The sequence below is a fragment of the Streptomyces sp. NPDC102441 genome, assembly GCF_044765585.1.
Taxonomy (GTDB): Bacteria; Actinomycetota; Actinomycetes; order Streptomycetales; family Streptomycetaceae; genus Streptomyces.
Map to the genome: position 1 here is coordinate 1 of NZ_JBIWKH010000022.1, position 54,772 is coordinate 54,772.

Below are 54,772 nucleotides of genomic sequence, written 5' to 3' on the forward strand. Positions count from 1 at the left end.
GTTTCACCGGGGCCCTCCGGGCGCTTCCCTTCGTTCTTGCGTTTCCGACTCTATCAGACTCTTTCGCGTCCGATTCCCGGCCGAAGCGGGATCCTGCTAGGCAGTTGAATCACTACCGCGCTTTCCAGTTCTTCGCTTTCGCGTTTCCCTTTCGGCGTGGTCACTACATTAGCCGATTTCCTCGGCGACTCATAATCGAGTCGATGGGCGAATTCCGGCATGCCGAAATTGCACCCGCCAGGGGTGAATCGTAGGTAGTGGTTGGCCCTCTCACGATGCTTCGGCCCGGTCCGATGGACCGTGCCAAGAACAACTGCATCCGTTCAAGCGGCTCGGACTACATTAGGGAAACGGCAGGGGCGAGTCAAGTTGACCGGCGGCGCGGCGCATGGGCGCGGTACGGGCTGACTGTGGGGTCGCCGTCGATCCAGAAGCGCCAGGGCTGGTGGGAGCCGTCGCCGCCCACCCCCGTGCGGGGACCGCTACGCACCTGGTCGGGAGGCGGGGGTGAGCCTCGCAGTACGGACAGAGGACGCCCCGGGCCGGCCACCACATCGGCACCGTTCAGCGCCCGGTCGACGTCGAGGGCTGTGGCCAGACGTGCCGGGCCTTTGGCCAGTTCTCTGTCGTGCCGGGCCGAGAATCGACGTTTGCGGGCCATCTCCGCTCCCGTGCCGATCTCCCCGGCCCGGAGCAGGACACCACTCGCCCTGCCCTCGGGGCCGCACACGAGATTGAGGCAGTGCCACATGCCGTACGTGAAGTAGACGTACGAGTGACCCGGCGGCCCGAACATCGCGCTGTTGCGAGCCGTCCGGCCACGGAAGGCGTGGGAGCCCGGATCGATCTCGCCCGCGTACGCCTCCACTTCCGTCAGCCGCAGCTCGATGAGGCCCTCGTCGGCGCTCCGGACGAGTACACGGCCAAGGAGGTCGGGTGCCACCTCCAGGACCGGCCTGTCGAAGAAGTCGCGCGTCAGCGGCGTACGGTCCATGCCCTCGTTCATGGCGTCCGAGGGTACTGGGAATCGTGCGACGGGAACCGGCTACGGTCGTGGCGCGTATGTAGGGGACAGGACCAAGGAGGAAAATATGGGCTTCAAGCGGCTGCTCGCGAGCATGGGTGCCGGCGGTGCTTCGGTCGAGACCGAACTCACCGAACTCAACGTCGTCCCTGGCGGGGTCGTCCAGGGTGAGGTGCGGATCCAGGGCGGATCCGTGGACCAGCAGATCGAGGGTCTCTCGGTCGGTCTGCAGGCGCGGGTGGAGGTCGAGGGCACGGACCAGGAGACCAAGCAGGACATCGAGTTCACCAAGCTCCGTCTCGGCGGTGCCTTCGGGGTGCAGGCGGGCGGGGTTCACGTCGTGCCGTTCGGGCTGGAGATCCCCTGGGAGACGCCCATCACCATGTTCGCCGGGCAGCAGCTGCGCGGCATGAACATCGGGGTGACGACGGAGCTGGAGATCGCCCGCGCCCTGGACTCCGGTGACCTGGACCCGATCAACGTGCACCCGCTGCCCGCGCAGCAGGCCATCCTGGACGCCTTCGGGCAGCTGGGCTTCGGGTTCCGCAGTGCCGACATGGAGCGTGGCCACATCCGGGGCACCCGCCAGCGTCTGCCGTTCTACCAGGAGATCGAGTTCGTCCCCCCGCAGCAGTACCGGGGTCTCAACCAGGTGGAGCTGACGTTCGTCGCGGACGACCGCGAGATGGACGTCATCCTGGAGATGGACAAGAAGCCGGGGCTCTTCAGCGAGGGCAGCGACTCCTACCGCGCCTTCCAGGTGGGTCTCAACGACTTCCAGGGCACGGACTGGGCCGCGTACCTCAACCAGTGGCTCGCGCAGGTCGGCGGCCAGCGCAACTGGCTCTGACGCACCCTCTAGGGTCGGTGGGAAGAACGCACAGCCGATCAGGAGAGGTGCTGACGTGACCGAGCAGAAGAAGGCGCCGCTGCCGCACGACTTCCATCCCGAGGTCCCTCCGTTCACAGTGGTGAGCAAGGACCTCGCGCCGGGAGCCGTCCTCGCGGACGCACAGGTGTTCGCGGCGGGGAACACCTCGCCGCAGCTGCGGTGGGAGGGCTTCCCCGCGGAGACGAAGAGCTTCGCCGTGACGTGCTTCGACCCGGATGCCCCGACGGGCAGCGGGTTCTGGCACTGGGTGGTGTTCGACATCCCCGCCTCGGTCACCGAGCTGCCGGCCGGCGCGGGGAGCGGGGCGTTCGAGGGGCTTCCCGAGGGCGCCGTCCAGGCCCGCAACGACTACGGGACGAAGGAGTTCGGCGGTGCCGCGCCTCCTGCCGGTGAGAACCACCGCTACGTCTTCACGGTGTACGCGGTGGACGCCGAGAAGCTCGGGCCCGACAGCGACACCCCGCCCGCCGCGGTCGGATTCAACCTGCGGTTCCACACACTGGGCCGCGCCCAGCTGATCGGGGAGTACGCCGCCCCCGAAAGCTGAAGGTTCGCCTCCTGTTTGCCCTGCCCTGGTCTTGGAGAGATCAGGGCAGGGCACTTTTTATTGCGTTGTCCATCACGGCTCGCCCGGACAGAGTTGATCCGGGCCCGCCGGCAGACGGGCGGCACACGGGAGGTGGGCAGGATGCGGGAAACACTTGTACTCAACGCGAGCTTCGAGCCACTGTCGACGGTGACTCTCAACCGTGCGGTGGTTCTGATCCTGCAGGACAAGGCCGTCGTCGAGCAGTCGCATCCCGGGCTCCGTATGCGTGGTGCCGCCGTGGACATTCCGGTGCCCCGGGTGATCAGGCTCTGCCGGTACGTACGGGTGCCGTTCCGAAGACACGCTCCGTGGTCCAGAAGGGGTGTGCTCATACGGGACCAGCACCGGTGCGCGTACTGCGGGCGGCGGGCGAGCACCGTGGACCACGTGGTCCCGCGGGCCCAGGGGGGCCAGGACACCTGGCTGAACACCGTTGCCTCGTGCGCGGAGGACAACCACCGCAAGGCGGCGCGGACGCCGGAGCAGGCGAACATGCCGCTGCTCCGTCAGCCGTTCGTGCCCTCACCGGCCGACGCGATGCTGCTCGCGCTGGGTGTCGGCAGCAGGTCGGCGCTGCCGGAGTGGCTGGCACAGTCGGCGGCGTGAGCGCCTCGTCCGCCGCCGTATGAACGTATGAGCCCGTCCCCCGTGCCTGGGGGGACGGGCTCCGTCCGTCAGCGCAGCAGCAGCTGGACGATCGCCGCTGTGCCGACGACGACGATCAGGGCGCGCAGGAAGCCCGGGCTGAGCCGGCGGCCGACCCTTGCGCCTATCTGGCCGCCGATCGCGGAGCCCACCGCGATGAGCACGACGGCCGTCCAGTCGAAGTCCGCGACGAAGAGGAAGAAGACCGCGGCGACACTGTTGACGACGGCGGCGAGGACGTTCTTGACGGCGTTGAGGCGCTGCATCGTGTCGTCGAGCAGCATGCCCATCAGGGAGAGGTAGATGATGCCCTGGGCCGCCGTGAAGTAGCCGCCGTAGACGCTGGCGAGCATGATGCCGGTGAACAGGAGGGGCCCGCCGTCGGCGCGGGCGACGGCGCCTGTGCGGTCGCGGCGGCGCTGGACGGCCTTGCTGATGCGGGGCTGCAGGATGACCAGTACCAGTGCGAGGGTCACCAGGACGGGGACGATCGTCTCGAACGCGGTGGAGGGCAGGGCCAGCAGGAGGGTGGCCCCGGTGAGTCCGCCGATCAGTGCGCCGACGCTGAGCTTCAGTATGCGGCGGCGCTGGCCGGTGAGTTCCTCGCGGTAGCCGATGGCGCCGCTGATGGAGCCGGGGATCAGGCCGAGCGCGTTGGACACGGTCGCGGTGACCGGCGGCAGCCCGGTGGCGAGCAGGACCGGGAACGTGATCAGCGTTCCCGATCCGACGATGGTGTTGATCGTGCCGGCGCCGAGCCCGGCCGCGAAGACCGCGAGAATTTCCCAGATGGACAAGGCCATCCCCTTCGATGGTCAGTGATGCCTCCCCGCCATCAAGGTCGAGGGGCCTCACCGATCATGCACGAAGGTGTTCTCCGGTCATTCGACCGGGGGCTGCTCCCGGCGTTCCGGACCGGTGCTGAAGCCGGGGGCGCCGCTGCCGAGGTTACCGAAGGCACCGCTGAGTCCCTTGAGCGCGTCGCCGATCTCGCTGGGCACGATCCAGAGCTTGTTGGCGTCGCCCTCGGCGATCTTCGGGAGCATCTGGAGGTACTGGTAGGAGAGCAGCTTCTGGTCCGGATCTCCCGCGTGGATGGCCTCGAAGACCGTGCGAATGGCCTGGGACTCGCCTTCGGCGCGCAGCGCGGATGCCTTGGCCTCACCTTCGGCGCGCAGGATCGCGGACTGCTTCTCGCCCTCCGCGGTGAGGATCGCGGACTGCCTGATGCCTTCGGCGGTGAGGATCGCGGCACGCTTGTCACGGTCGGCGCGCATCTGCTTCTCCATCGAGTCCTGGATGGAGGTGGGCGGCTCGATGGCCTTCAGCTCGACCCGGTTGACGCGGATGCCCCACTTGCCGGTGGCCTCGTCGAGGACTCCGCGCAGTGCCGCGTTGATCTCCTCGCGGGAGGTCAGGGTCCGCTCGAGGTCCATGCCGCCGATGATGTTCCTCAGCGTGGTGACGGTGAGCTGCTCGATCGCCTGGATGTAGCTGGCGACTTCGTACGTCGCGGCACGGGCGTCGGTCACCTGGTAGTAGATGACGGTGTCGATGTTGACGACGAGGTTGTCCTGGGTGATCACCGGCTGGGGCGGGAAGGGAACGACCTGCTCGCGCAGGTCGATCCTGTTGCGGATCGAGTCGATGAACGGGACGACGATGTTCAGCCCGGCGTTGAGGGTGCGGGTGTAGCGGCCGAAGCGCTCCACGATGGCGGCACTGGCCTGCGGGATGACCTGGATCGTCTTGATCAGGGCGATGAAGACGAGCACCACCAGAATGATCAGGACGATGATGATCGGTTGCATCGTGTGCCTCGTGCCCTTCGGTTGCCGACGGATCGCGGTGATCGAGGTCGAGCGGTCAAGACGGTTTCGTTCTCATGATGATCGACTTCGAGTTTGGCAGACTGCGGCCTGCCGTGTGACCAGTTCGCTCACATGACGACGGCCGTCGCGCCGTCGATGTCCACGACATCGACCTGCCTGCCGGGTTCGAAGACCTGGTCGTCGTCGAGCGAGCGCGCGGACCAGACCTCGCCGGCGAGCTTGATGCGCCCGCCGCTGCCGTCCACCCGTTCCAGGACGACGGCCTGACGGCCTTTCAGGGCGTCGATGCCGGTGGCGTGCGCGGGCCGGCTCGCACGGTGTCTGGCCGCGATCGGGCGGACGACCGCGATCAGGGCCACCGAGACCACGACGAAGACCAGGACTTGGGCGACGATGCCACCGCCGAGGGCTGCCACGACCGCCGCAGCCACCGCTCCGACGGCGAACATCCCGAATTCGGGCATCGCGGTCAGAACGAGGGGGATGCCCAGTCCCACCGCGCCGATCAGCCACCACACCCACGCGTTGATGTCCACATGGTCATCGTAGGACCGCGAGTGCCTTCCCCGACAGGGCGCAGAGAAGGTTGGCTGTGGTGCGACTACTGGCCGAGGGGCAGTCCGTGGGCGGTGTAACGGTCGCCGCGGTGCTCGACGACGAGCGGCAGGCCGAAGCAGAGGGAGAGGTTCCGGGAGCTGAGCTCGGTCTCCATGGGGCCGGCGGCCAGCACCTTGCCCTGGCGGATCATCAGGACGTGGGTGAAGCCGGGCGCGATCTCCTCGACATGGTGCGTGACCATGACCATGGAGGGGGCGTACGGGTCACGGGCCAGCCTGCCGAGGCGGCGGACCAGGTCCTCGCGACCGCCGAGGTCGAGTCCGGCGGCCGGCTCGTCGAGGAGGAGCAGCTCGGGGTCGGTCATCATCGCGCGGGCGATGAGGGTGCGCTTGCGCTCGCCCTCGGAGAGCGTGCCGAACCTGCGCTCCAGGAAGTCGGTCATGCCGAGGCGGTCGAGGAAGGCGCGGGCGCGCTCCTCGTCGACGGCTTCGTAGTCCTCGTGCCAGGTGGCGGTCATGCCGTAAGCGGCGGTGAGCACCGTCTGCAGCACGGTCTGTCGCTTGGGGAGCTTTTCGGCCATGGCCACGCCCGCGATGCCGATGCGGGGGCGGAGCTCGAAGACGTCGGTGCCGACCCCGCCGAGCCGCTCCCCGAGGATCTTGGCCGTGCCGGTGCTGGGGAAGAGGTAGCTGGAGGCGATGTTGAGGAGGGTGGTCTTGCCGGCACCGTTCGGTCCGAGGATGACCCAGCGCTCCCCCTCCTTGACCGACCAGGAGACGTCGTCCACCAGAGCGCGTCCGTCGCGGACCACGGATACGTCCACCAGCTCCAGTACATCGCTCATGGCGCGTTGTCTCCCCATACAGTGTCGAGATCGTCGCGTGCCAGTGGGCACAGCTCCCAGGGAAAACCTACGCCACCCGAGGAGTGCTCAGGCCCGTGGGCTGTTCCCTAGGCTGTTCCCATGCTTTCGGAACCACGCTCAGGGCGGCTTGCCGCATGGGGAAACGCGCTTTTGGCCGGACTTGTGTCACCGGACGACGCGGCGCTCGCGATCGTCGGCGAGGACGCGGTGCACCGCGTCGAGGGTCTGCCGGGCGAGGCGGGGCCCGTCGGGCTCACGCTGGCGCTCGGCCGGCTGAGGGGGCTCGGTGCGACCGGTTTCCGTGTCGCGCTGCCTGTGCCCGGGCATCCGCTGGGGCTCAGCGGGCCGCCGGACTTCAACGCCCGTGCGCTGGACGCGGAGGAGGCGGTGGTGACCTCCGGGGCGCCGCACGGGCTTGTGCCGGAGGTGAGCGAGGCGGGGCCGGCCGGGGATGTGCATGTCGAGGTGGTGTGGCACTGCCTGCCGGTCCGGGAGGCAGTGCCTGCCGATGTGCCGTCGCTGAGCGAGGCGGAAAGAGAGCTCGCCGAGGCGCTGCGGGACGCGACAGCGGTGTTGTCGAGGCTGGACGTCGCTGGATCCGGCCCGGTCGCGGAGGCCGCCGTGGATGCCTACCGGGCGCGGGCGGAGCGGGGGCGGGAGGTGCTGGCTCCGGGCTACCCGCCGCGGGCGGTCCGGGTGCTGGAGCTGGCTCAGCGTGTGGGGCTGCTGGTGGCGGTGGCCCATGAGAACGGACACGGCGGGGCGGTGAGCGCGTCCGAGATCGCGGCCCGGGGCGAGGCGCTGCGGCCGGTGGAGCGGGTGGCCCGGCGGGCGCAGGTCGCGGCGTACAACGCGTACGTGGAGGAGCGCGGACAGTAGCAAGCGGGGACGGCGGCCGCCGGGACCCGTCCGCCGGGCAGGCTCGGTGAGCCTGCCCGGCGGTGGGTGCGAGGCGTCGGTCAGCCGTTCAGGCCGAGGTTGCCGAAGGCCGGGTTGAGCAGGCCCACCACGGTGACCGTGTTGCCGACCACGTTCACCGGGACGTGCACGGGGACCTGGATGACGTTGCCCGAGCCGACGCCCGGGGAGCCGACGGCCGTGCCGTGGGCACCCGCGCCGCCATGGCCCGTGGCGGAGGCGGCTCCGGCACCGGCGGCGATGATTCCGCCCGCGATCATGGTGACGGCTGCGGCCTTCTTCAGGTTCTTCACTTCAGGATCCTCCTCGCGTCGCTGCGGCCGACCGCCGCAGCACGCATGGAGAACGCCGTCCCGCGGCGAAGGATGCGCCGTACGGGTGACATACACCCGACAGTATGAATCTCGGACTGGAGTGGAACCGTCCGCTTGTCCGACGAACGTGCCGACGAACACGCCCGGCAAAAAGGCGTCCTCGTCAGCCGGCCGCTCCGTGCCGGACCGCCCACAGCGCGGCCTGGGTCCTGTCCGAGAGATCGAGCTTCATCAGGATGTTCGAGACGTGCGTCTTCACGGTCTTCTCCGACAGGACCAGCGCACGGGCGATCTCCCGGTTGGAGCGGCCGTCGGCGATCAGCCCGAGCACCTCGCGCTCCCGCTCGGTCAGGGTGCTCCCCCGCCCTGTGCCGTTGCCGGTGTCGTCCTGGGCCAGGAGCGCCCCGGCGACCTCGGGCTGGAGCAGGACGTGTCCCGCGTGGACCGAGCGGATGGCGCCGGCCAGTGCGTCCGGGTCCACGTCCTTGTACACGTAACCCGATGCTCCCGCCCGCAGGGCGGGCACGACCGTGCGCTGCTCGGTGAAGCTGGTGACGATCAGCACCTTCGCGGGGTTCTCCAGCTCTCTGAGCCTGCGGAGCGCCTCTATGCCGTCCGTACCCGGCATCTTGATGTCCATCAGGACCACGTCGGGCCGCAGCTCCTCGGTCCTGGCGACGCCCTCGTCCCCGTCCGACGCCTCCCCGACGACCTCTATGTCGTCCTGGATCTCCAGGAACGTACGCAGTCCCCGGCGGACCACCTGGTGGTCGTCGACCAGCAGCACCTTGATGATCTTGTCAGCCACAGGGGACCTCCATCTGGATCGTGGTGCCCTTGCCAGGCTCCGAGTCGACGGTGAGCCGGCCGCCGACGCTGCCGGCCCGGTGCCGCATCGAGACGAGGCCCAGATGCCGTCCGGCGCGCCGGACGACGTGGGGGTCGAAGCCGCGGCCGTCGTCGGTGATCCGCAGCACCGTCGCCGAGGTGTGCCGGCCGAGGGTGACGGTGACCTGTCCGGCGCCCGAGTGGCGCAGGGCGTTGTGCAAGGCTTCCTGGGTGACCCTGAGCATCGCCTCCTCCTGGGCGGAGGGCAGGGCCCGCACCCCGGCGCTCTCGAAGGTGACCCGGGCGGTGTGGGCGCGGTCCAGGACCTGGATCTGGGTACGGAGCGTGGCGACCAGGCCGTCCTCGTCCAGGGCGGCGGGGCGCAGCTCGACGACGGCCGCGCGCAGCTCGTCCACGGCCTCCCCGGCCAGGGCGGCGACCTGCTGGAGCTCACCCTTCGCGCGTGCCGGGTCACGGTCGACGAGGGCCGCGGCGGCCTGGGCGGTGAGCCGGAGCGAGAAGAGCTTCTGGCTGACGGCGTCGTGCAGCTCGTGGGCGAGCCGTGAGCGCTCCTCGGCGATCGTGAGCTCACGGCTGCGCTCGTAGAGCCGGGCGTTGGTGAGGGCGATCGCCGCGTGCTGGGCGAGGATCCCGAGGAGCTCCTCGTCCTCCTCGGTGAAGTTGCAGCCGCCCGTCGGGCCGGCGCAGCGCTTGTTGGCGAGGAAGAGGGCCCCGATCGTCTCGTCGCCGTCCTGGATGGGCAGGCCGAGGAAGTCGGACATGTCGGGGTGGGCGTCCGGCCACCCCTCGAACCGGGGGTCCTCGCGGACGTCGTCGAGCCGCTGGGGCTTCGCCTCCTGGAGCATCGCCGCCAGGATGCCGTGCTGGCGGGGCAGCGGTCCGATGGCCTTCCACTGCTCGTCGCTGACCCCGTCGACGACGAACTGGGCGAAGCCGCCGTGGTCGTCCGGCACGCCGAGGGCGGCGTACTCGGCGTCCAGCAGTTCTCGGGCCGAGGCGACGATCGTCTTGAGGACGTCCCTCATCTCCAGGTGCCGGCTCATGGCGAGCAGCGCGGCGCTGACCGCGGCGAGGCCGGACGGTGGGCGATGGCTCATGGGCTCACCGTACCGGCGGGGGTGCCGTCGCCGTATCGGGCTGTGGGCCCCCGTAGGACAGGGCTCGGGTCCTAGGCCGAAGTGCTGTGGGCGGCTGCGTCCGACGGTCGAGGCGGCGGGCCGTGCCGGGTTCCTACGTTGATGGCGTCGGAACTCCACGAGGTTCTCCACGAGATTCAAGGAGATGGCTGTCATGCCGGTCGCGATGGTCACGGGCGGATCCAAGGGGCTGGGGCGCGCTCTCGGCGCGGCTCTGGCGGGACGGGGGTGGGACCTGGTGCTGGACGCCAGGTCGGCGGAGGTGCTCGGCAGGACGGCGGCGGAGCTGCGCGGCCGGTACGGGACCAGGGTGGTGGCGGTGGCCGGCGACGTCACGGATCCGGCGCACCGCCAGGCCCTGGTGGCCGCCGCCGGGGAGCTGGGCGGTCTCGACGTACTGGTGAGCAATGCGAGCGCGCTGGGTGCCGAGCCGCTGGTGCGGCTGGAGACGCTGCCGACGGCTGGGCTGCGGCAGGCGCTGGAGACCAATGTGGTCGCGGCGCTCGGGCTCGTACAGGAGGCGCTGCCACTGCTGCGGGCCTCGGCGGCCGGTGCGGTGGTCACGGTGAGCTCGGACGCGGCCACCGAGGCGTACGGGACGTGGGGCGGTTACGGGGCGTCGAAGGCGGCCCTCGACCAGCTGGCCGCGGTGCTCGGCGAGGAGGAGCCGGGACTGCGGGTGTGGGCGGTGGACCCCGGTGACATGGGGACGGACCTCTATACGGCGGCGGTGCCCGACGACGCCGGGCCCCGGCCGCGTCCGGAGAGCGTGGCGCCGGCCTTCGTCCGGCTGCTGGAGCTGCGCCCGGCCAGTGGCAGGTACACGGCCTCGGCGCTGCTGGACCCGTACCGGCGGGCGGAGCGGTGACCGCGCTGGACCCCCTGCGGGTGCCTGAGGAGCTGTCGGCGCGGGTGCCGGCCGAGCAGCGGGGCACGGGGCGCGACGATGTGCGGCTGCTGGTCTCCCGGGGCGGTGCGGTCACGCACCGGAGGTTCAGGGAGCTGCCCGGGGAGCTGCGAGCCGGTGACGTCCTGGTGGTCAACACGTCGATGACGCTGGCGGCCGCGGTGAACGGGCGTCTGGGCGGTGAGCGGGTCGTCGTGCACTTCTCGGTCCGGGGTGAGGACGGGCGGTGGGCGGTGGAGCTGCGCCGGCCGGACGGTGACGGCACCACCCGGCCGAGGCCCGGCGGCCCGGCGGGAGCGGTGGTACGGCTGCCGGGCGGCGACGTGCTGGTCCTGGACGAGCCGCTCGGGCCGCGCGAGGGGTCCAGGCTCTGGTGGGCGCGGGTGCCGCGGGACGTGCCGGGTCTGCTGCGCGGGTACGGGCGGCCGATCCGGTACGCGTACACGGAGCGGGACCAGCCGTTGTCGGCGTACCGGACGGTGTTCGCCTTGCCGTCGCCCGACGGGAGCGGTTCGGCGGAGATGCCGAGTGCGGCGAGGCCCTTCACGGCGGGGCTGGTGGCGGCGCTGGTGAGCCGCGGGGTGCAGTTCGCACCACTGACGCTGCATACGGGGGTGGCATCGGCCGAGGTGCACGAGCCGCCCTACCCGGAGCGGTTCGAGGTGCCGCGCACGACGGCGTGGCTGGTCAACGCGGCCCGCGCGGGCGGGGGCCGGGTGATCGCCGTCGGCACGACTGCGGTGCGGGCCCTGGAGTCGGCGGCGGGTGAGGACGCGGTGGTACGGGCCGCGGCGGGCTGGACGGATCTGGTGGTGACGCCGCAGCGGGGCGTGCGGGTGGTGGACGGGCTGCTGACCGGGCTGCACGAGCCGGAGGCCTCTCACCTGCTGATGCTGGAGGCGGTCGCGGGGCGGGAGGCGCTGCGGCGGGGATACGCGCAGGCGCTGGGCCACCGGTATCTCTGGCACGAGTTCGGGGATGCCCATCTCCTCCTGCCCCCTGCCCGATAAGTCACTTACGCTCCGCATTACTGGAGCAACTATTCGTGAGCACAGAGGGCCCCCTGTGTGAGCCCAGGCATAGGACCCACGTCACTTACGAAGACGGATAGTTGCCCCAAAACGGGCAACTTACCAGGGTTCAAACCGGACAAGGAGGTATTAACGAGACCTCGATCAACTACGCGGCTTCGTACGTCACACCTTTGCCAGGCCATTTTGCTGGCGCTAAGAATTGCATCTGTCCCCGACGGAGATGCCCCCGGCTCTTCCGTCTGCGTCCTCGCCGAGGACCCCCTGCAATTCGAAGAGGTACGACTGTATGTCCGTGTCCCGCATCTCCAGCCGTAGCCGTCGCCTGAACAAGGCGCAGAAGCTCTCCGTCGCGGGGGTCTCCACCCTGGCCGCCGCCGCTGTCTCCTTCTCCCTCGTCCCCCACGACGCCTCGGCCACGACCGAGCCGCAGGCCGCCTCGGCTGCCGCACCGGTCGCCTACACCGGCTCGCAGACGAAGAGCGTCCAGGCCGCCTCCATCGAGAAGAACTCGACGGCCGAGCAGCTGGTGAAGGCCGCCGACGCGGCCAAGAGCAAGGACGCCGCCGAGAAGAAGAAGGCGGCCGAGAAGGCCGAGGCGAAGGCGAAGGCCGTCGCCAAGGCCGACGCGAAGAAGCGTTCCGCCAAGAAGGCCAGCCGTGCGGCCGACCGCAAGCCGGTCTTCGCCAACAACCTGGACGGCTGGATCCGCGAGTCCCTGTCGATCATGAAGGAAAAGAAGATCCCCGGTTCGTACGAGGGCCTGCACCGCAACATCATCCGCGAGTCCAGCGGTAACCCGCGTGCCATCAACAACTGGGACATCAACGCGATCAACGGCATCCCGTCGAAGGGCCTGCTGCAGGTCATCAAGCCGACCTTCGACTTCTACCACGTCAAGGGCACCAAGAAGGACCAGTACGACCCGGTCGCCAACATCACCGCGGCCGCCAACTACGCCGCGGACAAGTACGGCTCGATCGACAACGTCGACAGCGCGTACTGAGCCACGCACCGAGCAAGGCCTGGCAGAGCCGGCCCGCCGGTCCGCAGCGTCGCGTGACCGGCCGGCACATGCCGAAGGGCGGCACCCCACGGGGTGCCGCCCTCGGGCGTTTCCGGGTCCTGTGCGGGCGCGGCGACGTTACTTGCGCATCACCTCGGGCTCGTGGCGCCGCAGCATCCGCGAGACCGCGACGAAGAGGACGGCGCTCATGACGAGCATCACCGTGATGTTGATCCCCCACTGGCCCGCCGAGTGCTCCCAGAGCGGGTCCAGGTCGGTCGGGTGTTCCGGTTCCCACGGCGGCATGAGGTGGGCGAGGTCCAGCGTGGTCCCCGCCGCGGCCACCGCCCAGCGCGACGGCATCAGCCAGGCGAACTGCTCCAGGCCCGGGGATGCGTAGACCTGGAAGAGCACGCCGGTGAAGACGACCTGGACGATGGCGAACATGACGAGCAGCGGCATGGTCTTCTCGGCGGTCTTCACCAGCGCGGAGATCAGCAGGCCGACCATCATCGAGGTGAACCCGAGCACGGTGATCGACAGGCACATCTCCACGGCGGGCGGCATGAACAGGCCCTCCTCCGGCAGCTGGCGGGTGGAGAAGCCGATCCCGCAGAGGATCACGCCCTGGAAGGCCGTGATCACGCCGAGGACGATCACCTTGGACAGCAGGTAGGCGGAACGAGAGAGACCGGTGGCCCGTTCCCGCTCGTAGATCACCCGCTCCTTGATCAGTTCTCGTACGGAGTTGGCCGCGGCGGCGAAGCACATGCCGACCGCGAGGATCAGCATGATGGTCCCGGCCTTGGCGTTGAACTGCTTGTTGGGCACGTCGGGCTCTACCAGGCCGAACTCCGCGGGAATGACCACGCTGACGGTGCCGAGCACCGCCGGAAGGATCACCATCAGAGCGAGGAAGCCCCTGTCGGACACGATCACCGAGATGTAGCGGCGCATCAGCGTCCACAGCTGGGCCGTCCAGCCCGACGGCTTCGGGGGGCGGATCTGCTGCGGCGGCGGCATGTGCACCGGCTGCGCGGCGACGGCGTCGATGTCCGCGGCGTACATCTGGTAGTGCTGCGAGCCGCGCCAGCGCCCCGCCCAGTCGTAGTCGCGGTAGTTCTCGAACGCGGAGAAGACGTCGGCCCAGCTGGTGTAGCCGAAGAAGTTCAGCGCCTCCTCGGGAGGACCGAAGTAGGCGACGGACCCGCCGGGCGCCATCACCAGGAGCTTGTCGCAGATGGCCAGCTCGGCCACGGAGTGCGTGACCACGAGGACCGTACGGCCGTCGTCGGCGAGGCCTCGGAGCAGCTGCATGACGTCACGGTCCATGCCCGGGTCCAGGCCGGAGGTCGGCTCGTCCAGGAAGATCAGCGACGGCTTGGTCAGCAGCTCCAGGGCGACCGACACGCGCTTGCGCTGGCCCCCGGAGAGCGAGGTGATCTTCTTGTCCTTGTGGATGTCGAGCTTGAGCTCAGCGAGGACCTCGTGGATCCGGGCGGTGCGCTCGGCCTCGGTGGTGTCCGCGGGGAAGCGGAGCTTGGCCGCGTACCGCAGGGCTCTGGTGACCGTGAGTTCCTTGTGCAGGATGTCGTCCTGCGGGACCAGGCCGATGCGCTGCCTCAGCTCGGCGAACTGCTTGTACAGGTTCCGGTTGTCGTAGAGGACGTCGCCCTGGTTTGCGGGCCGGTAGCCGGTGAGCGCCTTGAGCAGGGTGGACTTTCCGGAGCCCGACGGGCCGATGACGGCGATGAGCGACTTCTCCGGGACGCCGAACGAGACGTCCTTGAGGATGTCCTTGCCGCCGTCGACCGTGACCGTGAGGTGGCGGGCCGAGAAGGAGACCTCACCGGTGTCGACGAATTCTTCCAGCCGGTCCCCGACCAGCCGGAAGGTCGAGTGACCGACACCGACGATGTCGTTCGCGCCGATGAGCGCGGAGCCGGCCTTGCTGAGCGGCTGACCGTTGACGTACGTGCCGTTGTGGGATCCGAGGTCCCGGATCTCGAAACGGCCGTCGGGCGTCGCCCGGAATTCGGCGTGCAGACGCGAGACCTGCAGGTCCGAGACGACCAGTTCGTTCTCCAGCGCACGGCCGATACGCATGACCCGGCCGAGGTCCAGCTGGTGGAACGTGGTCGGGCTGCGGTCGCCGTAGACCGGCGGCACCCCGGCGGCGCCACCGTGCCCGCCCGCCCCGGGCGGGCCGGCGTGGCCCTGCTGGTGCGGGACCGGGGGCTGCTGCTGCATCTGCGGTGCCTGCGGCCAGGCCCCCTGCTGCTGCGCCGGACCGCCGGGCCAGCCGGCGGCGCCCTGCTGCTGCGGCTGCTGCTGGGGCTGCTGCTGCTGGGGCTGCTTCACCGGAGCCGGAGCCTGGTGCGCCTGCTGCGCCTGGTACGCCTGCTGCGCCTGCTGCGCCGGAGGTACAGGAGCCTGCTGCGCTCCCGCCGCCTGCCCGCCGTGGGCTCCCGCGCCCGCCGCGGCGGTGAGGGTCACGCGCGGGCCGTCGGTGGCGTTGCCCAGGTGGACCGAGGTCCCAGGGGCGATCTCCGCCTGCTGGATGCGCCGGCCCTGTACGTAGGTTCCGTTGGTGCTGCCGTGGTCCTCGATGGACCAGCCGCGGCCGTTCCAGCTGACCGTGGCATGCCGCCACGACACTCTGGCGTCGTCGATCATCAGGTCACCCTGCGGATCGCGTCCGAGGGTGTACGTCCTGGACGGATCGAGCGCCCAGGTCCTTCCATTCAATTCCAGTACGAGTTCCGGCACTCCGCGCCCCACTAGTTGTCCCCCGTGTCGCCCCCGATCGCAGGGAGCCTAGGGATGCTGAACATCGTGGCGAACTATTCCAGGAGCGGTCCCCTAACGGAAAGCCGGGCGGCGTGAAGAGGGCGCGGAGGCCCGGCATCCCCTTCGGCGACTCGGGAGGAATGGGTCCGGAGCACCCCATCCGAGGCGCCCGCCGGGTGGGCCCGCCGGCCCGCCCGGGTCCGGCCGGCCGGCTGTCCGCCACTCGGGACGGCTTCGGAGCCCGCCCCGCCGCCCTATACGGTGGGACCACCATGAGCGCACCTCAGCCACCTCAGCCACCTCGGTCACCCCGGACTCCTGAGCCCTCCGAGTCCCCTCGGGGCACGGACGCCCCCACGATTCTCGTCAAGATCTTCGGGAAGGACCGGCCGGGTATCACCGCCGGGCTCTTCGACACCCTGGCCGCCTACGCCGTCGACGTCGTGGACATCGAGCAGGTCGTCACCCGTGGCCGCATCGTCCTGTGCGCCCTCGTGACGTCACCGGACCCCGGCGGCACGGCCGAGGGCGATCTCCGGGCGACCGTGCACAGCTGGGCGGAGTCACTGAAGCTGCAGGCCGAGATCATCTCGGGCACGGGTGACAACCGCCCCCGCGGCTACGGCCGTTCCCATGTGACCGTGCTGGGGCACCCGCTGACCGCGGAGTCCACCGCGTCGATAGCGGCCAGGATCACCTCCACCGGCGGCAACATCGACCGCATCTTCCGCCTGGCGAAGTACCCCGTCACCGCCGTCGAGTTCGCGGTGTCCGGCACCGGGACCGAGGAGCTGCGGACGGCGCTGGCGCCGGAGGCCGCGGACATCGGCGTCGACATCGCCGTCATGTCGGCCGGGCTGAGCCGCCGGGCCCAGCGGCTGGTCGTCATGGACGTGGACTCGACGCTCATCCAGGACGAGGTCATCGAACTCTTCGCGGCCCATGCCGGCTGCGAGGCCGAGGTCGCCGCGGTGACCGAGCAGGCGATGCGCGGGGAGCTCGACTTCGAGCAGTCCCTGCACGCGCGCGTGGCGCTGCTCGCCGGGCTCGACGTGTCGGTGGTGGAGAAGGTGCGGGCGGAGGTCCGGCTGACTCCCGGTGCCCGCACCCTGATCCGGACGCTGAAGCGGCTCGGCTATCAAGTGGGCGTGGTCTCGGGGGGCTTCACCCAGGTCACGGACGACCTCAAGGAGCGTCTCGGGCTCGACTTCGCCTCCGCCAACACGCTGGAGGTCGTCGACGACAAGCTCACCGGCCGGGTCGTGGGCGACATCGTGGACCGGGCGGGCAAGGCCCGGCTGCTGCGCAGCTTCGCGGAGCAGGCGGGGGTGCCGCTGGCGCAGACGGTGGCGATCGGTGACGGCGCGAACGACCTGGACATGCTGAACACGGCCGGCCTGGGTGTCGCCTTCAACGCCAAGCCGGTCGTCCGCCAGGCCGCCCACACGGCGGTGAACGTCCCGTTCCTGGACACCGTGCTGTATCTGCTCGGGATCACCCGCGAAGAGGTCGAGACGGCCGACGGCATCGTGGACTGACGGGCCGGGGCCCGCAGGGGGCAAGCGGTACGGGGAAGGGGTGCCGGCACACATGGTGTGCCGGCACCCCTTCCGTACGTCGTGGTCAGTCGTTCGGCGTCCAGTATTCGACGAGCTTGCCCACGCCGTGCTCCAGGCTCTTCCACGAGCCGGGGAACTCGACGACGGCATAGGCGGCGGTCGGGAAGCCGTCCCTGGTCATGCGGGCGAGCGTATCGCCGTCGGCCTCGCCGGAGAGCGCGTCCGCGGCACCGTGCATGCCGGGATTGTGGCCGATGACCAGCAGATTCCGTACGTCGTCGGGGGTCTCGGAGAACAGTGCGATCAGTTCGCCGAGGGAGGCCTCGTACAGCCTCTCCTCGTACACGGTCCTGGGGCGCTGTTCGAATTCATGGACCGCGAGCTTCCAGGTCTCGCGGGTCCTGGTGGCGGTCGAGCACAGAGCCAGGTCGAAGACGGTTCCTGAATCGGCCAGCTTGCGGCCGGCGACGGGGGCGTCCTTCCTGCCTCGTTCCGCCAGTGGCCGCTCATGGTCGGACTGCTGCGACCATTCCGCCTTTGCATGCCTGAGAAGGACGATCCTGCGAGGTGTATCGGCGCTCATACATCTCAGCTTCGCACGAATTGTGCCTTCAGGCGCAGGGTGTTGACGTGCTCGCCCGCTGGGGGTGAACGACGGGCGGCGGGGTGTGTACGGGGCCGCTCAGGCGGGCAGCAGCTCCAGGACGCGCCCGAGGAGCCGGCCGATCGCGGGGTCGCCGGTCGCCGCCTGGGCCTGGCCGGGCTCCACGATCAGCAGCAGGAGCGCGGCGAAGGCGAGTGCGGGCAGCACGACGGCCCACCACGGCAGCCGGACGTCGGCGGTGTCCGTGGCGGCGGGGCGGTGGGTCCGGGTGTGTGTACGGGCCGACATGTCCGCCTCCGTGGGTCCTCGGCTGTGTTACCCAGAACCTACGGGCCAACCGGCGGCGGTCCCATCCGGTGACCCACCCACTCGACCCTGAACCTGACCCCCTAGGGGACAGGGGGGCCGGCCCCACCACGGCCGGGCCCGCCCCTGGGTCAGGGGGAGGCGATCGTGGCGATCACACCGATGACCACGGAGATGAGAACCATCGTCCCGAAGACGAGGAGGAGCTTCTTCTGACCGTTCTGGGGATTCGGATCAAGCACTGGCATGCGCACAGTCTCGCATCTCAGCACTCGTCCTCGATCGTCCGGTCCCGCCCCGCGAGGACTCCCGCGATCGTCTGGGGGACGAGAAGGGCCGCCATGAGGGCGAGCGGCAGGCCCCAGCCGCCGCTGTGCTGGTAGAGCACGCCCACCAGCAACGGACCGGGGATCGAGAGCAGGTAGCCGGTGGACTGGGCGAACGCGGAGAGCCTGACCACCCCCGCGCCGGTCCGCGAACGCATCCCGATCATGGTGAGGGCGAGCGGGAAGGCGCAGTTGGCGATGCCCAGCAGCAGCGCCCAGAACCAGGCGCCGCCGGCCGGGGCCAGGTAGAGACCGGCGTAGCCGAGGAGACCGCACCCGCTGAGGACGAGGACGATCGGGCCCTGCGTCCGCAGCCGGGTGGCGACCCGGGGGATGACGAAGGCAAGGGGTACACCCATGGCCATGATCACCGCGAGCAGGACCCCCGCGGTGCCGGCCGAGATCCCCGCGTCACGGAAGATCTGCGGGATCCAGCCCATCGTGATGTACGCGGCAGTCGCCTGGAGCCCGAAGAAGCAGGCGAGCGCCCAGGAGGTACGGCTGCGGGTGATCCTGAGGGCGGGGGCCTGCCCCCCGTCCCGTCCGGCAGTCCGTCCGGCGCCGGTGCCGCGGTCCCGTACGAGCGCGATCCAGGGCAGGATCGCGACCGCCGCCAGCCCCGCCCAGACGGCCAGACCGGTCTTCCAGCTGCCACCCAGCGCGTCCGTCAGGGGCACGGTGAGGGCGGCCGCGAGGGCGGTGCCAAGGGCCAGGGCCATCGAGTAGAGGCCGGTCACGGTGCCGACCCGGTCGGGGAACCAGTTCTTGACGACGACGGGCATCAGGACGTTGCTGAGCGCGATGCCCATGAGGGCGAGGGCGCTGGCGGCGAGGAACCCCGCGGTGCCGCCCACGAAGGGGCGCAGCAGCAGGCCGGCGGTGATGGCGGCCATGCCCGCACAGACGACGGCGCCGGTACCGAACCGGCGGGCCAGCCGTGGGGCCATGAAGCCGAACAGCGCGAAGCAGAGCGGCGGCACGGAGGTGAGGACGCCGGCGACGCTGCCGCTCATGTGCAGGGAGTCCCGGACCTCTTCGAGGAGGGGGCCGAGGCTGGTGATGGCGGGCCGGAGGTTGAGCGCGGCGAGGACCAGGCCGACCGTGACGATCCGCAGCATCCAGGGGGAGGGCCCGGGGCTTCCGGGCACCGTGGGGCCGGGGGCAGCGGGAGTACTCAGGGTCGGGGTCTCTTCGTGACGCATGAGACCCATCATAGAATCATGGGATGATTGACTGTCCACTGGCGTTCTCTCTCTGAGACACGAGCCCTGAGACACGAGCAAGGAGCACCATGGCGCTGACGTCCACGCGGCGTTCGGCTCTCGCCGACCAGGTGATTGCCCAGCTGAGGAACCAGATCACGTCGGGTGAGTGGCCCGTGGGCTCACGGATCCCCACCGAGCCCGAGCTGGTCGAGCAGCTAGGGGTCGCCCGCAACACGGTGCGCGAAGCGGTACGAGCCCTGGCGCACAACGGACTGCTGGACATCCGCCAGGGCTCCGGCACCTATGTGGTGGCGACCAGTGAGCTGGCCGGGGTGATGCACCGCCGGTTCGCGGACGCCGACCCCCGCCATGTCGCCGAGCTGCGCTCCACACTGGAGTCCTCGGCTGCCCGGCTGGCCGCCCTGCGGCGCACGGACCGGGATCTGCGGCAGCTGGACGCTCTGATGGCACGGCGCGAGGAGACCTGGGCCTCCGGGGACGCGGAGGCGTTCGTGGCCGCCGACGCGACCCTGCACCTCGCTGTGGTCGCCGCCTCGCACAACGACGTACTGACCGAGCTCTACGCCGACCTCAACGATCTGCTCCGTGACTACCTGCGCGACGACGTGGGCTCGAAGCTCGGGCCTCAGGAGCTCATGGACCACGCGCGGCTCGTCGAGGCGATCCGGGCGGGCGACGCCGAGACGGCCGCCGCCGAGGCGGCAGCCCACGCGCTGGACTGCCTGCGGGAGAGGGTCTGAGCGCACTTCCCGGGTGTCTCAGGACACCGAGTGGCTGATCCAGGCCGAGCCGACCTCTTTCCAGCAGCGGTCCTCCAGCTTGACCGTCCGGCCGGGCTGTACGGCGACGGCGCCGCCGTCGGCGTCGACGTCCCACCAGCGCGTGCACTCGGTGTGGAGCCGGACGAGATCGGTACTGGGGTACGGATTGTGGCAGAAGGCGACCACCCGGGATCCCTCGACCGACGTACGGCATTCGGCGCCCGAGGGCTCCGGTTCCGGCACGAGGGGCGCCGCGGTCCCGCTCTCCGCCCGGTTGGCCGCGCTGACGGCCACCGGAGCCAGGAGTCCCGCGACGACGGTGGCAGCTGCCAGCAGGGCCCAGGTTCGGCGACGTGTGGAGCGCACAGCGATCTCCTCCCCACAGCCTGACCAAATGTCCGGTTCCACCACATTCTGCGGTGGGACGGCCATCTTTTCGACTTGAGCGCCGGGGAGGCCTCAGGACACGCGCGACGGCCGCGTACCCCGGGAAGGGGTACGCGGCCGTCGGTGAGCCGTGGGCGGGTCAGGCGCCCATCATGTGCACGCCACTGTCGACGTGAATGATCTCGCCCGTCGTCCTCGGGAAGAAGTCCGAGAGCAGGGCGACGATGCTACGGCCGGCCGGCTCCGGGTCGTTCATGTCCCAGGCCAGCGGGGCCCGGGTGTTCCAGACGTCGGCCAGCTCCTCGAAGCCCGGGATGGACTTGGCGGCCATGGAGCGGAGCGGTCCAGCGGAGATCAGGTTGCAGCGCAGCCCGTCCTTGCCCAGGTCCCGGGCGAGGTAGCGGGAGGTGGCCTCCAGCGCGGCCTTGGCCGGGCCCATCCAGTCGTACTGCGGCCAGGCGTACTGGGCGTCGAAGGTGAGGCCGACGATCGAGCCGCCCTCGCTCATCAGCGGCTTGCACGCCATGGCGAGCGACTTCAGCGAGAACGCCGAGACGTGCATCGCGGTGGCGACCGACTCGAAGGGTGTGTTCAGGAAGTTGCCGCCGAGCGCGTCCTGCGGCGCGAAGCCGATGGAGTGCACGACGCCGTCCAGCGAACCGAGCTCGTCCTTGACCAGACCGGCGAGCCGCTCCAGGTGCTCGTCGTTGGTGACGTCGAGCTCCAGGACCTTGACGGGCTTCGGGAGCTTCTTGGCGATCCGCTCGGTCAGCGTCGGCCGGGGGAAGGCCGTCAGGATGACCTCGGCGCCCTGCTCCTGGGCCACCTTCGCGGCGTGGAAAGCGATGGACGACTCCATCAGCACACCCGTGATGAGGATGCGCTTGCCGTCGAGAATTCCGCTCATGGTGATCAGTGACCCATGCCCAATCCGCCGTCAACGGGGATGACGGCTCCAGTGATGTACGACGCGTCGTCGGACGCGAGGAAGCGCACCGCGGCGGCGATCTCGGCAGGCTGCGCGTAGCGGCCGAGCGGCACCTGCGACACGATGCCCTTGCGCTGCTCGTCGGTGAGCACCTGGGTCATGTCGGTGTCGACGAACCCGGGTGCGACGACGTTGAACGTGATGTTCCGTGAACCGAGCTCGCGGGCCAGCGACCGGGCGAAGCCGACCAGGCCCGCCTTGGACGCCGCGTAGTTGGCCTGTCCCGCCGAGCCGAGGAGGCCGACGACGGAGGAGATCAGGACGACACGGCCCTTCTTGGCGCGCAGCATCGCGCGGTTGGCGCGCTTGACGACGCGGAAGGTGCCGGTGAGGTTGGTCTCGACCACGGACGTGAAGTCGTCCTCGGACATCCGCATCAGCAACTGGTCCTTGGTGATACCGGCGTTGGCGACCAGCACCTCCACGGGACCGTGCTTCTCCTCGATCTCCTTGTAGGCCTGCTCCACCTGCTCGGTGTCGGTGATGTCGCACCGGACCGCGAGAACGCCCGCCTCGGTGAGCGCCTGCGGCGGCTCTCCCGAGCGGTAGGTGATGGCGACCTTGTCGCCGTTGTCGGCGAAGGCGCGGGCGATGGCGAGGCCGATGCCCCGGTTTCCTCCGGTGACGAGAACCGAGCGGCTCATCGGATCACCCTTTCCTTGGCGGTCTGGTACATCGAAAACCTATCGGTACCACCCCTCATCCAAGGAATCGGCCTCTGACAGCGCCGCCGGGCCGCGACTGTCGGGTTCCCACAGTCGCGGCGGCCGTCTCGGTCCGCCATGCCGGACGCCGAATGCGACCGGTCCCGTGGCCAGGTCCCCCGGGCCGTCGTTGCCGGACCGTGCACGGCCGTGGTGGCGCCGTCGCCAGGTGAGCCCCGAGGGTGTGATCGCGCCCACCCGATGGTGGTGCCGCGAGTACAGCTTGAACCGTTCAGGAGCGCGGGACGTATGAGAGGAGTTACCGATCAACGAAGGGAATTGAATGAGTTATCCGAATCAGAGCGGGCCGGGCTTCGAGATCTATGCCGGGCCACCGGCTCCGTCGACTGCTCGTGAACTGGTTGCGGACCTGGGCCCCGAGGCCGTCCGGGACGCCCTGCCCCACAGGGAGCAGCGAGCTTTCGACCAGGCGAACCCGTATCGCCGCATCGAAAGAGCCAACGAGCGTCTCAGCGCCGGGATGGAGGAACTGAACGCCTTTCAGCAGGATCTGCAGCAGCACATCACCGCTCAAGAGTACTCACCTGAGCAGGCTCAGTTCGTGATCGCCCAGACGGCGGACGTGCGGCAGCCGCTGGAGGACGAGGTGCGCGAATCCCGGCGGAGGGCGGACGAAGCCCTCAGCACCTACCAGCAGCGTCTCATCACTCACATCGACAGCCGCCGGCTGGTGCAGACAGTCGCGGACCGGACAGGGCGGTACAGCACGCCGGAGCGGGCCACTGCGGCGGCCGCCGCACTTGCGCCGCCGGGCAGCGACCGCCGCGGTCGAGGCGGCGACGGGCGCGACCAAGGCGGTGGCCTTCCCCCCCTTCAGCAGTCTCGCGGCGACCGACGACAAGGGCCCCGGAGATGACCGAGAGCCGGCAGAGGGTGAGTCGCGCCCTGCGGCATCAACAGATCCAGCCGGACCCACTGGCCGTTCATCGGACCACGTCCCACGACGCATGATCATTCATGCGAAGCTCCACTTCTTTCCCAACAGACCACACCTGGGCACCGGTTCTCGGATCTCCTGACCCGAGGGGTACTGGGGGCTTGGGCCGGTGTGCAGTGGCAGGACCAGCCGGAGCGGCCCGGGCCGCAGATGGCGCCGGCTCACATCCATGCGGCTGAGAACGCCGCCCGGCGGTGGACGGGCCGGCGCCGCGACTCGAAGAGCCTGGAACTCATGCGCCTGGGACTCACCGCTTCGGAGCGGGCAGCGTCCCGAACAGGCATGGCCCACAGCGACGGCCGCCCTCCCGGGCACCCCGGGCGGGCGGCCGTCGTCTCAGGGAGGCGCGGGGAAGCGCCACTCCACGCGCCTGAAGACATCGAGCTGGACGTCGACGGCCGCAGAAGACGGTCACAAAAGCGGTGGCCGCCCGGTGGCCGTCCGCCCCATGATTCACTGCCAGAACTGTCAAAGGAGGGGAGCCCTTCGTGGCCCACGAGGTAGATCAGTCGTTCCTGGCCCTGCCGCTGCGTGCCCTCGCCGACGCGGCCCTCGCCCGCGCCCGTGCGCTCGGCGCCGTACACGCGGATTTCCGGTTCGAGCGGGTGCGCGGCGCCTCCTGGCGGCTGCGGGACGCCCGGCCGTCCGGGACGTCGGACACCACCGACACCGGGTACGCGGTCCGGGTGGTTCACGGCGGGGCCTGGGGGTTCGCGTCCGGGGTGGACCTGACGATGGACGCGGCGGCGAAGGTGGCCTCGCAGGCCGTCGCCATGGCCAAGCTGTCGGCGAAGGTGATCGCGGCGGCCGGTTCCGACGAGCGCGTCGAGCTGGCGGACGAGCCGGTGCACGGCGAGCGGACCTGGGTGTCGGCGTACGACGTCGACCCGTTCTCCGTGCCGGGCGAGGAGAAGGCCGGGCTGCTCTCGGAGTGGAGTGCGCGGCTGCTGGCGGCCGACGGCGTCGCGCATGTGGACGCCTCCCTGATGACGGTCCACGAGAACAAGTTCTACGCGGACACCGCCGGCACCGTCACCACCCAGCAGCGGGTGCGGGTGCATCCGCAGCTGACCGCCGTGGCCGTGGACGGCACGACCGGCGAGTTCGACTCGATGCGGACGATCGCCCCACCGGCAGGCCGGGGCTGGGAGTACCTCACGGGCACCGGCTGGGACTGGGACAGCGAGCTGGAGCGCATCCCGGGGCTGCTGGCCGAGAAGATGCGGGCGCCGAGCGTCGAGGCGGGGACGTACGACCTGGTGGTCGACCCGTCCAACCTCTGGCTGACGATCCATGAGTCGATCGGCCACGCCACCGAGCTGGACCGGGCGCTGGGTTACGAGGCGGCGTACGCGGGCACCTCGTTCGCCACCTTCGACCAGCTCGGCAAGCTGGCGTACGGCTCCCCCGTGATGAACGTGACCGGTGACCGCACCGCCGAGCACGGGCTCGCGACGGTCGGCTACGACGACGAGGGCGTCGAGGCCCAGTCCTGGGACCTGGTCAAGGACGGCACGCTGGTGGGCTACCAGACGGACCGGCGGATCGCGAAGCTGACGGGTCAGGGCCGGTCCAACGGGTGCGCGTACGCCGACTCGCCGGAGCACGTCCCGGTGCAGCGCATGGCGAACGTGTCGCTGCGGCCGGATCCGGGCGGGCTCTCCACCGAGGACCTGATCGGCGGGGTGGAGCGCGGGATCTACGTGGTCGGCGACCGGTCGTGGTCGATCGACATGCAGAGGTACAACTTTCAATTTACCGGGCAGCGGTTCTTCAGGATCGAGAACGGCAGGCTGGCGGGCCAGTTGCGGGACGTGGCCTACCAGGCGACGACGACGGACTTCTGGGGCTCGATGGAGAAGGTCGGCGGCCCGCAGACCTATGTGCTGGGCGGCGCGTTCAACTGCGGCAAGGCTCAGCCGGGTCAGGTCGCGGCCGTCTCGCACGGCTGCCCCTCCGCCCTCTTCCGAGGCGTGAACATCCTCAACACGACGCAGGAGGGCGGGCGATGAGCCGCGTCAGCAAGCCGTACGAGATCGTCGAGCGCGCACTGGAGCTGTCCACCACCGACGGCTGCGTGGTCATCGCGGAGGAGAACTCCTCCGCCAATCTGCGCTGGGCGGGCAACGCGCTCACCACGAACGGGGTGACACGGGGACGGACCCTGACCGTGATCGCGACCGTGGACGGCGCGGAGGGAACGGCATCCGGTGTGGTGTGCCGTTCGGCCGTCACCGCCGACGACCTGGAGCCACTGGTGCGGGCCGCCGAGGCCGCCGCGCGTGGTGCCGGTCCGGCCGAGGACGCGCAGCCGCTGGTCTCCGGGGTCCCGGTGTCCGCCGACTTCACAGAACCGCCGGCCGAGACCGGCTCCGACGTGTTCGCCGCCTTCGCCCCGGCGCTCGGCGACGCCTTCGCGCGGGCCCGCTCGGGCGGCCGTGAGCTGTACGGCTTCGCCCACCACCAGCTGAGCTCGACCTACCTGGGTACGTCGACGGGCCTGAGGCTGCGCCACGACCAGCCGAACGGGACGCTGGAGCTGAACGCCAAGTCCCCCGACCGGACCCGTTCCGCCTGGGCGGGCAGGGCCACCCGTGACTTCAAGGACGTCGATCCGGCGGCCCTCGACGCCGAGCTGGCGCAGCGCCTCGGCTGGGCGGAGCGCAGGATCGAGCTGCCGGCCGGGCGCTACGAGACGCTGCTGCCGCCGACCGCGGTGGCCGACCTGCTGATCTACCAGTACTGGTCGGCGGGCGCCCGGGACGCCGCGGAGGGCCGGACGGTCTTCTCCCGGCCCGGTGGCGGTACGCGGATCGGCGAGACGCTCTCGGAGCTGCCGCTGACGCTGCGCAGCGATCCGCACGCGCCGGGGCTCGAGGCGGCGCCCTTCGTGATCGCGCACGCGTCGGGCGACGGTTCCTCCGTCTTCGACAACGGGCTGCCGCTGGCTCCGACGGACTGGATCAAGGACGGCCGGCTGGAGCGGCTGACCACGACCCGGCACTCCGCGGGGCTGACGGATCTTCCGGTCGCCCCGTCGATGGACAACCTCGTCCTGGACGGCCGCGGTGAGCGGTCCCTGGAGGAGATGGTGGCCGCGACGAGCGGCCGGGCCCTGCTGCTGACCTGCCTCTGGTACATCCGGGAGGTGGATCCGGCCAGCCTGCTGCTGACCGGCCTGACCCGGGACGGGGTCTATCTGGTGGAGGACGGCGAGGTCCTCGGCGAGGTGAACAACTTCCGGTTCAACGAGTCGCCGGTCGGGCTGCTGTCCCGGGCGTCGGAGGCGGGCCGTACGGAGAAGACGCTGCCGCGCGAGTGGGGCGACTACTTCACGCGGGCCGCGATGCCCGCACTGCGCATCCCCGACTTCCACATGAGCTCGGTCAGCCGGGGCGTATGACCCCCATAGACTGACCGGACAACCAATCGGATCCTGCAAGGAGAAAACGACCGTGACGGACATCGTCGACGAGCTGAAGTGGCGCGGGCTGTTCGCCCAGTCCACCGACGAGGACGCACTGCGCAAGGCGCTCGCGGACGGCCCGGTCACCTTCTATTGCGGCTTCGATCCGACCGCGGCGAGTCTGCACGTGGGCCACCTGGTGCAGGTGCTCACCATGCGCCGGCTCCAGCTCGCCGGGCTGAAGCCCCTCGCCCTGGTCGGTGGGGCCACAGGCCAGATCGGTGACCCGCGGCCGACCGCGGAGCGCACGCTGAACGACCCGGAGACCATCGCCGCGTGGGTCCAGCGGCTGCGCGGGCAGATCGAGCCCTTCCTCACCTTCGAGGGCCCGAACGCCGCCACGATGGTGAACAACCTGGACTGGACCGCGGGCCTGTCCGCGATCGAGTTCCTCCGGGACATCGGCAAGCACTTCCGGGTCAACAAGATGCTCACCAAGGACTCCGTGGCCCGCCGGCTGGAGTCGCAGGAGGGCATCAGCTACACGGAGTTCAGCTACCAGCTCCTCCAGGGCATGGACTTCCTGGAGCTGTACCGGCGCTACGGCTGCACCCTCCAGCAGGGCGGCAGCGACCAGTGGGGCAACCTCACGGCGGGGATCGACCTGATCCACCGCCTGGAGCCGGGTGCCGCCGTGCACGCGCTGGCGACGCCGCTGATGGTCAAGGCCGACGGCACCAAGTTCGGCAAGTCCGAGAGCGGTGCCGTCTGGCTCGACCCGGAGATGACGACGCCGTACGCGTTCTACCAGTTCTGGCTGAATGTGGATGACCGGGACATCTCGACGTACATGCGCATCCTCAGCTTCAAGAGCCGTGAGGAGCTCGACGAGCTGGAGAAACTCACCGAGGAGCGTCCGCAGGCGCGGTCCGCGCAGCGGTCGCTGGCCGAGGAGCTGACGACGCTGGTGCACGGCGGCGCGCAGTGCGCGGCGGTCATCGCGGCATCGAAGGCACTGTTCGGTCAGGGTGAGCTCGGCGAGCTGGACGAGGCGACGCTGGACGCCGCCCTGTCCGAGGTGCCGCACGCCCGGGTCGCCGAGCTGGGTCCGGTGGTGGATCTCCTGGTCGAGGTCGGGCTCTCCGCCAGCAAGTCGGCCGCCCGCCGCACGGTCAAGGAGGGCGGGGCCTACGTGAACAACGCGAAGGTCACGGACGGCGAGGCCGCCCCGGCAGCCGAGGAGCTGCTGCACGGACGCTGGCTTGTTCTGCGCCGGGGCAAGAAGAACCTGGCCGCCGTCGAGGTCACCGCCGGCTGACGCCGACGCGCACAGCACCGCGGCCGGTCACGCATGACGCGTGGCCGGCCGCGGTGCTGTGTCGTACCGGGGGTCAGGTTCGCTGCCTGTTGCCCCGTTTACCTCGGATCGACTGCCAGACCATGTCGCCGACGCCTACGACGACCACGGCACCGATCAGCTGCAGTACATGGCGGATCCAGTCGATCCCCTTGGTGTCGTTGACCCCGATCCATGTCGCAACGGCGTTGCCGAGGATGCTGCCGAGGATGCCGAACACCACCGTCAACCAGAGGGGAATGTCCTGCTTCCCCGGCAGGATCGCCCGGGCGATCACACCCAGCACCAGTCCTACGATGATTGCCCACAACCAGCTCATATCGCCTCCTCGTGCGGCGCGGTAGTGCGCACGTTCGCCAGTCTCGGCCCGCCGGACGTACGCCGCATGCCGGACAGGGCCGTACGTGAGAGTGCGGCCGGGCCCGGGCTCACGGAACTCGCCCCGGTCTCGAATGAGGCGGACGCCGGGCGTACCGTAGGAGCGCACCGTCCGGGGAAGTCCGGCACAGAGAACTGGTGGTGGAATCACGATGCGGAAGCAGAGCAGCGCGGAGGTCTTCCGGATCACGGGTGCCCGCCAGGGGCTCGCCGACGATGTGCGTGGCAGGCAGCGGCGCTACATCATCTCGATGTCCGTGCGCACCGTCTCGGTGGTGCTGGCCACGACCTTGTGGAATGTCGAGAGGCATGTGGCCGTGGTGGCGCTCGCATTGGGCGTTCTGCTTCCTTATGTGGCGGTGGTCATCGCCAACGCCGGTCGTGAGAACGCCCCTTCGCTGCCCACGACGTTCGTGCCGGCACCGATACGGCCCGCTCTCGGTGCGGCTCCTTCGGGCGGCGGTGCGGAACCCGCTCCCGAGCCCGTCACGGAGCCCGGTCCCGCCGGCCGCGCAGGCGATCCGCACCCTGCGGACTGAGCGGGAGCGCCCCGCGAAGCTCAAGAAAAGCTCAGATCAATCATGTCGTTCCGGTGCACCGGACCCCGACCCCCGTGGCATACTTCGGGAGCGCTCCGCATCCCCCGTCGGAGCGACGGACCGACGCCGGGCAGCTCCCCCCGTGGCTGCTCGGCGTCGCCGTTCTCCGGCGGGGATGCGTCGCGGAGCTGCCGGGCGGGAGCGCTTAGGGTTGAGGCCGTGAACTTCCCCGATTCATCCGCCGAGAGTGCCACCGGCGCACCGGTCTGCTCCGCCAAGGGCTGCCGTGCCGACGCCGTATGGGTGCTCGCCTGGAACAACCCCAAGCTGCACACGCCTGAGCGCCGCAAGACCTGGCTGGCCTGTGACGAGCACCGGGAGCATCTCTCCTCGTTCCTCGGGGTGCGCGGCTTCCTCAAGGATGTCGTGCCGCTCGCGGAGTGGGAGTCCTCAGAGACTTCCGGGTGACCTCTCAGCCGCCGATCGCTGACATCGGGCGGTCGGGCTGCAGGAAGGTGGGGTCGTCGAGGCCGGAGCCCGCCTTCTTGCCCCACATCGCGATCTTCCAGATCCTGGCGATCTCGTCGTCGGACGTGTCGGAACGCAGGGCGCCGCGCAGGTCCGTCTCCTCGCGGGCGAAGAGACAGGTGCGGACCTGTCCGTCGGCGGTGAGCCGGGTGCGGTCGCAGGCCCCGCAGAAGGGCCTGGTCACGGAGGCGATGACGCCGACGCGGTGCGGTCCGCCGTCCACGGTCCAGCGCTCCGCGGGGGCGGATCCTCGCTCCTCGTCGCCTTCGGCGGTGAGGGTGAAGCGCGTGCGCAGCGAGGCGAGGATGTCACCTGCTGTGATCATGCCGTCGCGCTTCCAGCCGTGCTGGGCGTCGAGCGGCATCTGTTCGATGAAGCGGAGCTCGTAGGCGTTGTCCACGGCCCAGGCGAGCAGGTCGGGGGCCTCGTCCTCGTTGAGCCCGGGCATGAGGACGGAGTTGACCTTGACGGGGGTGAGTCCCGCTTCGTGGGCGGCCTGGAGTCCTTCCAGGACGTCCTTGTGCCGGTCGCGGCGGGTGAGCGTCTTGAAGACGTCCGGGCGCAGGGTGTCCAGGGATACGTTGACCCGGTCCAGGCCTGCCGCCTTCAGGGCGGTGGCGGTGCGCTTGAGCCCGATGCCGTTGGTGGTGAGCGACATCCGGGGCCGTGGCTCCAGGGCGGCGCACTGCTCGACGATGGAGACCAGCCCGGGACGCAGCAGCGGCTCGCCGCCGGTGAAGCGGACCTCCGTGATGCCGAGCTCGGTGACGGCGATCCGGACGAGCCGGACGATCTCGTCGTCGCTGAGCAGGTCCGGCTTGGAGAGCCACTGCAGGCCTTCTTCCGGCATGCAGTAGGTACAGCGGAGATTGCACTTGTCGGTCAGTGAGACGCGCAGGTCGGTGGCGACCCGGCCGTAGGTGTCGATGAGCACTGTCGGCCCCCTCCCCCGGTTATGTCCTCGGTTGCGCTTCTGACATCTCCGAGAGTACGCGAGGCCTGTGACATCGAGGGGGCTCGGTTGACACGAGGTGCGGCGGGGCCCCGTCGTAGATCTCTACGACGGGGCCCCGCCAGAGGCACGGCAGGCAGGTCAGTGGGCTCCGGTGCCGGTGAGGGACTTGACCTCGAGTTCGGCGTACTTGCCCTTGTCCGGCTCCTCCTTGGAGAGGATCGAGCCGACCCAGCCGAGCAGGAAGCCCAGCGGGATGGAGATGAGGCCGGGGTTCTCCAGGGGGAACCAGGCGAAGTCGACGTCCGGGAACATCGAGCTGGCCTTCCCCGAGACGACCGGGGAGAACAGCACCAGCAGGACGGACGAGGCGAGACCGCCGTAGATGGACCAGAGAGCGCCCTGGGTGGTGAAGCGCTTCCAGAAGAGGCTGTAGAGGATGGTCGGCAGGTTGGCCGACGCGGCGACGGCGAAGGCCAGGGCGACGAGTCCCGCGACGTTCAGGTCGCGGGCCATCGCGCCGAGGCCGATGGAGACGACGCCGATGGCGACGGTGGCCCAGCGGGCCGCCCTCATCTCCTCCTTCTCGGTGGCCTTCCCCCTGCGGATGACGTTGGCGTAGATGTCATGGGCGAAGGAGGACGAGGAGGCGAGGGTGAGGCCCGCGACGACGGCGAGGATCGTGGCGAAGGCGACGGCGGAGATGACGGCGAGCATGACGGCGCCCCCCGTCGTGCCGAGTCCGCCGAGGTACTCGGCGAGCTGGGGTGCCGCCGCGTTGCCCGCCGGGTTCTTCGCCTTGATCTCCTCGGGTCCGATGAGTGCCGCGGCGCCGAAGCCGAGGGCGATCGTCATCAGGTAGAAGGCGCCGATGATGCCGATGGCCCAGTTGACGGACTTACGGGCGGCCTTGGCGGTCGGGACGGTGTAGAAGCGGATCAGGATGTGCGGCAGTCCGGCGGTGCCGAGGACGAGCGCGATACCGAGTGAGATGAAGTCCAGCTTCGACACGTCGGTGACGCCGTACTTGAGGCCGGGCTCCAGGAACGCGGAGCCTTGGCCGCTCTTCTCCGCGGCGGTGCCGAGCAGGTCGGAGATGTTGAAGTCGAACTTCCACAGCACCATCAAGGTCATCAGCAGGGCGCCCGCGATGAGCAGCACGGCCTTGACCATCTGCACCCAGGTGGTCCCCTTCATGCCGCCGATGGTGACGTAGACGATCATGAGAACGCCGACCAGCGCCACGATGAGGATCTTGCCCGCGTCGCCGGTGATACCGAGCAGCAGGGCGACGAGGACACCGGCGCCGGCCATCTGTGCCAGCAGGTAGAAGATCGACACGATGATGGTGGAGATGCCCGCGGCGGTACGCACCGGCCGCTGCCGCATCCGGTAGGCGAGGACGTCGCCCATGGTGTAACGGCCCGAGTTCCGCAGCGGTTCGGCGACGAGCAGCAGGGCGACGAGCCAGGCGACGAGGAAGCCGATGGAGTAGAGGAAGCCGTCGTAGCCGAAGAGCGCGATGGCGCCGGCGATGCCGAGGAAGGACGCCGCCGACATGTAGTCGCCGGAGACGGCGAGGCCGTTCTGGAAGGCGGTGAACTGCCGCCCGCCCGCGTAGAAGTCCGACGCGCTCTTGGTCTGCCGGCCGGCCCAGACGGTGATGCCCAGGGTCGCCGCGACGAAGACCGCGAAGAGGGTGATGATCAGCGGCCGGTGCTCGCTCGTCGACGACGTCGACGCGGCGAGCTGGGTCACGGCGTGCGAGGTGTACACGGCGCTCATGCGTCGGCCTCCAGACGGGACTTGATGGCCGCCGCCTGCGGGTCGAGCTTGTTCGTGGCGTGGCGCGAGTAGAACCAGGCGATGAGGAACGTGGTGGCGAACTGGGCGAGGCCGAACACGAAGGCGACGTTGAAGTTCGCGAAGACGATCTTGCTCATGAAGGCGCCGGCATAGCTGGACAGCAGCACGTACAGCAGATACCAGGCAATGAAGCCGATGGTGAGGGGAAAGGCGAAGGAGCGGTGCGAACGGCGCAGTTCGGCGAACTCCGGGCTGTTCTGCGCCTCGAGGAACGCCTCGGTCGTGGGCTGGACGGGACTGCCGTCCTCAGGGCTCTGGGGCGGCGGTGCTTCGGTGGCCACGGATTCTCCTCGCGACGCGGGTGCGGTGGTGGGAACGGTGGATTTCAAGGGGAGTCCTCTGCGCTGTGGGGGTAGCGGGGGCTGAACGCACGACTCCCTGTGCAACGGCACGGAGAGCGCGGCGAAGCGGTTCACCGCAGGTTCGGTCTTCTCGGGCCGGCACCCGCGGACGCGACTCCCAGAGGTCACACCTCGAACTCACTTGCCCGTATTCATTGATGCGCCGGGAAGATCAGCGATAACTTCACTGGTCATGTACCGGACGGACACACCGGTGTCCGGCCCACGGCACGGATGATGTGGAGAACCCATGGCTCATCTGGCATCCAGACGGACTCGCGTACTCACGCTGCCCGTCGGACTCGCGCTCACGGCCTCGCTCGGCTTCCTTCCGACGGGGACCGCCGCCGCGGCACCCTCGGACGAGCCGGCGGCGGTGGCTCCCGCGGACGGCCCCGAGCTGTCCTACGTCGTGAACACGGCGCGGACGGGCCACGGCACCGTCAAGCAGGTACGGAAGGCGATATCCGCGGCCGGCGGGACGGTCGTGACGTCGTACGACAAGATAGGCGTCATCGTCGTCCACTCGCAGAACCCGGACTTCGGCACGACGATCCGCAAGGCCAGGGGCGTCCGGTCGGCGGGCGCCACCCGCACCGCCCCGATCGTTCCGCAGGCGACGAAGGACATCGGGGTGGAGCAGCCCCTCACCGCCGCGGAGGCCCGGGCGGCGTCGAAGGGCGCGGTGGCGGGCCAGGACCCGCTGGAGCCCCTGCAGTGGGACCTGCCGGCCATCAAGGCGGACAAGGCTCACGAGAAGTCGCTCGGCAGCAGCAAGGTCACGGTCGGCGTCATCGACACGGGTGTGGACGACACGCACCCTGACCTGGCCCCGAACTTCGACCGCGCGGCGTCGGTGAACTGTGTGTCCGGCGCCCCGGACACCACGGACGGCGCCTGGCGGCCCGCGGCCGGCGAGAGCGACCACGGCACGCATGTCGCGGGCACCATAGCCGCGGCGAAGAACGGCACCGGGGTCACCGGCGTCGCGCCCGGTGTGAAGGTCTCCGGCATCAAGGTGTCCACGCCTGCCGGGTTCTTCTACACCGAGGCCGTCGTCTGCGGCTTCGTCTGGGCCGCCGAGCACGGCGTCGATGTGACGAACAGCAGCTATTACACCGACCCGTGGCTGTTCAACTGCAAGAACGACCCCGACCAGGGCGCCCTCGTCGACGCGGTCACCCGGGCCACCCGTTACGCGGAGGGCAAGGGCGTCGTCAACGTCGCCGCGGCCGGTAACTCCGACCAGGACCTGGCCCTCGACGCCATCGAGGACACCACGAGCCCGAACGACTCGACGACGGTCACCCGCACGGTCGATCCGAGCGCCTGCCCCGACATCCCGACCATGCTGCCGGGTGTGGTGACGGTCTCCGCGACCGGCGCGAAGAACCTCAAGTCCTCCTACTCGAACTACGGTCTCGGGGTCATCGACGTGGCGGCCCCCGGCGGTGACTCGACGCGCTACCAGGCGCCCGAGGCACCGGCGGACAACGGTCTGATCCTGTCCACGCTGCCCGGCGGCGGATTCGGCTACAAGGCCGGTACGTCGATGGCATCGCCGCACGTCGCGGGCGTCGCGGCCCTGATCAGGTCGACCCACCCGCACGCCTCGGCGGCCGGCGTGAAGGCGCTGCTGACGCACCAGGCCGACGCCACGGCGTGCGGAGCGCCGTACGACATCGACGCTGACGGCACCGTCGACGCGGTCTGCGAGGGCGGCAAGCAGCACAACGGCTTCTACGGGGCCGGTGTCGTGGACGCGCTGGACGCGGTCCGCAGGTAAGGCATGAGGGAGGGCCGGGGACAGTTGCCCCGGCCCTTTCCGCGTGCGGCTCGGCTACGGCGTGATGAGGACCTTGAGCGCCGTGCGCTCGTCCATCGCCGTGCAGCCCCGGGGGTTCCGCCGGTGGAATCCGTTGTTCCGCCGAGCGCCCCCTCGGTGAGCAGGTACTGGGCGGCCAGGTAGGTCAGCATGATCCAGAAATCGTGGGCGGGAAGCTGCGGCCGGTCGGCGACGCCGGTGGCGATGAGCGCGTCGGAGAGCAGGAAGAGCGCGCCGCCGAGCGCGGCGTACCGTCCGAGGGCGCCCGCCCGCCAGGCCATGGCCGCGAGCAGCAGGCTGTATCCGGTCAGCGGGACGCGCAGCCCGTCCGGCAGTCCGGGCCACAGGTACGCGAGGAAGGCCATGAGCACGGCGGCGTACACGAGTCCCGCGGCCGGCCGGAGACGGAGACGGCCGAAGAGCACGAGATAACAGACATGGCCTGCGGCGAAGCAGCCCATGCCGGCGAGGAACGCGGCCTCCGAACCGGGTATCAGCAGCACGTCCCCGGCCCAGCCGCACAGCAGCGCGGCGATGAGCGGCCGGGGACCGCCGCGCGCCGCGGCGCAGGCGGCGAGCAGCGGCATCAGCAGCGGCTTGGCGACGAGGTGCGCGGTCTGCATCCCGGCCAGGAGCCCGGCCAGGTCGACGGCTGCCACCGCCAGGAAGGCGACGAGCAGCGGGCGTACGAGCCGGGGCGCGCCCGCGCGGGGCGTCATCCGGTGCGCTCGGTGGCGGCGCGTGGCCGCACGGGCGCGGTCGCCGCCGCGAGGCGCGACGGCTGCCAGCCCGGTCCGCGGAAGATCCGTCCGGCCCGCTCGCCCCAGGTGGTGGCCGCCCGTACGTCGCGGGCGATGGCGGCGTATTCGTGGGTGGCGACGCGGAGCGGGTTGTGGGTTCCGATGTTCTTGGTGAGTCCGTAGACGGGCCGCTCGGTCTCGGCGGTGAAGGAGCCGAAGAGCCGGTCCCAGAGGATGAGGATCCCGCCGAAGTTCCGGTCGAGGTAGCCGCCTTGGGAGGCGTGGTGGACCCGGTGGTGGGAGGGGGTGTTGAGGACGAACTCGAAGGGCCGGGGCAGCTTGCCGATCCGCTCGGTGTGCACCCAGAACTGATAGACGAGGTTCGCCGAGGAGCAGAAGGCCAGCGCGGCGGGGTGGACCCCGCAGGCGATGAGCGGTACGTAGAACGGCCAGACGGTCAGCGAGGTCCATGGCTGGCGCAGCGCGGTCGTGAGGTTGAACTTCCGGCTGGAGTGGTGGACCACATGGCAGGCCCAGAGGACCCTGATGACGTGGTGGCCCCGGTGGGACCAGTAGTAGAAGAAGTCCTGGGCGAGCAGCATCAGCGGGACCGTCCACCACAGGACGGGGACGCGCAGCGGGGTCAGCTCGTAGACGGCCGCGTAGACGGCGACGATGGGTATCTTCCACAGCAGGTCGAAGACCAGGCTGCCGATTCCCATGGTGACGCTGGTGGCAGCGTCCTTGGCGTCGTACCCGGCGGCCTCGTCGTCCGGATGAAGCCGGTGGGACACCATTTCGAGGACGGTGAGCAGGACGAAGGCGGGGATCGACCACAGCACGACATCGGGCAGGTTCGGCTCCATGCGAGCACCGTAGAGCCCTTCCAGGTACCGGGGATAGATGTTGTTACTGACAAGTATGTGAGACGCGACGTCATCAGTGTTTGGTGGGTTCTGCCAACTGCCCCGTCGTGCGATTCCCCCTCACACCCGCCGTCGAGGCGGCGGAACCGGGGCCGTCCTCACACCCCCGCCGCCCCCAGCAGCGCCCCCGCCGCGTACGTCACCGCCATGGCCACCGCTCCCCCGGCCATGTTCCGCAGCACCGCGCGTCTCGCGGGCGCCTCGCCCAGCCGGGCGCTCCACCAGCCCGTGAGGGCCAGCGCCGCGAGCACGGACAGCACGGTGACGGGCAGCCGGACCGAGGGAGGCGGCAGCACGATCGCGAGGAGCGGCAGCAGGGCGCCCACGGTGAACGCCAGGAAGCTCGCGCCCGCCGCGTGCCACGGGTTGGTGAGCTCGTCAGGGTCGATGCCCAACTCCACCTCGGCGTGGGCGCGCAGCGCGTCGCGCTGGGTGAGCTGGACGGCGGCCTCCCGGGCGAGGCGGCCGCTCAGCCCCTTCTCCTCCAGCAGTCCGGCGAGTTCGGCGAGCTCGGCCTCCGGTGTCTCCTCGAGCTCACGCCTCTCCGTCGCCAGCGCCGCCTTCTCCGAATCGCGCTGGGTGGACACCGAGACGTATTCGCCCGCTGCCATCGACATGGACCCCGCGAGCAGCCCGGCCAGGCCGGCCGTCAGCAGGGTGGAGCGGTCCCCGGTCGCCCCGGCCACTCCCACGACGAGGCCGGCGGTGGAGACCACCCCGTCGTTGGCCCCGAGCACCGCCGCCCGCAGCCAGTTGAGCCGGGTACCGAGCCCGCCCCGGTGGGGCTCGTCGTGTGTCTGCGTCTCTGCGTCCGTCACCCCGGGAGCGTCTCACCGCGCCCTCCTCCGGCGCATCCCGACCCGCGTTTCCGGCACCACGGCCAACTGCCCGGCGCCGTCTCCGGGTTCACGGCGGAGGCCGCCCGGATAGGTCGCTGTCGGTCCGGGCCCGTATTCTCTGTGACCATGCTCGACGACCGTCAGACCGCAGCGCCGTGGCCGGCCGCGTATCCCCAGGGGTACGCGGTCGTCGACGTGGAGACCACCGGACTCGCCCGCGACGACCGGATAGTGTCCGCTGCCGTGTACCGCCTGGACGCGAGAGGTGAGGTCGAGGACCACTGGTACACCCTGGTGAACCCCGAGCGGGATCCCGGCCCCGTCTGGATCCACGGGCTGACCAGCGATGTCCTGGAAGGCGCGCCACTCTTCCCGGAGGTCGCCGCACAGCTGTCCGAGCGGCTCTCCGGACGCGTGCTCGTCGCGCACAACGCCGCATTCGACTGGTCGATGATCGCCAGGGAGTACGCGCGTGCGGCGGTCACCGCGCCCGTCGAGCAGCGGCTGTGCACCATCGCGCTCGCCAAGGAGCTCCGGCTCCCCCTGCCCAACCACAAGCTGGAGTCGCTGGCCGCGCACTTCGGGGTGGTGCAGGAGCGCGCGCACCACGCGCTGGACGACGCGCGGGTACTGGCCGAGGCCTTCCGGCCGAGTCTGCACGCCGCGGCCAGGGACGGGGTGCGGCTGCCGCTGCTGGAGTGCCGCCCGCTGACGGAGTGGTACGACTCCCCGGTCACCCCGCGCACCGGCTACCGCCCCTCGCAGGGTCAGGGCAGCTGGCGCCCCTCGCGCAAGCGACCCGCGTGCCCGTATCCGAATCCCGGACGCTACGAGTCGGACAAACCTCTCATGCAGGGCATGCGGGTCGCCTTCTCGGGGGACACCTCCATCGACCGGGAGCTCCTGGAGGACCGTGCCGTGGAGGCCGGCCTGCACGTGGCGACCAGCGTGTCGCGGCTGACGAGCCTGCTCGTCACCAACGACCCGGACTCGGCGACGTCGAAGACGGTGAAGGCGAAGTCGTTCGGCACCCCGGTCCTGGAGGAGAGCGCCTTCACCCACCTGCTGAGGGACGTGGCACCGGCCAGGGCCGTCGCCGTACCGAAGCCGTCACCGTCATCGGAGTGAACCGGGGGCGACTCGCCCCGAGTCGGCTCGCCCGCCGCCGCCCGGCATCCCACCCTGTGGCGCATGGCACGTTGTGAGGTTTGCGGAAACGACTACGGGATGTCCTTCGAGGTGCACGCGCAGGGTGCGGTGCATGTCTTCGACTGCTTCTCCTGCGCCATTCACCGCATGGCGCCCATCTGTGAGCACTGCCGGGTACAGGTCATCGGCCAGGGCGTCGAGGCCGACGGCCACTGGTACTGCGGCGGCCACTGCGCCCGCGCCGAGGGAAAGGCGGGCATCGTGGACAAAGCATGACGGGCTGTCCCGTCCGCACGGGGGCACCCTCCGTGCCGCACCCCATGACCCCGGTTGTACCGTCATGGGGTGTACCGCTTCCTGTTGACCCGGCAGTGGGTGATTCTCACCCTCCTCGTCCTCGCCATGATTCCCACGATGGTGGAGCTGGGCTTCTGGCAGCTGCACCGGCACGAACACCGGGTCGAGCAGAACGCGCTGATCACCAAGAACCTCGAGGCGGCCCCGGTCTCCGTCACCCGCCTCACCTCCCCCGGGCACACGGTCCCCCGATCCGACTACTGGCGCGCCGTGAAGGCCACCGGCACGTTCGACACCGAGCACGAGGTGGTCGTACGCCGGCGGACCTCGCAGGACGAGCGCATCGGCGTACTGGTCCTCACCCCCTTGAATCTCAAGGGCGGCGGCACCGTCCTGGTCAACCGCGGCTGGGTCGAGGCTGCGGCCGACCAGCAGGCCTACCCCGAGGTCCCCGCCCCGCCGCGCGGTGAGGTCACCGTCAGGGGACGGCTCAAGGCGGACGAGACGACGAGTGCCAGTGGCATCAAGGACCTCCAGGGGCTGCCGGACCGCCAGGTGATGCTGATCAACAGCTCCCAGCAGTCGCAGCTGCTCGGCCGGCCCGTGCTGGGCGGCTACGTCGAGCTCACCGCCCCCCAGCCCGCCGACGGCAGCCCGGAGACGATCGCCGCCCCCGACGACAGCTCCATCGGCCCGCACATGGCGTATGCCGTCCAGTGGTGGCTCTTCGCCGCCGGGGTGCCCGTCGGCTGGGTCATTCTCGTACGCCGTGAGAAGCGCGACCGTGCGGAGGCCGCCGCGGCCAAGGACGACGACGCCGAGGCGCAGCCCGAGCCGGCGACCGCGTAGGGCCCTGATCACACCGGTCCGTTCGTACGGCTTTCGCTGCTTAGCGGGGCTCAGGTTCGGGAAGACGGCAGAGCGTGACCCCACGCATCGAGGACTACGCCATCATCGGCGATCTCCAGACCGCCGCCCTGGTCGGCAGGAACGGTTCTGTCGACTGGCTCTGTCTGCCCCGCTTCGACTCCGGCGCCTGCTTCGCGGCCCTGCTCGGCGACGAGGACAACGGCCACTGGCGCATCGCCCCCCAGGGCACGGACAGCACGGACACCTGCACCCGGCGCGCCTACGTGGGCGACTCCCTGGTCCTGGAGACCTACTGGGAGACGAGGACCGGGACCGTCAAGGTCATCGACTTCATGCCGCAGCGCGACAAGGCGCCCGACGTCATGCGGATCGTCGAGGGCGTCAGCGGCAGCGTCGACATGAGCTCCGTCCTGCGGCTGCGGTTCGACTTCGGATCCGTGGTCCCGTGGATGCGCCGCTCGCACGGCCACCGGGTGGCCGTGGCGGGCCCCGACTCCGTCTGGCTGCGCAGCGAGCCGTCGGTGAAGACATGGGGCCAGCAGTTCAGCACCTGCTCGTCCTTCACGGTCACCGAGGGCGAGAGCGTGGCGTTCGTCCTCACCTGGCACCCCTCGCACTCCCCCCGCCCCAAGCTGATCGACCCTCACAAGGCGCTGAAGCACACCCTCACCGACTGGGCGAAGTGGGCGGCACGGTGCACCTACCACGGCAGGCACCGTGAGGCGGTGCTCCGCTCCCTGATCACCCTGAAGGCGCTCACCTACGCCCCCACCGGCGGAATCGTGGCGGCCCTCACGACCTCGCTCCCCGAGGAGATCGGGGGCGTGAGGAACTGGGACTACCGCTACTGCTGGCTGCGGGACTCCACCCTCACGCTGGCCGCCATGATCTCGGTCGGCTACATGGAGGAGGCAGCCGCCTGGCGGGACTGGCTGCTGCGGGCCGTGGCCGGCGACCCGGCCGACCTCCAGATCATGTACGGGCTCGCGGGCGAGCGCAGACTTCCCGAGACGGAGCTGCCATGGCTGGCCGGCTACGAGAACTCGCTGCCGGTCCGCATCGGCAACGCCGCCGTCCGGCAACAGCAGCTCGATGTGTACGGCGAGGTCATCGACTCGCTCAGGCTGGCCCGCCACGCCGGGCTCCACGACAAGCCGCACGCCTGGAACCTGCAGCTCAGTCTGCTCGGCTTCCTGGAATCCACCTGGCGCGAGCCGGACGAGGGCCTGTGGGAGATCCGCGGGCAGCGCCGCCACTTCGTGCACTCCAAGGTGATGGCCTGGGTCGCGGCCGACCGCGCGGTGCGCACCCTGGAGGAGAACCCCGGCCTGCCCGGCGACGCCGACCGGTGGCGGGCGATGCGGGACGCCGTGCACGCGGAGGTCTGCGAGAAGGGCTACGACCCCGTACGCAACACCTTCACCCAGTACTACGGATCCCGGGAGCTGGACGCCTCGACGCTGCTCATCGTGCGCACCGGCTTCCTGCCGCCCGACGACCCGCGGGTGACCGGCACCGTCGACGCGGTGCGCAGCGAGCTCGCCCACGACGGCCTGATCCGCCGTTACAGCACCGAGGGCGGGTCGGTGGACGGCCTCCCCGGCGACGAGGGGGCCTTCATCGCCTGCTCGTTCTGGCTGGTGGACGCCCTGACCCGGACGGGCCGCAGGGACGAGGCCGAGACGCTCTTCGACCGGCTGCTGGAGCTGCGCAACGACGTGGGGCTGCTGGCCGAGGAGTACGACCCGGTGGCCCGGCGCCAGCTCGGCAACTACCCGCAGGCGTTCAGCCACATCGGCCTGGTGAACAGCGCGGTCGACCTCAGCGGTGGGGACTTGGCAGGATAGGGCCCATGGATCTTGGACTGAAGGACCGTGTGTACATCGTCACCGGGGCGACCCGGGGGCTGGGCAACGCCACCGCGCGCGCCCTCGCAGCCGACGGAGCGAAGGTGATCGTCTCCGGCCGTGACGAGAAGACCGCCGCCGAGGCCGCCGCGGAGCTGGGCTCCGCAGCGGTCGGGATCGGTGTGGACAACGCCGACCCGCTGGCCGCCCGGCGGCTGGTGGACGCCGCGAAGGAGCACTTCGGCCGGCTGGACGGCATTCTCATCAGCGTCGGAGGCCCCGCACCGGGCTTCGTCGCCGACAACACCGACGATCAGTGGCAGTCGGCCTTCGAGTCGGTCTTCCTCGGCGCCGTACGCCTGGCCCGTACGGCGGCCGAGACGCTCGGCGAGGGCGGGGTCATCGGGTTCGTCCTGTCCGGATCCGTGCACGAGCCGATCCCCGGCCTGACCATCTCCAACGGCCTGCGCCCGGGCCTCGCCGGCTTCGCCAAGTCCCTCGCGGACGAGCTGGGCCCGCGTGGTATCCGTGTCGTCGGGGTGCTGCCGGCCCGGATCGACACGGACCGGGTGCGCGAGCTCGACGCCCTGTCCGGCGACGCGGATGCGTCCCGTACGGCCAACGAGGCGAGCATCCCGCTGCGCCGCTACGGCACCCCGGAGGAGTTCGGGAAGACAGCGGCCTTCCTGCTCTCCCCGGCCGCCTCCTATCTGACCGGCATCATGGTGCCGGTCGACGGCGGTGCCCGGCACGGTTTCTGACGGGCCCCTCCGGAGCGGCCCGTCAGGTCACCCGCTCCGCACGGTGCTTGACCGCCTTCAGACGGACCTCGGCGGGCAGCTCGTCCAGCCCCGCCGAGGTCCGCGCGTGGGTCAGCGCCCCCTCGGAGAGACCGCGCAGCACCAGCCCGGGGGCCGCGTGCGACTCCATCAGCAGCCGGACCCGGGCTCGCGGGGCGCTCCGCCGGCCGGTCAGCGTGGCCTTGGCGCCCGACACCCCGTCCAGGGCCCCCGCCTCGTCGGCGAGGACGCCCTCCAGTGCCTTTCCGCGCAGCAGCGCGCCCTCGCCGTCCCCGCTGTCGACCAGCACCTCGGCCAGGCGCCCGCGGCGCAGCTGGGCCAGGAGCCACCACAGCGCGAGGACCACCAGGACGGCGAGGACCGCGATGACGGTGGGCCACCACCAGCCCTCGTCCCGCCACCTGGTCCGGTCGGCCTTGCTGAGCAGCACGTCGTCCGTGCCGTCGAAGGGCCACCAGGAGGGTACGGACATGCCGAGCCCCGTCGCGAGGACGGCGCCGCCGAGGACGAGAAGGATCAGCCCTGCCAGGCCGAGCAGGACCCTGTTGACGGTTCTGATCACGAGGTCACCCCTTCTTCGCCGGTCGGCGTACGTGTACGGAGAGGCCGGGCGGCCGCGCCAGGCCCAGTTCACCGATGGCCCGGGACAGGACGGTGTCCAGGTCGGTCCTGACGTCGTCGAGTTCACGGAAGTGCGAGAGGGCGCGCACGGTCGCCTTGCGCCGGCTCGTCTTCACCCGGACGGACTGCACACCGGCCACCTCAACCGCCCGGTCGCGCAGGACGAGGGCGGCGGCGGTCCGGTCGAGTCCCGCCCGTACACCGGTGTGCCGGCGGCTCATGGGAAGCAGGGCGCGCAGTCCGGGGGTGAGGGCCAGGAGGAGCAGCCAGAGGCCCAGTGCGGCCGCCAGCGCTGATCCCGCGAGCACCCATACGTCGTCGAGGTGACGGCTCGCCAGGTCGGCGGCGGCGGAGCGCCGCCACTGCATGGCCGGGTGGTCGGCGCGCACCGCCGCGATGTCGTAGAGCAGAAGCCCGGTGCCGCCGAGCACGATCAGGGCGACCAGGGCCGCCGGGATCCTGCGCCCGGACCAGAAGCGGCCGGCCCTGCCGCCGGGCTGCTGCTCCGGCGCGGAGACGGGTTCGTAGGTGGAGCCCGACGCGGACTGGTCCATCTCCAGCACGCCGCCGGGAGGCGCCGGCTCGACGGTGGGCAGGCGCCGTGTGCTCTCCGGATCCTGGGGCTCGGTCATCGGATGCTCCCCTCCGGTGCGGTGCCCTGGTGCAGGCGCTCGACCTGCACCGCCACTTCGGGCACCTCCATCCCCGCAAGTGCTCTTACCCGCTCGGCCACACGACGACGCACCGCGCCGCACTGCCGGCCGATGTCGCAGGGGTAGGCCAGGTCGAGGCTGACCCGGACCCGGGCGGTGTCACGGTGCACGGTGACGGTGGCGCGCGGAGCCGCACCGTCCTGGGGCCGTTCGTCGACGGCTTCCTTCGCCGCCTGCGCGGCGATCTTCGCGACGACCCGGTCGGCGATCCGGGTCTGCCCTCGCCCGGCGGCGTCGACCCGGTCTGTCACCCCCGTCATCGTCGCCGGTCGCCGCGCTCGCGACTCCGGAAGAAGTCGCCGGGTTCGAGGTCGCCGTCCAGGAAACGGCCGGCGATGAAGCCGACCGCGCCCAGCGCGGCCACCAGCAGAAAGGCTCCGAATCCGCCGAAGTATCCAGCGAAACCGAGCGCCATGCCGGCCACCAGGCCGACCACAGCCATGCTCATCGTGTGCTCCTCAACTGCCGGGCGGGGGAGGACTACTGAACGCGTGACTCGGACTCGTCCTCGTCGTCGTCCTCGTCGGGCAGCTTGACGTCGCTGACGGCGATGTTGACCTCGACGACTTCCAGGCCGGTCATCCGCTCGACCGCCGCGATGACGTTCTCGCGTACATCGCGCGCCACCTCGGCGATCGCCACGCCGTACTCGACGACGATCTCCAGGTCGAGGGCGGCCTGCGATTCGCCGACCTCCGCCTTGACGCCGCGGGACACGGACTTGCCGCCGCCGGGAACACGGTCGCGTACCGCGCCGAACGTCCGGGAGATCCCGCTGCCCATCGCGTGGACCCCAGCGACGTCCCGTGCCGCCATTCCGGCGATCTTCTCGACCACGCCGTCGGCGATGGTGGTGCGGCCGCGCGTCGCCGGGGCTCCCCCGCCGCGCTTGGTGAGCTGGTTCTGCCTGCCGTCGTCCGGCACGCTGCCGGGGCTGTCGGGCCGGTTCCGCTGTGGGCTCTCGGTCATCGCCGCTCTTCCCTTCGGGGCGGGTTGAACTTCCGTGGCCCACAGTAAGTGTGCTTGCCCGGTCTCGCGCCGTGGATGGGGCAGGGTGGAGCAATGACAACGGCTGACAGCCCGCACGGGGCCGATGGATGGACGTCTGCGGTACGCCAACGGATCGGCCTGGGCAGACTGCTCCCTCTGGGCGGCCCCGCCGATGGTTCCTGGATCGCGGAAAGAGCGGCGGCCGCAGTACTGCGGAACGCCGCGGCCGGGTCGGGGGCCGTGCTGGGGACGCTCAGAATCGCCCTGGCCGACGAGGACGGCGCCCCGGATCCGGTGGTGCCCGGGCCTCCCAGCGCGCTGCCTCCCGGACCGCTGCGGATCGAGGCCGGCTTCTCGGCGACGGCGCGGCGGCCGCTGCCCGCCACCGCTGACGCCCTGCGCGCAGCCCTGCTGGCTGCGGCGGCCCAGCGGCTCGGCCTGGTGGCCGACGAGGTGGACCTCCGGGTGACGGAGTTGCTGGAGGAGGAGCCCCGCCCCGCCACGGAGCCGTCCGCCGTCGTTCACCCGGCGGAACCCGACGGACCCGCCGGGATGGCGGCGGCCGGGGTCCCGGGCGTCGTCTCGCTCACGCGGGTGCTGGGCAGCGCCGTGCAGCAGACGGAGGGTCACGTCCGGGTGGAGCTCGCCACGGCCGGGGACCACCGGACGCTCGATGTGGCGCAGGCGGTGCGCGCGGCGGTGGCCGAGGCTGTGGAGGGTCGTCCGACGGTCGCCGTGCTGGTCACAGCCGTCGTGGACCGGGACTGACACTGCCCCTGGCCTTCCGGCGAGGGGCGGTGCGCGCCAGGGCTGCGGCTGTTCAGTCGGCGAGACCCGCGAGGTCGCGCAGACGGCGGCCCTGGGCGGCCCGCTCGGCAGTGCGCTGCTCCTCGTACGTACGCGAGAGGGCGCCGCTCAGCAGCGCCTTGGTCTCGACGACGGCGTCGCGCGGGGCGGCGAGCAGGGCCCCGGCCAGGTCGAGTCCCGCCGCGTCGAGCTGGTCGGCGGGGACGACGAGGTTGGCGAGACCGGTGCGCTCGGCCTCCTCGGCGTGCACGAAGCGGCCGGTGGCACAGATCTCGAGCGCGCGGGCGTACCCCACGAGGTTGACCAGGGGGTGGGTGCCCGTGAGGTCGGGAACGAGACCGAGGCTGGTCTCGCGCATGGCGAACTGCACGTCCTCGGCGACGATCCGCAGATCGCAGGCGAGGGCGAGCTGGAAGCCGGCACCGATCGCGTGCCCCTGGACGGCCGCTATCGACACGATGTCGTTGCGGCGCCACCAGGTGAACGCCTCCTGGTACCCGGCGATGGTCGCGTCGAGCTCGGTCTCCGGGCCGCGCGCCATGTCGAGGAAGGACGGCTCGCCGTCGAAGCCCTCAGGGGCGAACGCCTGCCGGTCGAGGCCTGCGGAGAAGGACTTGCCCTCGCCACGCAGCACCACGACCCGCACGCTGCCGGGGAGCGCTCGTCCGGCCTCTGTCAACGCCCGCCACAGAGCGGGAGACTGAGCGTTGCGCTTGGCCGGGTTGGTGAGCGTCACCGTGGCAACCGCGTCATCGACGGTGAGCCGTACGCCGTCCTTGTCGAGCACAGAGTCGAGCGAGGTCATGGAGCGCCTCCGGATCGGGTGCAGTCAGCACTTACTGGCAAGTAACTGAACAGTAACCACCCGGACGATCTGGCGATCGGCCGGGTGGCCACCCGGTGTTCCGGTGAGCCCCAGGAGCGGACGTACGCCCGCTCCGAACCCGCTGCCCGCCGTCAGGCCGCAGCGGCCTTCTTGCCTCGAGTCGCTCCGCCGCGTCCCCGCAGCGTGACTCCGGACTCACTGAGCATCCGGTGGACGAATCCGTAGGAGCGGCCCGTTTCCTCGGCCAGCGCCCGGATGCTCGCACCGGAGTCGTACTTCTTCTTCAGGTCTGCCGCGAGCTTGTCGCGCGCGGCGCCGGTCACCCGGCTGCCCTTCTTCAGAGTCTCGGCCACCCGTGCCTCCTCAAGGAAGTGCGCTCTGGACTCTCATGATCACCCCTCCTGGGCTTCCTGGCCACCCATTCGGCAAGGTCCGTACGACCGGATTCCTCCTCCGGAAGCGGTCGGACACAAGCGGAATCAGGCCTTCCAAGGGGTCTCGGAGCCCTGCGGGACGGAACGCGGGAAAAACGGGCAGGTCAGGGCCGTACGGGGTGGAGTGGCCGGATATGGGTGCACCCGACAGCTATCTGCCGGGCGGCGCGCCGGGGGTATGAGACCCGCTCACCCAGATGATGGATCACCGATGGGCCGAAAGATCCAGACGCGTTGGATCACCGTGCTCCGTGCCGGGTCCAGGAGCCCTGCCGGGTCAGGCGAGGGCGACCAGGTCCCGGTAGTCCGCACCCCAGAGGTCCTCGACCCCGTCGGGCAGCAGGATGATCCGCTCCGGCTGGAGAGCCTCGACCGCGCCCTCGTCGTGGGTGACGAGGACGACGGCGCCCTTGTAGGTGCGCAGAGCCCCGAGGATCTCCTCGCGGCTCGCCGGGTCGAGGTTGTTCGTCGGCTCGTCGAGCAGCAGCACGTTGGCGGAGGAGACGACGAGCGTCGCCAGGGCGAGCCGGGTCTTCTCACCGCCGGAGAGCACTCCGGCGGGCTTGTCCACGTCGTCACCGGAGAAGAGGAAGGAGCCGAGCGTCTTGCGGACCTCGACGAGGCCGAGGTCGGGCGCCGCGCTGCGCATGTTCTCCAGGACGGTGCGCTCCGGGTCCAGGGTCTCGTGCTCCTGGGCGTAGTAACCGAGCTTGAGGCCGTGGCCCTCGATGATCCGGCCGGTGTCGGCCTTCTCCGCGCCGCCGAGGAGCCGAAGCAGCGTGGTCTTGCCCGCGCCGTTGAGGCCGAGGATGACGACGCGTGAGCCCTTGTCGATGGCGAGGTCCACGTCGGTGAAGATCTCCAGCGAACCGTAGGACTTGGAGAGGCCCTCGGCCATCAGCGGGGTCCTGCCGCACGGGGACGGCTCGGGGAAGCGCAGCTTGGCCACCTTGTCGGAGACCCGCACGGCCTCCAGGCCGGAGAGCAGCCGGTCGGCGCGCTTGGCCATGTTCTGCGCGGCCACGGTCTTGGTGGCCTTGGCGCGCATCTTGTCGGCCTGGGCGTTGAGGGTGGCGGCCTTCTTCTCGGCGTTCTGGCGCTCGCGCTTGCGACGCCTCTCGTCGGCCTCGCGCTGCTGCTGGTAGAGCTTCCAGCCCATGTTGTAGACGTCGATCTGCGCGCGGTTGGCGTCGAGGTAGAAGACCTTGTTGACGACGGTCTCGACCAGCTCTTCATCGTGGGAGATCACGACGAAGCCGCCGCGGTAGCTCCTGAGGTAGTCGCGCAGCCAGACGATGGAGTCGGCGTCGAGGTGGTTGGTGGGCTCGTCGAGCAGCAGGGTGTCGGCGTCCGAGAACAGGATGCGGGCCAGCTCGACACGGCGGCGCTGACCGCCGGAGAGGGTGTGCAGGGGCTGGCCGAGTACCCGGTCGGGCAGGCTCAGCGCGGCGGCGATGGTGGCGGCCTCGGCCTCGGCGGCGTATCCGCCCTTGGTGAGGAACTCCGTCTCCAGGCGCTCGTAGCGCTTCATGGCCTTCTCGCGGGTGGCGCCCTTGCCGTTCGCCATCCGCTCCTCGTTCTCCCGCATCTTGCGCAGGATCTCGTCGAGCCCGCGGGCCGAGAGGACGCGGTCGCGCGCCAGGACGTCGAGGTCCCCGGTGCGCGGGTCCTGCGGGAGGTAGCCGACCTCGCCGCTGTTGGTGATGGTGCCGCCGGCCGGCGTCCCCTCGCCCGCCAGGCACTTGGTGAGGGTGGTCTTGCCCGCGCCGTTGCGGCCGACCAGGCCGATACGGTCGCCCTTGGTGATACGGAAGGACGCGGACTCGATGAGGATGCGGGCGCCGGCGCGCAGCTCGATGCCGGAAGCGGTGATCACGGAAAAACTCCAGGGCGGTATGGACGGCGGAGGGACAGCGGGCTCACGACTCGACGCCGTCTAATGCACAAGGAGAATTGCCATGGGACTCAGTCTACTGGCGGTGTCCACCTGCTTTTCCGCATGCTCCCCGCTCGTCACCGCGGCACCGCGGCACGTCACATACGTCCGGATCCAGGAGGACGGGATTCCGCACCGGGGACCCGAGCCGCCGCAACACCTTCGGCTGACGTTGTCAGTGGCCGGTGGAAGACTGAGACGGAGATCACACCGAATGGTGCGGGCGAGAAGAAGAAGGTGAGCGAGATGGCAGGCAGGGACGGCGTCCCCACGGTCTTTCCGACGCTTCTGTACGACGACGCGAAGGCCGCGATCAGAGTGCTGACCCAGGCCCTGGGGTTCACCGAGGAAGCGGTGCACGAGGGCGAGGACGGCAGCGTGCTCCATGCCGAGCTGTCCTGCGGCAACGGCCGGGTGATGCTCGGCTCCAAGGGGCGCGAGGGCGTCTTCGCCAAGGCGATGGCCGGCGCGGGGCCCGCCGGGGTGTACGTGGTCGTGGCCGACGTCGACGCCCACCACGCGCGGGCCGTGGAGCACGGCGTGGAGATCCTGATGCCTCCCACCGACCAGGACTACGGCTCACGCGACTACATGGCGCGGGACGCCGAGGGCAACGTCTGGAGCTTCGGGACGTACGCCCCGGGGGCCTCCGGCTGACCTGGCCGCCCCCGGGGGACTACGCGAGCGCGGTCAGACCCCGCCGGTGTGCACCTGGAAGGCGGCGCGGCGTACGGCTTTGGCGAGGGCCGGGTCCGGGTGTGCGGCAGCCAGGGCGACCAGCACCTGGACGGTCCGCGGGTGGCCCACGGCCCGTACCTCCTCCAGGAGCGCGGGCACCGTGCCCTGCACGGCGGAGTCGAGATGGCGGACCAGCAGCCCGGTCTCGCCGTGGTCGGCCACGGCCGCGGCCGTGTCGACCCAGAGCCAGGTGGCCTCCTCGCGGCTGAGGACGTCCTGGGCGTCGTCCGGGTCGGTGCCCTCGTACTCGGCGAGCCAGAGCAGTGCGTACGGCCGCAGCGGCGCCTCCGCGACGACGGAGCGGACGACGGGCTCCGCGGGGGCGCCGACGACGCGCAGCGCCTCGAAGGCGAGGCCGCGCAGCAGGGCGTCCTCGCCTCGGGCGACGGCCAGCAGCTCGGCCACGGCACTGCCCACGGGCCGTGCGGCGAGCCAGGCCCGGTATTCGGCGCGGGCCGGGCCCGGAGTGAGCCGGGCGCAGCCGAGCAGCATGTCGGCCGCGGGCTGTTCGATGTTGCCTGCCGGGCTCTGGGCGGCGACGCAGATCTGCTCCAGCTTGACCCAGACCGCCCAGTTGCCCAGCGGGGTGAGGGTGGCGTGGCCGGCGCCGAGCGTGAGGGCGCCGACGGAGGCGAGGCCCTCGAGGGCCCAGTCGAGCAGCAGCGCGTTCAGTTCGGCGGACCGCCCGCCCACGGACACGGGCTGCTCCTGCGGTCCGTACGGCACCTCGCACCGCTCCTCGTGGAGTTCCGCGACGCGCTGTCCCAGCAGGTCGAGGAGCGCGGGCACGGTGACGGCGCCCGCCGAGAGCTGGAGGAGGGAGAGCACCTGGGGCACCGCCTCGACGGCTTCCGCCACCGCGGTGGCCTCGATGCCGTCGGGCGAGGCGTGGACCAGCGACCAGGCGTCGAAGAGCGCCACCCAGCCGCGGAGCACGGCGGAGTCGTCGCGGTCCCAGGCGCGCAGCCGCCAGCCGGGGCGTGCGGTGTCGCCGTGCAGCTCGATGAGCCCGGCCAGCCTGGCCCGGTCCCAGCCGACCCGCACCTGGGCCGGGGACAGCTCCAGCGCGGCGCAGGCTCGCTCCAGGGCCTGGGCGGCGAGCGGGGCGGTGGCGCCCTTGCCGGTGCCGTCGGCGGCCCAGTGGGCGATCCGTACGGCGTCGGCCAGTACGGCCCTGGCCTGGCGTGCCAGTTCCGCCGGGGGCGGTGTGCCTTCGGGTGGACGGGGGGCCGGCCTGGTGCGCCGGGTCGTCACGGCCTTGCGGGCGGTCGCCTGGGGTCGCGGGCGGACAAGTCGCAGCCTGGAGTCGCGCGGGGTACGGGACGTCACGAGAGCAGTCTTGCCTCTGACGGGCCGAAAGCCCAAACGGAAGCCGTGTCACCGGGGTTCGGAGGGCTTACGCGCGGGGGCGCCAACCGGGCGGTTCCGGCCCATCAGCTCACATCAGGGGCGTGAGGAAGCGCCTGAGCGTCTCTTCGTAACCGGCAGGGTCGGCATTCCACATCGCCGCATGCGGAGCCTGCGCCACGGAGTGCAGGGTGACCAGATCGGGGCGGCGTGCGGCGAGTTCCCGGGACGGCTGCCAGGGAGCCAGGGTGTCGTCGGGGCCGTGGACGACGAGCGTGGGGGCGTGCAGGGCCGTCGGCACCGAGGTGTCCATGAGCGGGGCACCGTGCAGCCCGGTCTGGCCCTGGGCGGCCCGGACGGCGAGAGGCAGCAGCGCGGAGGGGACACCCCGGGCCGAGGCGAGGGCGCGCAGGGTGGTCCTCCAGTCCAGGACCGGGGAGTCGAGGACGAGGCCGCTGATCCGGTCGTGGAGGGCGGAGTTGACGGCCGCGTGCAGGGCCATCGAGGCGCCGGACGACCAGCCGTACAGGATGACCTTCTCGGCCCCGTAGCGCACGGCGTACCGGATGGCCGCGTCGAGGTCGCGCCATTCGGACTCGCCGAGGTGGGCGAGTCCGTCCGGGGAGCGCGGGGCGCCCGCGTCGCCGCGGTAGGCCAGGTCGAGCACCGGGAACTGCTGGGCGTTGAGGAACCCCATCACGTTCATGGGGTGGTCCCTCGTGGTGCCGAGGCCGTGCACCGCGATCACCCAGGTGTCGCGTGCGGCGGGTACGAACCAGGCGGGCAGGGCGCCGAGTTCGCCGGGGACCTCGACCTCCTTGTACGCGACGCCGAGGGCGGCCAGCGGGTCGCCCCGGTGGATCTCCGGGGTGAGGCGGACCCGGGCGCCCGGCTTGAGGCTGCCGAGGGTCACGCGCTCCAGCCGCCGGACGACGGTGTCGGGAGAGATCACGGAATGGCCGCCCGGCACCTGTTCGGTCACGGGGCCGACCACCGCGTGGACGCCTCGGCCGGCCAGTCCGTACGTACCGGGGCGCAGCGCGGGAAAGGAGCGGGTCAGAGTGATCTGCCCGGCCGCGGTGGCGTGCACGGTAAGACGGCGGTCGGCCGGGAAGGGCCGTGGCGAGGACGCCCCCAGGGCGGCGTCGCTGGCGTAGCGGCCGGCGGCGACCGCTGCCGCGCCGACGCCGAGGATCGAGGTTGCGGCCACTGCCGCCGCTGTTGCCGGGCGCACGGCTCCAGTGTCCTGGGCGCGGGCGCCATTTGCCAGTGGGCAGGGGCCGTACGGTGCGGCTCCGGGCTCAGCCGGGCTGGCCGTACCCCTTCAGGGCGTCCTGAACGTCGCGTAGCTGGGCCGGGGTGAGAAGGCTCGGCCGGTGGCCGGGTACGGAGCTCGCGGTGAGCCAGAGCCTGCACATCCATTCGAGCTGGGCGGTGCGGTCGTAGGCCTCGTCGAGGGTGTCCCCGTAGGTGACGGTGCCGTGGTTACGGAGCAGGCAGCCGGTGCGGTCGCGCAGGGCGTCCAGCATGGCGTCGGCGAGCTCCTGGGTCCCGTAGCGCGCGTAGGCGGCGGTGCGGACGGGGCCGCCGAGCAGGGCGGCGGCGTAGTGGATGAGCGGCACTTCGGGGACGAGGGTGGAGACGGCCGTCGCGTGCACGGCGTGGGTGTGGACGACGGCGGCCGCGTCGCCGGCACGGTAGACGGCCAGATGGAGCGGGAGTTCGCTGGTCGGGGCCAGTTCGCCCAGGACCTGGCGCCCTTCGAGGTCGACTCCGACAGCGTCCCCGGGGCCGAGCCGGTCGTACGGCACCCCGCTGGGGGTGACCAGGACGACTCCGCCGATCCGGGCCGACACATTGCCCGAGGTGCCGACGACCAGGCCTTCCGCGGCCGTCCTGCGGGCCGTCTCGACGACACCGTTCCACGCCTGCTCGATCGCGTTCCTGTCCACGTCACTCATGCGGGGATCCTAGAGTCACGTGACCGATGTCTCCCCAACGGGGCAAATCGGTCGCCGCCGGATGCCCCGGCCGCGACCGGCGCCGTGCCCCGCACCGGCGGCGACGGTCCGGCCCACCCCTCGCGCACACAAGCGGAATCGGTGCACGCGGTTGGGGTCACCGTGCCGCCCTGCCGAGTTCATCTTCCGTTCACCCTGGTTGCTTACGTTCCACGTGCCAATGACGTCGAACGATTGCCTGGGTAAATGGAACACATCACGCTGCTGCTCGCGATCGTGATCGTGACAGCTCTCGTGTTCGATTTCACGAACGGTTTCCACGACACCGCCAACGCGATGGCCACCACCATCTCCACCGGCGCACTCAAGCCCAAGACAGCGGTGGCGATGTCCGCCGTTCTCAACCTCGTCGGCGCGTTCCTGTCGGTGGAGGTCGCCAAGACGATCTCCGGCGGGATCATCAACGAGAACGGCCTCAGAACCGAGGTCATCTTCGCGGCGCTCGTCGGCGCGATCCTGTGGAATCTGCTGACCTGGCTGGTCGGCCTGCCCTCCAGTTCCTCCCACGCACTCTTCGGCGGCCTCATCGGTGCCGCGGTCATGTCCGCCGGCTGGTCCTCGATCAACGGCGGAACCGTCGTCACGAAGGTCCTGCTGCCCGCGATCGCCGCGCCCGTCGTGGCCGGTCTCGCCGCGCTGCTGGCCACGAAGCTGACGTACCGCCTCAACCGGAAGATCACCGACGAGGCCCAGCTGAAGTCGACCGCGAAGGGGTACCGCGCCGGCCAGATCGCCTCGGCCGGTCTCGTCTCGCTCGCCCACGGCACCAACGACGCACAGAAGACCATGGGCATCATCACCCTGGCCCTGGTCACCGGGGGCGTCCTCTCCCCCGGCTCCAACCCGCCGGTCTGGGTCATCGCCTCAGCCGGTATCGCCATCGCGATGGGCACCTACCTCGGCGGCTGGCGCATCATCCGCACGATGGGCAGCGGCCTCACCGACCTGCGCCCGCAGCAGGGCTTCGCGGCCCAGACGAGCGCGGCCACGGTCATCCTGGCCTCCTCGCACCTCGGCTTCTCCCTCTCCACCACGCAGTCCTGCTCGGGCGCCGTCATGGGCGCGGGTCTCGGACGCAAGGGAGGCACGGTCCGCTGGTCCACCGCCACCCGGATGTTCGTGGCCTGGGGCCTGACCCTGCCCGCCGCCGGTCTGATGGGCGCGGGCGCCGAGTTCCTGACCAAGCAGGGCCCCTGGGGCGTCACGGCCGTCGCCGTCCTGCTCATCGCGGGCTCCAGCGCCATCTGGCTGCTGTCGCGCCGCAAGCCGGTCGACCACAACGACGTGGCCCCGGGCGCCGAGGCCGCGGGCGTCGTCACCACCGCAGTCGCGGCGGTCAGCCCGCCGCCCGCCGGTACCGTCGCACCGGAGTTCAAGACCACCATCCCGGCCCCGGCTCCGACGGCCGGAACCCCGGCCGACCCGGCCACGGTGTAAGGACAGATCCGCATGAACATCGACTGGGCAGCTCTCGCCTCCGTCTTCGGCGTCAGCCTCGTGGTCACCGTCGCACTGGTCGGCCTCTTCACCCTCGGCGTCACGGGTCTCGCCAGGCAGACGTCGACGGCGCAGAGCGGCGGTGGCGGCGGCGCCCTGGCGCGCACCGGCGCGTACGCCTGCTTCGCACTGTGCCTGGCGGCCGTCGCGTACGGGATCTATCTGATCGTCGCCTGAGAGGCCGTCAGGCAGCACACCGGGCCGGACACACGTGGTGTGTCCGGCCCGGTGTGCGTATCGGCACAGCCTCGCAGGTCAACGGCAGGTTGACGGGCGTTCGCGGGGCATGGTGGACTGCCGGAGCCATTCAGGCCGACCGGTGCCGGTCGGCCTGACGGCGACAGGAGAGGAAGCCGGTGCGAATCCGGCGCGGTCCCGCCACTGTCACCGGGGAGCAGCCTCCATACGGAAGTCACGGTCCGCCACCGCGGACTGGAAGGCCGGAGGAACTGCGGATCCGGAAGCCAGGAGACTCTCGTCGCCGGTCACGTCGAACCAGGGCGCGGACCCTGAGTGAGGACACACGCCATGCCCGGCTGCCCTGCGTCGCCCGCCGCACCACCTGCCACCGAGGTCCTTCGAGGCGCGACGGCCGGCTGAGCGGTGCGAGCCGACCGCATCTTCGCGTACGGCGCCGCCGCAGGGCTGATCGGCGACCTGCTGCTCGGTGATCCCCGGCGGGGCCACCCCGTCGCCGCCTTCGGGCGTGGTGCGGCGGGCGCCGAGAGCCGGCTGTGGCGCGACCACCGCGGCTGGGGCGCCCTGCACACGCTCGTCTGCGCCGGTGGTGCCACGGGCGCCGCCGCGCTGGCCGCCCGTGCCGTACGGAACCGTCCCGCCGCAGCCGTGGCGCTGACCGCCGCCGCCACCTGGTCCGTCGTCGGGGGCACCTCGCTGGGCCGCGAGGCCCGGGCCATCGGCGGGGCGCTGGCCGCCGGGGACATCGAGCTCGCCCGGGAGCGGCTGCCGCATCTGTGCGGCCGCGATCCGCAGGCGCTGGACGGGCA

Annotated in this window: 59 protein-coding genes, 1 pseudogene and 1 riboswitch (1 of these 61 cut by a window edge); of the genes and pseudogenes, 26 read left to right on the forward strand and 34 right to left on the reverse strand. The window is 70.7% G+C overall.

What is annotated here, in order from left to right; translation table 11 throughout:
• Positions 1–364 precede the first annotated feature (364 nt).
• Positions 365–1,006 (reverse strand): DNA-3-methyladenine glycosylase, encoded by a 642-nt coding sequence (locus tag ACIREO_RS35690; protein ID WP_404118142.1) that lies wholly within the window; start codon positions 1,004–1,006, stop codon positions 365–367.
• Between the two features lie 85 nt (positions 1,007–1,091).
• On the opposite strand from ACIREO_RS35690, the gene ACIREO_RS35695 reads away from it, so the two are divergent.
• The 3 genes from ACIREO_RS35695 (at position 1,092) to ACIREO_RS35705 (ending at position 3,111) form a co-directional block, all read left to right on the forward strand.
• A complete protein-coding gene (locus tag ACIREO_RS35695) occupies positions 1,092–1,874 on the forward strand; it encodes a sporulation protein (RefSeq protein ID WP_404118145.1) in 783 nt (260 codons plus the stop codon).
• A 55-nt stretch (positions 1,875–1,929) separates the two neighbouring features.
• On the forward strand, positions 1,930–2,463 hold the full coding sequence (locus ACIREO_RS35700) for a YbhB/YbcL family Raf kinase inhibitor-like protein (protein WP_404118148.1): 534 nt from the start codon (positions 1,930–1,932) through the stop codon (positions 2,461–2,463).
• 141 nt (positions 2,464–2,604) lie between these two features.
• Positions 2,605–3,111: an HNH endonuclease gene (locus ACIREO_RS35705; protein WP_404118150.1), complete on the forward strand. Its 507-nt coding sequence runs from the start codon at positions 2,605–2,607 to the stop codon at positions 3,109–3,111.
• A gap of 68 nt (positions 3,112–3,179) precedes the next feature.
• On the opposite strand, the gene ACIREO_RS35710 is transcribed toward ACIREO_RS35705, so the two are convergent.
• The 4 genes from ACIREO_RS35710 to ACIREO_RS35725 form a co-directional block, all read right to left on the reverse strand.
• A complete protein-coding gene (locus ACIREO_RS35710; protein WP_404118153.1) occupies positions 3,180–3,947 on the reverse strand; it encodes a sulfite exporter TauE/SafE family protein in 768 nt (255 codons plus the stop codon).
• Positions 3,948–4,031: 84 nt separating this feature from the next.
• Positions 4,032–4,961, reverse strand: a complete 930-nt coding sequence (locus ACIREO_RS35715) for an SPFH domain-containing protein (protein ID WP_404118156.1) — start codon at positions 4,959–4,961, stop codon at positions 4,032–4,034.
• Positions 4,962–5,089: 128 nt separating this feature from the next.
• A complete protein-coding gene (locus tag ACIREO_RS35720; RefSeq protein WP_404118159.1) occupies positions 5,090–5,518 on the reverse strand; it encodes an NfeD family protein in 429 nt (142 codons plus the stop codon).
• A gap of 65 nt (positions 5,519–5,583) precedes the next feature.
• Positions 5,584–6,384 (reverse strand): ABC transporter ATP-binding protein, encoded by an 801-nt coding sequence (locus ACIREO_RS35725; RefSeq protein WP_404118162.1) that lies wholly within the window; start codon positions 6,382–6,384, stop codon positions 5,584–5,586.
• 120 nt (positions 6,385–6,504) lie between these two features.
• Here ACIREO_RS35725 and ACIREO_RS35730 point away from each other — a divergent pair, with 120 nt between their 5' ends.
• Positions 6,505–7,284: a hypothetical protein gene (locus tag ACIREO_RS35730; RefSeq protein WP_404118165.1), complete on the forward strand. Its 780-nt coding sequence runs from the start codon at positions 6,505–6,507 to the stop codon at positions 7,282–7,284.
• An 80-nt stretch (positions 7,285–7,364) separates the two neighbouring features.
• Here ACIREO_RS35730 and ACIREO_RS35735 read toward each other — a convergent pair whose 3' ends face one another.
• The 3 genes from ACIREO_RS35735 to ACIREO_RS35745 form a co-directional block, all read right to left on the reverse strand.
• Positions 7,365–7,616: a chaplin family protein gene (locus ACIREO_RS35735; protein WP_404118168.1), complete on the reverse strand. Its 252-nt coding sequence runs from the start codon at positions 7,614–7,616 to the stop codon at positions 7,365–7,367.
• Between the two features lie 184 nt (positions 7,617–7,800).
• A complete protein-coding gene (locus tag ACIREO_RS35740; protein WP_404118171.1) occupies positions 7,801–8,445 on the reverse strand; it encodes a response regulator in 645 nt (214 codons plus the stop codon).
• Positions 8,438–9,583, reverse strand: coding sequence for a GAF domain-containing sensor histidine kinase (locus tag ACIREO_RS35745; protein ID WP_404118172.1), 1,146 nt, complete (start codon positions 9,581–9,583; stop codon positions 8,438–8,440). Before ACIREO_RS35745 ends, ACIREO_RS35740 begins: the two co-directional genes overlap by 8 nt.
• Positions 9,584–9,776: 193 nt before the next feature.
• Between ACIREO_RS35745 and ACIREO_RS35750 the strand changes: the two genes are divergently transcribed.
• The 3 genes from ACIREO_RS35750 (at position 9,777) to ACIREO_RS35760 (ending at position 12,566) form a co-directional block, all read left to right on the forward strand.
• On the forward strand, positions 9,777–10,490 hold the full coding sequence (locus tag ACIREO_RS35750; RefSeq protein WP_404118175.1) for an SDR family NAD(P)-dependent oxidoreductase: 714 nt from the start codon (positions 9,777–9,779) through the stop codon (positions 10,488–10,490).
• Positions 10,487–11,539 (forward strand): S-adenosylmethionine:tRNA ribosyltransferase-isomerase, encoded by a 1,053-nt coding sequence (locus tag ACIREO_RS35755; RefSeq protein ID WP_404118177.1) that lies wholly within the window; start codon positions 10,487–10,489, stop codon positions 11,537–11,539. The genes ACIREO_RS35750 and ACIREO_RS35755 overlap by 4 nt, the downstream gene beginning before the upstream one ends.
• A 310-nt stretch (positions 11,540–11,849) precedes the next feature.
• Entirely contained in the window at positions 11,850–12,566 is a 717-nt protein-coding gene (locus ACIREO_RS35760) for a transglycosylase SLT domain-containing protein (protein WP_404118180.1), read from the forward strand.
• Between the two features lie 138 nt (positions 12,567–12,704).
• Here ACIREO_RS35760 and ACIREO_RS35765 read toward each other — a convergent pair whose 3' ends face one another.
• Complete coding sequence (locus ACIREO_RS35765; RefSeq protein WP_404118182.1) at positions 12,705–15,347, reverse strand: FHA domain-containing protein; 2,643 nt, start codon at positions 15,345–15,347, stop codon at positions 12,705–12,707.
• Positions 15,348–15,628: 281 nt separating this feature from the next.
• Here ACIREO_RS35765 and serB point away from each other — a divergent pair, with 281 nt between their 5' ends.
• On the forward strand, positions 15,629–16,894 hold the full coding sequence (serB, locus tag ACIREO_RS35770; RefSeq protein WP_404118184.1) for a phosphoserine phosphatase SerB: 1,266 nt from the start codon (positions 15,629–15,631) through the stop codon (positions 16,892–16,894).
• 85 nt (positions 16,895–16,979) lie between these two features.
• Here the strand turns inward: serB and ACIREO_RS35775 are convergent, their stop codons facing one another.
• The 4 genes from ACIREO_RS35775 to ACIREO_RS35790 form a co-directional block, all read right to left on the reverse strand.
• Positions 16,980–17,498, reverse strand: a complete 519-nt coding sequence (locus ACIREO_RS35775) for a SixA phosphatase family protein (protein WP_404118186.1) — start codon at positions 17,496–17,498, stop codon at positions 16,980–16,982.
• A gap of 99 nt (positions 17,499–17,597) precedes the next feature.
• Entirely contained in the window at positions 17,598–17,807 is a 210-nt protein-coding gene (locus ACIREO_RS35780; protein ID WP_404118188.1) for a hypothetical protein, read from the reverse strand.
• Between the two features lie 149 nt (positions 17,808–17,956).
• Entirely contained in the window at positions 17,957–18,073 is a 117-nt protein-coding gene (locus tag ACIREO_RS35785) for an SGM_5486 family transporter-associated protein (RefSeq protein ID WP_404118190.1), read from the reverse strand.
• Between the two features lie 17 nt (positions 18,074–18,090).
• Positions 18,091–19,353, reverse strand: a complete 1,263-nt coding sequence (locus ACIREO_RS35790; protein ID WP_404118192.1) for a CynX/NimT family MFS transporter — start codon at positions 19,351–19,353, stop codon at positions 18,091–18,093.
• Between the two features lie 89 nt (positions 19,354–19,442).
• On the opposite strand from ACIREO_RS35790, the gene ACIREO_RS35795 reads away from it, so the two are divergent.
• Entirely contained in the window at positions 19,443–20,117 is a 675-nt protein-coding gene (locus ACIREO_RS35795; RefSeq protein WP_404118195.1) for a FadR/GntR family transcriptional regulator, read from the forward strand.
• A gap of 18 nt (positions 20,118–20,135) precedes the next feature.
• Here ACIREO_RS35795 and ACIREO_RS35800 read toward each other — a convergent pair whose 3' ends face one another.
• The 3 genes from ACIREO_RS35800 to fabG form a co-directional block, all read right to left on the reverse strand.
• Positions 20,136–20,504, reverse strand: coding sequence for a hypothetical protein (locus ACIREO_RS35800; RefSeq protein ID WP_404118197.1), 369 nt, complete (start codon positions 20,502–20,504; stop codon positions 20,136–20,138).
• A 160-nt stretch (positions 20,505–20,664) separates the two neighbouring features.
• Positions 20,665–21,432, reverse strand: a complete 768-nt coding sequence (gene fabI / locus ACIREO_RS35805; RefSeq protein ID WP_404118199.1) for an enoyl-ACP reductase FabI — start codon at positions 21,430–21,432, stop codon at positions 20,665–20,667.
• A gap of 5 nt (positions 21,433–21,437) precedes the next feature.
• Positions 21,438–22,157: a 3-oxoacyl-[acyl-carrier-protein] reductase gene (gene fabG, locus ACIREO_RS35810; RefSeq protein ID WP_404118202.1), complete on the reverse strand. Its 720-nt coding sequence runs from the start codon at positions 22,155–22,157 to the stop codon at positions 21,438–21,440.
• 343 nt (positions 22,158–22,500) lie between these two features.
• Between fabG and ACIREO_RS35815 the strand changes: the two genes are divergently transcribed.
• The 4 genes from ACIREO_RS35815 (at position 22,501) to tyrS (ending at position 27,899) form a co-directional block, all read left to right on the forward strand.
• A complete protein-coding gene (locus ACIREO_RS35815) occupies positions 22,501–23,094 on the forward strand; it encodes a hypothetical protein (protein WP_404118204.1) in 594 nt (197 codons plus the stop codon).
• Between the two features lie 569 nt (positions 23,095–23,663).
• The gene (locus ACIREO_RS35820) at positions 23,664–25,187 is read left to right on the forward strand and encodes a TldD/PmbA family protein (RefSeq protein WP_404118207.1); all 1,524 of its coding nucleotides are present in this window, start codon (positions 23,664–23,666) and stop codon (positions 25,185–25,187) included.
• On the forward strand, positions 25,184–26,578 hold the full coding sequence (locus ACIREO_RS35825) for a metallopeptidase TldD-related protein (RefSeq protein ID WP_404118209.1): 1,395 nt from the start codon (positions 25,184–25,186) through the stop codon (positions 26,576–26,578). The genes ACIREO_RS35820 and ACIREO_RS35825 overlap by 4 nt, the downstream gene beginning before the upstream one ends.
• A gap of 52 nt (positions 26,579–26,630) precedes the next feature.
• Entirely contained in the window at positions 26,631–27,899 is a 1,269-nt protein-coding gene (tyrS, locus tag ACIREO_RS35830) for a tyrosine--tRNA ligase (RefSeq protein WP_404118211.1), read from the forward strand.
• Between the two features lie 73 nt (positions 27,900–27,972).
• On the opposite strand, the gene ACIREO_RS35835 is transcribed toward tyrS, so the two are convergent.
• Positions 27,973–28,257: a GlsB/YeaQ/YmgE family stress response membrane protein gene (locus ACIREO_RS35835; protein ID WP_104790078.1), complete on the reverse strand. Its 285-nt coding sequence runs from the start codon at positions 28,255–28,257 to the stop codon at positions 27,973–27,975.
• 211 nt (positions 28,258–28,468) lie between these two features.
• On the opposite strand from ACIREO_RS35835, the gene ACIREO_RS35840 reads away from it, so the two are divergent.
• Together ACIREO_RS35840 and ACIREO_RS35845 are read left to right on the forward strand one after the other, a co-directional pair.
• On the forward strand, positions 28,469–28,855 hold the full coding sequence (locus ACIREO_RS35840) for a DUF3099 domain-containing protein (RefSeq protein ID WP_404118215.1): 387 nt from the start codon (positions 28,469–28,471) through the stop codon (positions 28,853–28,855).
• A 219-nt stretch (positions 28,856–29,074) separates the two neighbouring features.
• Positions 29,075–29,323: a hypothetical protein gene (locus ACIREO_RS35845; protein WP_404118217.1), complete on the forward strand. Its 249-nt coding sequence runs from the start codon at positions 29,075–29,077 to the stop codon at positions 29,321–29,323.
• 4 nt (positions 29,324–29,327) lie between these two features.
• Here ACIREO_RS35845 and moaA read toward each other — a convergent pair whose 3' ends face one another.
• The 3 genes from moaA to ACIREO_RS35860 all read right to left on the reverse strand — a co-directional run bounded on the left by moaA (position 29,328) and on the right by ACIREO_RS35860 (position 32,482).
• The gene (gene moaA / locus ACIREO_RS35850) at positions 29,328–30,317 is read right to left on the reverse strand and encodes a GTP 3',8-cyclase MoaA (protein WP_404118220.1); all 990 of its coding nucleotides are present in this window, start codon (positions 30,315–30,317) and stop codon (positions 29,328–29,330) included.
• Between the two features lie 159 nt (positions 30,318–30,476).
• Positions 30,477–32,120 (reverse strand): cation acetate symporter, encoded by a 1,644-nt coding sequence (locus ACIREO_RS35855; RefSeq protein ID WP_404118222.1) that lies wholly within the window; start codon positions 32,118–32,120, stop codon positions 30,477–30,479.
• Positions 32,117–32,482 (reverse strand): DUF485 domain-containing protein, encoded by a 366-nt coding sequence (locus ACIREO_RS35860; protein ID WP_404118224.1) that lies wholly within the window; start codon positions 32,480–32,482, stop codon positions 32,117–32,119. Before ACIREO_RS35860 ends, ACIREO_RS35855 begins: the two co-directional genes overlap by 4 nt.
• Before the next feature lie 310 nt (positions 32,483–32,792).
• On the opposite strand from ACIREO_RS35860, the gene ACIREO_RS35865 reads away from it, so the two are divergent.
• Complete coding sequence (locus ACIREO_RS35865) at positions 32,793–34,328, forward strand: S8 family peptidase (RefSeq protein ID WP_404118227.1); 1,536 nt, start codon at positions 32,793–32,795, stop codon at positions 34,326–34,328.
• A 98-nt stretch (positions 34,329–34,426) separates the two neighbouring features.
• Here the strand turns inward: ACIREO_RS35865 and ACIREO_RS35870 are convergent.
• From ACIREO_RS35870 to ACIREO_RS35880, 3 genes and pseudogenes are all read right to left on the reverse strand, one after another.
• Positions 34,427–35,086, reverse strand: a pseudogene (locus ACIREO_RS35870) (lysoplasmalogenase); the annotation flags it as partial.
• On the reverse strand, positions 35,083–35,973 hold the full coding sequence (locus ACIREO_RS35875) for a sterol desaturase family protein (protein WP_404118230.1): 891 nt from the start codon (positions 35,971–35,973) through the stop codon (positions 35,083–35,085). The pseudogene ACIREO_RS35870 and the gene ACIREO_RS35875, both read right to left, overlap by 4 nt.
• A 158-nt stretch (positions 35,974–36,131) precedes the next feature.
• Positions 36,132–36,851: a VIT family protein gene (locus ACIREO_RS35880; RefSeq protein ID WP_404118232.1), complete on the reverse strand. Its 720-nt coding sequence runs from the start codon at positions 36,849–36,851 to the stop codon at positions 36,132–36,134.
• A gap of 141 nt (positions 36,852–36,992) precedes the next feature.
• Between ACIREO_RS35880 and ACIREO_RS35885 the strand changes: the two genes are divergently transcribed.
• The 5 genes from ACIREO_RS35885 (at position 36,993) to ACIREO_RS35905 (ending at position 41,796) form a co-directional block, all read left to right on the forward strand.
• A complete protein-coding gene (locus ACIREO_RS35885; protein ID WP_404118235.1) occupies positions 36,993–38,000 on the forward strand; it encodes a DEDDh family exonuclease in 1,008 nt (335 codons plus the stop codon).
• A 63-nt stretch (positions 38,001–38,063) separates the two neighbouring features.
• The gene (locus ACIREO_RS35890) at positions 38,064–38,297 is read left to right on the forward strand and encodes a hypothetical protein (protein ID WP_399949709.1); all 234 of its coding nucleotides are present in this window, start codon (positions 38,064–38,066) and stop codon (positions 38,295–38,297) included.
• 69 nt (positions 38,298–38,366) lie between these two features.
• Positions 38,367–39,167 carry an SURF1 family protein gene (locus ACIREO_RS35895; protein ID WP_404118238.1) on the forward strand — a complete coding sequence of 267 codons (801 nt, stop codon included), beginning with the start codon at positions 38,367–38,369 and terminating at the stop codon, positions 39,165–39,167.
• A 74-nt stretch (positions 39,168–39,241) separates the two neighbouring features.
• Positions 39,242–41,035 (forward strand): glycoside hydrolase family 15 protein, encoded by a 1,794-nt coding sequence (locus ACIREO_RS35900; protein ID WP_404118240.1) that lies wholly within the window; start codon positions 39,242–39,244, stop codon positions 41,033–41,035.
• 5 nt (positions 41,036–41,040) lie between these two features.
• Positions 41,041–41,796 carry an SDR family oxidoreductase gene (locus tag ACIREO_RS35905; RefSeq protein WP_404118243.1) on the forward strand — a complete coding sequence of 252 codons (756 nt, stop codon included), beginning with the start codon at positions 41,041–41,043 and terminating at the stop codon, positions 41,794–41,796.
• Positions 41,797–41,818: 22 nt separating this feature from the next.
• Here the strand turns inward: ACIREO_RS35905 and amaP are convergent, their stop codons facing one another.
• From amaP to ACIREO_RS35930, 5 genes are read right to left on the reverse strand one after another with little or no spacing between them, the layout of a single operon-like run.
• Positions 41,819–42,397: an alkaline shock response membrane anchor protein AmaP gene (amaP, locus tag ACIREO_RS35910; protein ID WP_404118246.1), complete on the reverse strand. Its 579-nt coding sequence runs from the start codon at positions 42,395–42,397 to the stop codon at positions 41,819–41,821.
• A gap of 4 nt (positions 42,398–42,401) precedes the next feature.
• The gene (locus ACIREO_RS35915; RefSeq protein WP_404118248.1) at positions 42,402–43,088 is read right to left on the reverse strand and encodes a DUF6286 domain-containing protein; all 687 of its coding nucleotides are present in this window, start codon (positions 43,086–43,088) and stop codon (positions 42,402–42,404) included.
• Positions 43,085–43,429: a hypothetical protein gene (locus ACIREO_RS35920; RefSeq protein ID WP_404118251.1), complete on the reverse strand. Its 345-nt coding sequence runs from the start codon at positions 43,427–43,429 to the stop codon at positions 43,085–43,087. The genes ACIREO_RS35915 and ACIREO_RS35920 overlap by 4 nt, the downstream gene beginning before the upstream one ends.
• A complete protein-coding gene (locus tag ACIREO_RS35925) occupies positions 43,426–43,617 on the reverse strand; it encodes a hypothetical protein (RefSeq protein WP_030920082.1) in 192 nt (63 codons plus the stop codon). Before ACIREO_RS35925 ends, ACIREO_RS35920 begins: the two co-directional genes overlap by 4 nt.
• Before the next feature lie 32 nt (positions 43,618–43,649).
• Positions 43,650–44,138, reverse strand: coding sequence for an Asp23/Gls24 family envelope stress response protein (locus ACIREO_RS35930; RefSeq protein WP_404118254.1), 489 nt, complete (start codon positions 44,136–44,138; stop codon positions 43,650–43,652).
• A 93-nt stretch (positions 44,139–44,231) separates the two neighbouring features.
• Between ACIREO_RS35930 and ACIREO_RS35935 the strand changes: the two genes are divergently transcribed.
• A complete protein-coding gene (locus tag ACIREO_RS35935) occupies positions 44,232–44,927 on the forward strand; it encodes a hypothetical protein (RefSeq protein WP_404118257.1) in 696 nt (231 codons plus the stop codon).
• Positions 44,928–44,979: 52 nt separating this feature from the next.
• On the opposite strand, the gene ACIREO_RS35940 is transcribed toward ACIREO_RS35935, so the two are convergent.
• From ACIREO_RS35940 to ACIREO_RS35950, 3 genes are all read right to left on the reverse strand, one after another.
• Positions 44,980–45,771, reverse strand: coding sequence for an enoyl-CoA hydratase/isomerase family protein (locus ACIREO_RS35940; protein ID WP_404118260.1), 792 nt, complete (start codon positions 45,769–45,771; stop codon positions 44,980–44,982).
• Between the two features lie 152 nt (positions 45,772–45,923).
• A complete protein-coding gene (locus tag ACIREO_RS35945) occupies positions 45,924–46,145 on the reverse strand; it encodes a helix-turn-helix domain-containing protein (RefSeq protein ID WP_007263382.1) in 222 nt (73 codons plus the stop codon).
• Between the two features lie 358 nt (positions 46,146–46,503).
• The gene (locus ACIREO_RS35950; protein WP_404118263.1) at positions 46,504–48,102 is read right to left on the reverse strand and encodes an ABC-F family ATP-binding cassette domain-containing protein; all 1,599 of its coding nucleotides are present in this window, start codon (positions 48,100–48,102) and stop codon (positions 46,504–46,506) included.
• Between the two features lie 306 nt (positions 48,103–48,408).
• Here ACIREO_RS35950 and ACIREO_RS35955 point away from each other — a divergent pair, with 306 nt between their 5' ends.
• The gene (locus ACIREO_RS35955; RefSeq protein WP_404118266.1) at positions 48,409–48,819 is read left to right on the forward strand and encodes a VOC family protein; all 411 of its coding nucleotides are present in this window, start codon (positions 48,409–48,411) and stop codon (positions 48,817–48,819) included.
• Between the two features lie 33 nt (positions 48,820–48,852).
• Here ACIREO_RS35955 and ACIREO_RS35960 read toward each other — a convergent pair whose 3' ends face one another.
• The 3 genes from ACIREO_RS35960 to ACIREO_RS35970 form a co-directional block, all read right to left on the reverse strand.
• The gene (locus tag ACIREO_RS35960; protein ID WP_404118442.1) at positions 48,853–50,154 is read right to left on the reverse strand and encodes a hypothetical protein; all 1,302 of its coding nucleotides are present in this window, start codon (positions 50,152–50,154) and stop codon (positions 48,853–48,855) included.
• 184 nt (positions 50,155–50,338) lie between these two features.
• Positions 50,339–51,481: an alpha/beta hydrolase gene (locus ACIREO_RS35965; RefSeq protein ID WP_404118269.1), complete on the reverse strand. Its 1,143-nt coding sequence runs from the start codon at positions 51,479–51,481 to the stop codon at positions 50,339–50,341.
• Positions 51,482–51,548: 67 nt separating this feature from the next.
• Positions 51,549–52,208, reverse strand: coding sequence for a class II aldolase/adducin family protein (locus ACIREO_RS35970; RefSeq protein ID WP_404118272.1), 660 nt, complete (start codon positions 52,206–52,208; stop codon positions 51,549–51,551).
• 246 nt (positions 52,209–52,454) lie between these two features.
• On the opposite strand from ACIREO_RS35970, the gene ACIREO_RS35975 reads away from it, so the two are divergent.
• The 3 genes from ACIREO_RS35975 to ACIREO_RS35985 all read left to right on the forward strand — a co-directional run.
• Positions 52,455–53,705: an anion permease gene (locus ACIREO_RS35975; RefSeq protein ID WP_404118275.1), complete on the forward strand. Its 1,251-nt coding sequence runs from the start codon at positions 52,455–52,457 to the stop codon at positions 53,703–53,705.
• A gap of 12 nt (positions 53,706–53,717) precedes the next feature.
• The gene (locus ACIREO_RS35980; RefSeq protein ID WP_404118278.1) at positions 53,718–53,942 is read left to right on the forward strand and encodes a hypothetical protein; all 225 of its coding nucleotides are present in this window, start codon (positions 53,718–53,720) and stop codon (positions 53,940–53,942) included.
• Between the two features lie 168 nt (positions 53,943–54,110).
• Positions 54,111–54,240, forward strand: a riboswitch (cobalamin riboswitch).
• A 128-nt stretch (positions 54,241–54,368) separates the two neighbouring features.
• Positions 54,369–54,772: the 5' end (the start) of a cobalamin biosynthesis protein gene (locus tag ACIREO_RS35985; protein ID WP_404118281.1), read on the forward strand. Its footprint extends 541 nt past the window's final position; only the first 404 of its 945 coding nucleotides appear in the window; the start codon lies at positions 54,369–54,371; the stop codon falls past the right edge of the window.

Excerpts from the sequence above, each read along its gene's own strand:
- ACIREO_RS35690 (WP_404118142.1), bottom strand. The coding sequence starts at position 1,006 with ATGAACGAGGGCATGGACCGTACGCCGCTGACGCGCGACTTCTTCGAC.
- ACIREO_RS35695 (WP_404118145.1), top strand. The coding sequence starts at position 1,092 with ATGGGCTTCAAGCGGCTGCTCGCGAGCATGGGTGCCGGCGGTGCTTCG.
- ACIREO_RS35705 (WP_404118150.1), top strand. The coding sequence starts at position 2,605 with ATGCGGGAAACACTTGTACTCAACGCGAGCTTCGAGCCACTGTCGACG.
- ACIREO_RS35715 (WP_404118156.1), bottom strand. The coding sequence starts at position 4,961 with ATGCAACCGATCATCATCGTCCTGATCATTCTGGTGGTGCTCGTCTTC.
- ACIREO_RS35725 (WP_404118162.1), bottom strand. The coding sequence starts at position 6,384 with ATGAGCGATGTACTGGAGCTGGTGGACGTATCCGTGGTCCGCGACGGA.
- ACIREO_RS35730 (WP_404118165.1), top strand. The coding sequence starts at position 6,505 with ATGCTTTCGGAACCACGCTCAGGGCGGCTTGCCGCATGGGGAAACGCG.
- ACIREO_RS35745 (WP_404118172.1), bottom strand. The coding sequence starts at position 9,583 with ATGAGCCATCGCCCACCGTCCGGCCTCGCCGCGGTCAGCGCCGCGCTG.
- ACIREO_RS35750 (WP_404118175.1), top strand. The coding sequence starts at position 9,777 with ATGCCGGTCGCGATGGTCACGGGCGGATCCAAGGGGCTGGGGCGCGCT.
- ACIREO_RS35760 (WP_404118180.1), top strand. The coding sequence starts at position 11,850 with ATGTCCGTGTCCCGCATCTCCAGCCGTAGCCGTCGCCTGAACAAGGCG.
- serB (WP_404118184.1), top strand. The coding sequence starts at position 15,629 with ATGAGCGCACCTCAGCCACCTCAGCCACCTCGGTCACCCCGGACTCCT.
- ACIREO_RS35775 (WP_404118186.1), bottom strand. The coding sequence starts at position 17,498 with ATGAGCGCCGATACACCTCGCAGGATCGTCCTTCTCAGGCATGCAAAG.
- ACIREO_RS35780 (WP_404118188.1), bottom strand. The coding sequence starts at position 17,807 with ATGTCGGCCCGTACACACACCCGGACCCACCGCCCCGCCGCCACGGAC.
- ACIREO_RS35785 (WP_404118190.1), bottom strand. The coding sequence starts at position 18,073 with ATGCCAGTGCTTGATCCGAATCCCCAGAACGGTCAGAAGAAGCTCCTC.
- ACIREO_RS35790 (WP_404118192.1), bottom strand. The coding sequence starts at position 19,353 with ATGCGTCACGAAGAGACCCCGACCCTGAGTACTCCCGCTGCCCCCGGC.
- ACIREO_RS35795 (WP_404118195.1), top strand. The coding sequence starts at position 19,443 with ATGGCGCTGACGTCCACGCGGCGTTCGGCTCTCGCCGACCAGGTGATT.
- fabI (WP_404118199.1), bottom strand. The coding sequence starts at position 21,432 with ATGAGCGGAATTCTCGACGGCAAGCGCATCCTCATCACGGGTGTGCTG.
- fabG (WP_404118202.1), bottom strand. The coding sequence starts at position 22,157 with ATGAGCCGCTCGGTTCTCGTCACCGGAGGAAACCGGGGCATCGGCCTC.
- ACIREO_RS35815 (WP_404118204.1), top strand. The coding sequence starts at position 22,501 with ATGAGTTATCCGAATCAGAGCGGGCCGGGCTTCGAGATCTATGCCGGG.
- ACIREO_RS35825 (WP_404118209.1), top strand. The coding sequence starts at position 25,184 with ATGAGCCGCGTCAGCAAGCCGTACGAGATCGTCGAGCGCGCACTGGAG.
- ACIREO_RS35835 (WP_104790078.1), bottom strand. The coding sequence starts at position 28,257 with ATGAGCTGGTTGTGGGCAATCATCGTAGGACTGGTGCTGGGTGTGATC.
- ACIREO_RS35840 (WP_404118215.1), top strand. The coding sequence starts at position 28,469 with ATGCGGAAGCAGAGCAGCGCGGAGGTCTTCCGGATCACGGGTGCCCGC.
- ACIREO_RS35855 (WP_404118222.1), bottom strand. The coding sequence starts at position 32,120 with ATGAGCGCCGTGTACACCTCGCACGCCGTGACCCAGCTCGCCGCGTCG.
- ACIREO_RS35865 (WP_404118227.1), top strand. The coding sequence starts at position 32,793 with ATGGCTCATCTGGCATCCAGACGGACTCGCGTACTCACGCTGCCCGTC.
- ACIREO_RS35875 (WP_404118230.1), bottom strand. The coding sequence starts at position 35,973 with ATGGAGCCGAACCTGCCCGATGTCGTGCTGTGGTCGATCCCCGCCTTC.
- ACIREO_RS35890 (WP_399949709.1), top strand. The coding sequence starts at position 38,064 with ATGGCACGTTGTGAGGTTTGCGGAAACGACTACGGGATGTCCTTCGAG.
- ACIREO_RS35905 (WP_404118243.1), top strand. The coding sequence starts at position 41,041 with ATGGATCTTGGACTGAAGGACCGTGTGTACATCGTCACCGGGGCGACC.
- ACIREO_RS35915 (WP_404118248.1), bottom strand. The coding sequence starts at position 43,088 with ATGACCGAGCCCCAGGATCCGGAGAGCACACGGCGCCTGCCCACCGTC.
- ACIREO_RS35920 (WP_404118251.1), bottom strand. The coding sequence starts at position 43,429 with ATGACGGGGGTGACAGACCGGGTCGACGCCGCCGGGCGAGGGCAGACC.
- ACIREO_RS35925 (WP_030920082.1), bottom strand. The coding sequence starts at position 43,617 with ATGAGCATGGCTGTGGTCGGCCTGGTGGCCGGCATGGCGCTCGGTTTC.
- ACIREO_RS35930 (WP_404118254.1), bottom strand. The coding sequence starts at position 44,138 with ATGACCGAGAGCCCACAGCGGAACCGGCCCGACAGCCCCGGCAGCGTG.
- ACIREO_RS35935 (WP_404118257.1), top strand. The coding sequence starts at position 44,232 with ATGACAACGGCTGACAGCCCGCACGGGGCCGATGGATGGACGTCTGCG.
- ACIREO_RS35940 (WP_404118260.1), bottom strand. The coding sequence starts at position 45,771 with ATGACCTCGCTCGACTCTGTGCTCGACAAGGACGGCGTACGGCTCACC.
- ACIREO_RS35955 (WP_404118266.1), top strand. The coding sequence starts at position 48,409 with ATGGCAGGCAGGGACGGCGTCCCCACGGTCTTTCCGACGCTTCTGTAC.
- ACIREO_RS35970 (WP_404118272.1), bottom strand. The coding sequence starts at position 52,208 with ATGAGTGACGTGGACAGGAACGCGATCGAGCAGGCGTGGAACGGTGTC.
- ACIREO_RS35975 (WP_404118275.1), top strand. The coding sequence starts at position 52,455 with ATGGAACACATCACGCTGCTGCTCGCGATCGTGATCGTGACAGCTCTC.
- ACIREO_RS35980 (WP_404118278.1), top strand. The coding sequence starts at position 53,718 with ATGAACATCGACTGGGCAGCTCTCGCCTCCGTCTTCGGCGTCAGCCTC.